This is a genomic window from Epibacterium ulvae (assembly GCF_900102795.1).
GTDB classification, from domain to species: domain Bacteria; phylum Pseudomonadota; class Alphaproteobacteria; order Rhodobacterales; family Rhodobacteraceae; genus Epibacterium; species Epibacterium ulvae.
This window is the reverse complement of record NZ_FMWG01000010.1, coordinates 1-57,671: the sequence shown is the minus strand read 5'-3', so window position 1 is coordinate 57,671 and position 57,671 is coordinate 1. Positions and strand designations below refer to the sequence as shown.

The window sequence follows — 57,671 nt, the reverse complement described above, 5'->3', positions numbered from 1 at the left end:
TTATTCGTAAAAGCTCCAATTGGGCCCAAACCGCGAACCATAGTGCTATGGAGTCACTTATAGCTCTTTTAAAAATCCAGATTCTCTACGCTCAATGCATTTTTCTGGATAAACTCACGCCGCGGTTCGACGACATCGCCCATCAGCTTGGTAAAAAGATCGTCAGCCTCAACCATATCCTCAACCCGCACCTGCAAAAGAGTGCGTGCATCCGGGTCCAGAGTGGTCTCCCAAAGCTGATCTGGATTCATTTCGCCAAGCCCTTTGTAGCGCTGTAATGACAGTCCCTTCTCGCCTTCTTCAAGAACCGCTTTCAAAAGGTCCAAAGGCCCATGGATCAGCTGACTACGATCCTTGCGCAGCAATTGGCCTGTCGCGCTATAAATTTCCTGTAGACTCTTGGTAAAGCTACCCGTTTTACGGGCTTCGCCCGAACGTAACATCGGACCATCCAAAGTACGCACTTCTTCAACGCCACGTAAAATACGAGCCAGACGAATGCCATGATCCTGTGTAATACGCCCTTGCCAGCCACGCTCATATTCCAGTGCAATTGCATCCAGACGCGCGGCCACTTTATCGGCCACACCTTGCAAGTCAGCATCCACTGCGCCAGGCACAAAGGCTCCCGCAACAGCGGCTTGTTCAAGAATATGGCGCGGGTAATGAGTTGGAAACGCGTCTAACACACGCTTCAATTGGCGCGCTTCCTCAACCACTCGTGTAAGGTCTTGTCCTGTGAGCTCTTCACCCGTACCCAGCTTTAACACCGCGCCATCGACACCTTGATTGATCAAGTAATCGTCCAGTGCAGCCTGATCTTTCAGATAGACCTCAGACTTGCCACGCGCGACCTTATAAAGTGGCGGTTGTGCGATGTAGAGATACCCACCCTCGATCAATTCGGGCATCTGACGATAGAAGAAGGTCAATAACAACGTCCGAATATGCGCGCCGTCAACATCCGCATCGGTCATAATCACGATCTTATGGTAACGCAGCTTTTCAATGTTAAACTCATCACGGCCAATACCTGTGCCAAGCGCCATCACCAGATTGCCGATCTCTTGTGATCCTAGCATCCGGTCAAAGCGCGCACGCTCAACGTTTAGAATTTTACCCCGCAACGGCAAAATCGCCTGCGTCTGACGATCTCGCCCTGTCTGAGCAGATCCGCCAGCCGAGTCCCCCTCGACCAAGAAAACTTCGGTCTTGGATGGGTCTTTTTCGGAACAATCTTTAAGCTTCCCTGCGAGGAAGTTCACATCCATCGCCGTTTTCCGACGCGTCAGCTCGCGTGCTTTGCGTGCCGCTTCGCGGGCATGTGCCGCTTCGATGATTTTACTGACAACCTGTTTGGCCACATTTGGGTTTTCTTCAAACCACTCAGCCAGTTTTTCATTCATCAGGCTTTCCACAACGGGGCGCACTTCAGAAGATACCAGTTTGTCTTTAGTCTGCGATGAGAACTTTGGATCCGGCACTTTCACTGACAGCACGCAAGTCAGGCCTTCGCGTGCGTCGTCACCAGTGAAATTGACCTTTTCTTTCTTGGCAATGCCAGAAGATTGCGCGTAACTGTTGATGGTGCGTGTCAGCGCACCACGAAAGCCAGCGACATGCGTGCCGCCATCCCGCTGGGGGATGTTGTTGGTAAAGGGCAATACAGTTTCATGATAGCTGTCATTCCACCACATGGCGATTTCAACACCAATGTCGTCCTTTTCGCCCACGATATAGATCGGCGCTTCCATGACAGGAGACTTGGAACGGTCCAGATATTTCACGAACTCGTTCACGCCGCCTTCATAATATAGCTCAACCTCAAGCCGTTCTGCCGGGCGTTCGTCCACCAAAATGATGCGAACCCCAGAGTTCAGAAAAGCCAGCTCACGCAGGCGCTTTTCCAGCGTCTCAAACGAGTATTCAAGGTTTGAAAACGTATCTGTAGAAGCCAGAAAGCGCACTTCTGTGCCGGTTTGGTCGCCACACTCGCCAACCACTTCAAGGTGTTTGGCCGTATCCCCACGTTCAAATCGTGCGACATGCTCTTTGCCATTGCGCCAGATACGCAGTTCCAGCCAGTCAGACAAAGCGTTTACAACAGAAACGCCCACACCGTGCAGACCACCAGAAACCTTGTAGGAATTGCTGTCAAACTTACCACCAGCGTGCAGCTGGGTCATGATAACCTCAGCCGCGGAAACGCCTTCTTCAGGGTGAATATCAACAGGGATGCCGCGTCCATTGTCGCTGACGGAAATACTGGAATCCGCATGAATTTTGACAGTCACCGCGTCCGCATGACCTGCAAGTGCTTCGTCAATACCGTTGTCGACAACCTCATACACCATATGATGCAGGCCAGAGCCATCATCGGTATCGCCGATATACATTCCGGGACGCTTGCGGACCGCCTCCAAGCCTTTAAGAACTTTGATAGAATCCGCGCCATATTCGGCGGGGGCGTGCTCGGTTCCGGACATTGACGACTTCCTGTTTTTACTTTCCGTTTTTATACGCCGCCTTCATCAGAATGTCACGCACAGAGCCCTATTTTTATTGCCTGAATCAGGCTGCACGCCGCCCCAGATCTGAAGCTTTACGCATCCATTTCTCAACTGTTTCAGCCGACGCCCCCGTGGCTGAGGCAAACGCGGTAAATCGGGTTGGCTTCACACCGATAAAACCCAGTATCTGGCGGCTCAGAATTTTCTTGATCGCATTGCCATAGAACAAGCGTAAATAAATTGAAGGCGTATCACTGGTCAGCAGAACACGCGCTGTCTTTCCCGTCAGCAAGGGCAACGGCACGCCCATCAAAGAAGTATTGCGCGTATCAAACGCCCGGCCGGGCAAAAGCGCGCGATCAAACAGGCCTTTTAGCTTCGCAGGGAGCGCCCCCCACCAAAGGGGGGTCGCAACCACCACATGATCTGCCCATTCTAAGTCTGATAAAAACTGCTCTAAAGGAGCTTCCAACGGCTTGGCGTTACTATAACCGCCCATACCGTAATCCATATCGAATTCCATTTCCGACACATCATGCCAGCGGACCTCATGTCCTTGTGTGCTAGCAGCATCCCGATAAGCTGTGCTAAGGGATTTGGACAATGACCTATCCCCAGGGTGCCCGTTCAAGATGAGAATTTTTCTGGTCAACATATGGGTCTCCATTGGGATAAATTGACTTAGGTCATTTTATTAAAAAAACTGACCGCGGTCAAGTTAAAAATGACCGCGGTCATAAAAGAGGTCGAAACGATGACACGCGCCCCCCAGCAACGACGGTTGGAAACCCGAGCCAAGTTGATAAATGTTGCACATGAGATCATTGATGCAGAAGGTTTCAGCAACCTGCGCGTCGAAGACGTTGTACAGCGCGCAGGTGTCGCCAAAGGGACGCTGTTTTCACATTTCAAAGACAAAGACGGTCTGCTTGCGGTCATTGTTGGCCAACAAATGACCCAATTTCTTGATCAGCTCGAAAAGCTCCCGGCTCCAGCAAATATCGAGGCGCTCTTGTCGTATATAGAGCCCTCGCTAAACTACGTAGCAAGCGATCGCGTTATTTTTGATCTCTTGCTGCGATATTCTGGATCGATTAGCAACCACAGCGATGAAGTCATAACTGCAAGCTTTTATCGTCAGATCGAACTCTGCGCAGGTTGGATTGCAGCCCTGCAAGCAAATGGCGTTGTCCGCACGACACATTCACCTGCTCTGCTCTCAGAAGGCATACAGGCCTTTCTTAATCAGGTTCTGGCAATCCGCTTTTGCCAAAACACCCCGACAAGTGAACCTGCATTGAATGCGCTGCGCCCCTTCATACAGGCCTGGCTTGCGGATGAAACTCCTCAGCCTGGGCAGGATTGACAATCGAATGGCCGTCGCTCTCGCCAACTTCAAAGACTTGTGCACGACCGCCCAAATCTTCAAATAGTTCAGGTCCTGTGCCCGTCATCCACGCCTGCACACCTAAAGCACAAATTTCATCATAAAGCGCCGCCCGCCGGACAGCATCCAAATGGGCTGCCACCTCATCAAGCAACACAATCGGTGGCGCCCCCTCACGTGCCTGCAGCGCCCGGGCATTGGCCAAGATCAACGAAACCAGCAATGCTTTTTGTTCCCCTGTAGAACACTCACGAGCAGGCACACCCTTGGCGCGATACGTGCCCAACAGATCACTGCGATGTGGTCCTACCAGCGTGCGCCCCGCCGCCAGATCCCGAAACCTGCTCTCCTCTAGTGCCGCGCGAAAATCTTCTGCGGTGTGTGGCATTGATCCATCGTTTTGAATCAATTCAAGCTCAGCCGTTGGGAAAGCGGTTTCAGCTTTTTCCTGCGCTGCATGCAAAATATCCACAGCTTGCTGGCGGGCTTGATGAATACGATGACCTGCCGCGCTCATCTGCGCTTCAATCACACGGTACCATGCCGGATCGCGCACCTGTTCTTTCAACAGTTTATTGCGTTCGCGCATTGTCTTTTCATAGGTGAGGCTCGCTTCAGCATGACCCGGTTCAAAGCTAAGCGCAATACGATCCAGAAAACGGCGGCGCCCTTCTGCGGCCTCTATCCATACGCGATCCATCGCAGGCACCAACCACACAATCCGGCAGATTTGTCCAAGCGCGGTTTGATTGCTCGCCTTTTCATCAACCCGCACCTGTCGCGCAGCACCGCTTTCAGACCAAGTCGCCACATCATACGCCTGATTATTGGCCTGTAAGGTGGCCATCAGCTTCCACCCCAATGCCTCAGGGCGGCGTGTCATGTCAGCTGCGCTGGCTCGCCGAATACCCCGCCCCGGAGAAAACAATGACACAGCTTCTAAGATATTGGTCTTGCCCGCGCCATTGTTGCCATAAAGAGCCACCGGCCGCCCGTCCAAATGCAAATCCGCCCGCAAATGCGAGCGAAAATGAGAAAGCTTCAAAGATGTGAGGGCCAGCACGCAGCACGTCCCCTTCTATTGTATTCCAATGGCGCGTTTGATTGCACAAATCGCGTGATCAGACGCGCATCGGCATCACAACATATACAGCGCTTTGATCATTACCTTCACGCATCAAGGTCGGATCACCGGAAGAATTAAACATAAAAACTGCGTTTTCCCGATCTACCTGATTGGCAATTTCCAAGAGATATTTCGCGTTAAACCCAATATCCAGCCGCTCATCACTGTAGGCGACCATCAATTCTTCTTCGGCGGCACCACTGTCAGGTGCGTTCACGGACAAAACCAAGCGGTCTTCCTCCAATTGCAGCTTCACCGCACGTGAACGTTCGCTGGAAACCGTTGCAACGCGATCCACCGCCTTGGCAAACTCGGACGCATCCACCTCAAGGCGGCGCGTATTGCCGGTTGGGATAACGCGTGTGTAGTCCGGGAACGTCCCATCAATCACCTTAGAGGTCAGTGTGATGGTAGGCGTCGCAAAGCGCACTTTGGTCTCACTGACCGAAACCGCTATGTCCATGTCATCGTCGTCTAGAAGCTTACGAAGCTCACCAACGGTTTTACGGGGGACAATCACCCCCGGCAACTCCGCAGCACCAGGAGGTAGGTCTGCATCAATACGTGCCAGACGGTGGCCATCGGTTGCGACACAGCGCAATGTCTTACCACCCTCAGCACCATCTGCCACATGCATATAAACGCCATTGAGGTAATAGCGTGTCTCTTCGGTGGAAATCGCAAACTTTGATTTATCAAACAAACGCCGCAAAACGGCAGCGTTTGCAGTAAAGTTTGACTGATATTCAGACGTGGCCATCACCGGGAAATCCTCACGCGGCAGCGTTGCCAACGAGAAATTTGACCGCCCAGCTTCAACCGTCAGACGACCAGAGGCTGCATCGGCATTCAGGGTGACCAACGCGCCATCTGGCAACTTGCGTACAATTTCGTGCAAAGTGGTCGCAGCCACTGTGGTGGCACCTGCACGCTCAACCTGAGCAGTCGCCTTATCAACCACTTCAATGTCCAGATCTGTTGCCCGAAACTGAACTGTCTCTCCCTCGGCTTCGATCAAAACATTGGCCAGGATCGGAATGGTATTGCGCCGCTCCACAACTGATTGCGCCTGAGCGACCGCCTTCAGAAGTGTCGCGCGTTCGATGCTGATCTTCATGTCCACCAATCCTTTTCATCGGGCCATACGTCTGGCCGGAAGAGCAAAGTAACGCTTTACCCCTGTGACACAAGACTTTTATCGATTTCTCCAATTGTAAAGCGCAAGCGTCAAGAGGCCAAAGGCGCTGAGTTTTCAGAAGCGCCCCAAACGTGGCTGAATGGCCCTGTTTATAAGAAAAAACGGCCTCGACTTCCATCGAGACCGTACACAAGATACAAACGGGCAGCACAAAATGAAACGCTTAAGCCTCTAGAGTACGGCGCAGCATCTCCACGTCTTCGGCAATCTGACCGTCCACAGTACGTAACTCTTCGATACGTTTTACACCGTGCATCACTGTAGTGTGGTCGCGGCCACCAAAGCGGCGTCCAATTTCAGGCAACGAACGACTTGTCAGCTGCTTACAGAGATACATCGCGACTTGGCGCGGACGCGCATAAGACCGCAGGCGTTTGGGGCCAATAATATCTGACATACGAATGTTGTAATGTTCAGAAACCTTGCGCTGTATCTCTTCGACGGTGATCTTCCGCTCAGAGGCACGTAGAACGTCAGCCAAACAATCTTGTGTCAGCTCCATGTCGATCTCACGGCCCACCAAAGAGGCAAAGGCAAAGAGACGCGTCAATGCCCCCTCCAACACACGCACGTTGGTCGATATCCGATGCGCCAGAAATTCCAGAACGCCGTCTGCAACAGACAGACCTGGGTAGGTCATGCGTTGCTCTTGAACCTTAGTCTGCAAGATACCAAGGCGGAGCTCATAATCTGTCGGGTGTAGATCCACCACCAACCCACACTGCAACCGCGATTTCACGCGTTCTTCCAGCTCTTTGATCTCACCGGGTGCTCGATCAGCTGAGATAATAATTTGCTTATTCTGATCCACAAGAGCATTGAAAGTATGGAAAAACTCTTCCTGCGTCGAATCTTTGCCCGCAATGAACTGAACATCATCCACCATCAAGACATCCACTGAACGAAAGAGATGTTTGAAATCCATCATCTTACGTTCACGCAGGGCCTGAACAAAACGATACATGAACTGTTCAGCCGAAAGATATAGAACGTTCAGGTCTGGATTGGTCTCTGTCAGCTCCCAAGCAATCGCATGCATAAGATGCGTCTTACCAAGGCCTACACCTCCGTAAAGAACCAATGGATTAAACGTAACCGGCCCGCCCTCTGCCACACGACGGGCAGCAGCATGAGCAAGTTCGTTAGGTTTGCCGACAACAAAGCTATCAAAGGTAAAGCGCGGATCCAGTGGCGCAGCCTGCAAAGCTTCAAGCGTCTCGCTCTCTGCAACGGGCCGCTTCACAACGGATGGCGCAGCTTTTACCGGTGCTTCAGCAAGGGCAATATCGGATGCATCATCATCCATCACTTCAAATAGCGGCGCACGCTTTCCAGATATCGCAGATGCCCCAGTCTGAACTGCAACTTTAAACCCCAGACGCTGGATATGAAAGCCATCCACATTGAACTCATGCAAGATGAGATCTGAAAAATTCTGGCCGACGTAGTTCCCCATAAAATTCGTCGGCACAGTAAATACAGCCACATCATCATTCAGAGACTGCAGTTCCAGTGGTTCTATCCACGTTTTATAATTGTTGTGTCCCACCGTTTTCAGCAGGCGTTGCTGAACACGGTCCCATGTATCTTCTGTCATTCGTTGCCTCTCGCTTGCCCAAAAAGCAATGACCATTTTCTGGTCGTTATGTTTCGTCCCGTTTCCAAATTTCTTTGGAATGTTCAGGCAATACCTAACACGCAGCCAGCCCTGTCCGATGCCGACCTCTCCCGAAGGATGTGCGCCCAAACGCTACTAAATTTATCAAAACGCCTTGCAGCTCACGCTGTGGCTGCGATCCACTCGTTTCAAAGCATCAAATATCGCTCCGCACACAAAGTGTACGGACCAAACTTCAGATACACGGCAGATCATGCATCTATTTGATAATGGTTGTCTCAGAAATTGGTGATCCCAATCAGAGCAGCCCATCCCCCAGCGTGTGGAATCGCTGTAATAGTGGTAGCAATTTGGCGAGGGGCTCAGCAACGAAACTATGATGTTGACTCTGCCTTTAACGCCAAAGAATCTCCCGGGCCTGCGCTAAGGTTTTGTCCTGTTAGAAAAAAAAGAAGCGCCGTAAAAAACGGCGCTTCTTTCAACTTTTTTCTTGAAAAATGATCTTGTTCAGATCTGCTCAGGAATCAGGCCAGAACCTTAACACGTGCAGCCAAGCGTGACATTTTACGCGCAGCTGTATTCTTGTGATAGATACCTTTGGTCACGCCACGCATCAGCTCAGGCTGTGCAGCGCGCAGAGCCGCAGTTGCAGCTTCTTTATCGCCAGATGCGATCGCTTCTTCAACTTTACGCAGGTAAGTGCGGATGCGTGAACGACGAGCTTTGTTTACAGCATAGCGCTTTTCATTCTGACGTGCGCGCTTCTTGGCTTGGGGCGAATTTGCCATAGTGATTGTGACCTTTTAATCGGGTTCGAATGTTTGCGCAAAATGCCAAGCCAACCCGGGTCTCAAAACCGGTGTGATTCTAGCCAAAGCGGGCTGCACGCGCATGTATGACGGCGGTCATTAGCTATATTTGGTGTCGAAGGCAAGCCTTACCGCTCGAACCACGCTCTGAAAAACAAAAAAGGCAAACGAATTGCTTGCCTTTCCCAGTCTTATTAACGCTGTTGTCTATTTATCGCGAAACTGGGCTTCGCGTTTTTCCAAAAAGGCGGCCATCCCTTCTTTTTGGTCTTCAGTTGCAAACATCGCATGAAACATGCGTCGCTCAAACAACATGCCTTCAGCCAAGGGCAGTTCATAACTCCGATTCACGGCCTCTTTCACAGCCATTGTGGTAAGCTGTGATTTTTCAGCGATCTTTTCTGCAACCGTGCTGGCCTCTTCAAGCAATTTCTTAGCTGGCACAACACGTGAAACCAGACCGGCCCGTTCTGCCTCATCCGCTTCCATAAACCGCCCGGTGAGATTCATATCCATTGCTTTGGATTTTCCGACAAATCGGGTCAGACGCTGGCTGCCCCCCATTCCAGCAATCACACCCAGATTAATCTCGGGCTGGCCAAACTTTGCATTGTCCGCTGCAATAATGAAATCACACATCATCGCCAATTCGCATCCACCGCCCAGCGCATAGCCAGCCACAGCCGCAACGACCGGCTTACGAATAGCAGCAATTCGATCGTTCGTTTTTGCAAATAGGTCTGCGGAATAAACATCCACAAAACTCTGCTCAGACATCTCTTTGATATCAGCGCCAGCAGCAAAGGCTTTCTCGGACCCCGTCAGTACAATACAGCGCACCTTGTCGCTTGCATCAGCCTCTTCCAAAGCCGTGCACAATTCCGACAACAGCGCGGTGTTAAGAGCGTTCATCGCCTCAGGGCGGTTCAGTTTAATAAGGCAAACGTGGTCCTGCACTTCGACGTTGAGCGTCTCAAAGGCCATGGTGTTTTGCTTTCATTGTTTCCTTCAGGATTGAGTCATTATCATGCAGCCTGCATTGATCAAGCTATCTTTGGCACTTGCCACAATAGAAAGAAGACCGACCAGACTGCGTGATTCTCAAAACGCGCCCATCACATCCCGCGCGGCGACACGGCTCCCCTTCCCGCCCGTACACATCAAAGCTATGCTGAAAATATCCAAGTTCTCCATTGGCTTGCCTAAAATCTTTAAGCGAAGATCCGCCAGCATCAATTGCATCCTGCAGTACCGTGCGAATGATAGGAACCAAAGCAGACACACGCTTTTTTGAAACTTGCCCTGCCTTACGTTTTGGCGAAATTTCCCCACGGAACAGTGCTTCACACACATAGATATTGCCAAGACCGGCAATGATTCCCTGATCCAACAAGGCTGATTTTACAGGTGTATTGCGCCCTTCAAAAGCCGCGATCAGGTGATCATCATTAAAATCATTTCCCAAGGGTTCAGGCCCAAGCACGCGCAGAAGTTTGTGATTTTTCAGCTCTGCAGTGGGTATTAAATCCATCGCCCCAAACCGACGTGGGTCGTTAAACGTAATGCGCGCGCCGTTCTCCATATCCAAGACCACATGGTCATGTTTCTGCACCTGTGGATGATCATGCACAAACTGGCCCAACGGGTCCCCCGAGACGGTCATACGACCGGACATGCCCAAATGGATGAGCAATGTCTCACCCTGCTCTAGATCTGCCAGAATGTATTTTGACCGCCGCCGCATCGCTAAGACACGCGCACCTGTCAACCGTTCCGCCATACGTTCTGGAAAGGGCCAGCGCAGATCAGGGCGGTTCACCTGCGCTTTTGTGATGACAGCTCCCTCCATTGAAGGGGCCAATCCACGCCGGACGGTCTCGACCTCGGGCAATTCAGGCATTACATCGCTCCTATAACTAAAGAGATGACGTTGGGCCGCATTGTGTGCGGCGTATAGCGCCTTATAACTGGGGCGAACCTGAGGAAACGGCAAGTCGCATGACCCAAACACAAGACAGTACCACGCATTTTGGCTTTGAAACCGTGCCTGAACACGAAAAAGCAGGGCGTGTCCAAGGCGTATTCAACTCTGTGGCGTCAAAGTACGACATTATGAATGATGTTATGTCGATGGGCATCCACCGCATCTGGAAAGATGCAATGATGGATTGGCTGGCCCCGCGCCCCGGACAAAAGCTACTGGATGTGGCGGGCGGAACTGGCGATATCTCGTTTCGATTCCTGAAACGCGCAGGCCACGGTCACTCTACCGTATTTGACCTCACACAGCCGATGCTCGAAGAAGGCCGACAGCGCGCCGAAGCGGAACAAATGGACGACAGCCTGGACTGGGTAACAGGTGATGCGATGGCCCTGCCCTTTCAGGATAACACCTTTGATGTTTACACAATCTCATTTGGCATCCGCAATGTAACCCGGCCTCAAGAAGCACTGAACGAAGCCTATCGCGTGCTCAAACCCGGTGGCCGCCTGATGGTGCTGGAGTTTTCGCAACTCCCCAACGACGGCTTGCAAAAGCTCTATGATCTTTACTCGTTCAACGTGATCCCGCGTATGGGACAGATGATCGCCAACGACTACGACAGTTACCAATATCTGGTCGAATCGATCCGAAACTTTCCCGACCAAGAGACGTTCCTAGGAATGGTGCAGCAGGCGGGTTTTGAAAATGCAAAATACCGTAATCTGTCTATGGGCATCGCAGCGCTGCATTCTGGCTGGAAAATCTGATTCATGCGCGGTCCTCACAACATTGTTCGCCTGATCCGCACAGGTGCCACGTTTGAACGCACAGGTGCGATGAACCTTGTGCTCGACGCGTTTGAAGCTCCAAAAATCTTGCGCGGCATTGCTCATGCGCTTGGCTGGCCGTTTAAATGGCTGGGCTACAAGGGCGACCCCAATATGCCGCCAGCAACGCGCGCGCTTTCGGCGCTGGGGCCGGCCTATATTAAATTTGGTCAGGTGCTCTCGACACGGCCAGATGTGGTTGGCAGTGAGTTGGCCCAGCAGTTGCGGGTCTTGCAGGACCAATTGCCTCCTTTCTCCCGAGAAGAAGCTCTGGCGGAAGTCGAAAGAGAGCTGGGCCGCCCATGGCAGGAAATATTTTCAGAGTTCAGCGAACCAATCGCAGCCGCTTCAATTGCGCAAGTCCATCGTGCCCGATTGATTTCAGACGGCACTGAAGTCGCCGTAAAAGTTCTGCGCCCCGGAATTGAGCGCGCCTTTAATAAAGACGTGGACGCATTTTACTTTGCCGCGCGGATCGCAGATCTGTTTGCTCCGGGCGCACGCCGGTTGCGCCCGATGGAGGTCATCGAACATTTCGACGGTGTCGTTCAGGGCGAGCTGGACTTGCGTTTAGAAAGCGCCTCAGCGTCAGAATTTGCAGCCAACACCAAAGACGATGCAGGCTTTCAATTACCTAACATCCGATGGAACTATTCGGCACGCCGCGTCATGACATTGGACTGGGCCGATGGAACCGCACTTGGCGACAATGACGCGCTGGATGCTGCCGGACATAATCGGCGCGAACTTGGAGAACGTGTTCTCTCCCTCTTTTTGCGCCATGCTCTGCGGGATGGTTTTTTTCATGCGGATATGCATCACGGTAATCTGAAAGTGGCCCCAAACGGGGATATCATTGCATATGATTTTGGTATCATGGGCCATATCGATGAATATACGCGCCGCGTTTACGCTGAAATTCTCTATGGGTTTATTAAGCGAGATTACAAACGCGTTGCAGAAGTGCATTTTGAAGCAGGTTATGTCCCTGCTGATCGCGATGTAGATGAATTTGCTCGTGCCCTGCGTGCTGTCGGAGAACCAATCTTTGGCATGGATGCGACGCAAATCTCGATGGGCCGCCTGCTAAACTACCTGTTTGAAGTCACCGAACGATTTGGCATGGAAACCCGCACGGAGCTGATCCTGTTACAGCGGACAATGGTTGTGGTAGAAGGCGTAGCGCGGTCCCTTGATCCTCATATCAACATTTGGGATGTCGCGCATCCCGTTGTCGAAGACTACATCAAACGCTCAATCGGCCCCAAAGCAATGGTGCAGGATCTGGGTAAAACAGCACTGGTTCTGGCGCGTTTCGGCCCCCGCCTCCCCGGCTTGGTCGAAAAAGCACTGATGGCACAGACCCACGAAACTGCGTCTAAACACGGTATACGCCCCGTTTGGCTGATCCCCGGCGGGATTGGAGTGGTCGCAGGGGGCGCACTGGCTAGCCTTGCAGCTTGGATATTCTAATCAAACAGAGCAGCGTTTGACAAAACGCCTGATAATGCAGGAAGCTCCGTTATGACGGATGATACAACCGATATTCTTACACTTTTGCCCGCGCGCCTGAAAGAAGCACGTCGGGCACAAGGACTGTCACTGGAAGCCGTAGCAAATCTTTCAGGTGTCAGCCGCTCCATGGTCAGCCAGATAGAACGTGGTGAATCCTCACCAACGATCGCCACTCTTTGGAATCTGACCCGTGCATTGCAGGTCGATTTCGCGGGGCTGCTGGAAGCCGGAGATGCAACTGATCATATAGAGGTTTTGCTGGCCCAAGACGTACCAAAAATAGAAAATATGGGACAAGGCTGCCGCATTCGCATTCTCTCCCCACCAGAAGACGTTGGTGGACACGAAGTTTATGATATCCGTTTTGATAACGGCGGAACCTTGATCAGCCAGCCCCATGGTCGCGGCACGAAAGAACAACTGACCGTTCTAGAAGGCAGCATTGATCTTATTTCCGGCAATGCTGAAAGCCATCTGAAAACAGACGATTCGGCCCGTTATACAGCTGATGTCCCCCATTCAATCACTGCAATACATGGGCCAGCTCGGGTGTTTCTGATCGTTAAAAGCAACTAACGGTTAGAAAATCCACATTAACGGAAATTTGTCCAAAATACTTGAATTCTCCTATTTGGGAAAATAATCCGCTATGGTAGAAACTATTCCAACGAATAGGGGAGTACCATCGTGGCCACCGCATTTTTGGATCACATTTCTAACACTCTGACGCAGATTGATGCAGACGGGCTTTATAAACGAGAACGCTTGATTACCTCTCCTCAAGGAGGTGAAATTGCCGTCGGCGACCGACGGGTGATCAATTTGTGTGCCAATAACTATCTCGGCCTCGCAGACCACCCTGATCTGATCAAAGCGGCCTGCGATGTGATGGAGGACAAAGGGTTTGGCATGGCCTCCGTCCGCTTTATCTGCGGCACACAAGATTTGCACCGCACGCTAGAGCAACGCATCGCAACGTTCCTCAACACAGACGACTCGATCCTTTTTGCCGCTTGTTTTGATGCCAATGGCGGCCTGTTTGAGCCCCTTTTGGCCGCCGAAGATGCGATCATCTCGGACAGCCTGAATCACGCGTCGATCATTGATGGTGTTCGTCTGTGCAAAGCACAACGCTATCGCTATGCCAATAATGATATGACTGACCTAGAGGCCAAGCTAAAAGATGCACGCGCCAACGGGGCACGCCACATCATGATCGCAACGGATGGTGTGTTTTCAATGGACGGCTATCTGGCAAACCTGCCTGCAATCCGTGCCCTCGCCGATCAATACGATGCGGTTGTGATGGTGGACGATTGTCATGCCACAGGTTTTATGGGCCCACGTGGGGCAGGCACGCCAGATCACTTTGGTGTCGACGTCGATATCCTAACTGGCACTCTGGGCAAAGCATTGGGCGGCGCAATCGGTGGCTATATTGCCGGTCCCCAACCCGTGATCGATCTTCTACGCCAACGTGCACGGCCCTATCTGTTTTCAAACTCTCTCCCCCCTGCAATTGTCGCAGCAGGTATCGAAGCCATTCGCCTAATTGAAGAAGGAGCCGACCTTCGCAAGAGGCTTTTTGAAAACACGAAATTCTGGCGCGAAGGCCTGACCGCCCTTGGGTTTGACCTGCTTCCTGGCGAACATCCAATCGTTCCAGTGATGTTGGGAGAAGCCCAGCTTGCGCAGGATATGGCCGCTCGGCTTTTCGAGGAAGGCGTCTATGTCTCTGGCTTCTTCTTTCCCGTCGTACCACGCGGACAGGCCCGCATTCGTACGCAAATGAACGCTGCCCTTACCCGGGAAGATCTCAACCGCGCACTCAAAGCTTTCGAAACAGCAGGTAAAGCCTGCGGAGTGATCTGATATGCGACCCAATACGATGAAAGCGCTGGAGAAATCTCACCCAAAAGAAGGGCTGTGGATGGTTCAAGCTCCAGTCCCTGAAATTGGCCCAGACGAAGTTCTGATCAAAATAAACAAGACAGGCATCTGTGGCACTGACATTCATATCTGGAACTGGGATGACTGGGCCGCTGCCACGGTTCCCCATCCGATGATCACAGGTCATGAGTTTGCCGGTGAAATCGTTGAAATCGGGCGAGATGTAACAGGACTTGCGGTGGGACAGCGTTGTTCAGGTGAAGGTCATCTGATCGAAACCGATAGCCGCCAATCCCGTGCAGGTAAATTTCACCTAGACCCCGGCACACGCGGGATCGGCGTGGATGAACAAGGCGCATTTGCGCAGTACCTGAAACTGCCCGCTTTTAACGTAATACCGCTGCCCGATGACATCCCAGACGACATTGGTGCAATCCTTGATCCATTGGGCAATGCGGTTCATACCGCCCTTAGTTTTGACTTGCTTGGCGAGGATGTACTGATCACCGGAGCAGGTCCAATTGGCATTATGGCCGCTGCCGTCGCCCGCCATGCGGGGGCTCGTAATGTGGTCATTACCGATGTGAATCCCGATCGGCTGTTCCTCGCCGAACACGTCGTCCCTTCGGTGCGTCCAGTGAACGTAAGCCGCGAAGATCTGAACGATGTGGTACACGAACTTGGCTTGCGTCAAGGATTTGACGTTGGCCTTGAAATGTCGGGTAATCAAGCCGCAATGGACCAGATGGTAGAGGCCCTTGTCATGGGCGGCAAAATCGCCTTACTTGGCATCCCCCCTGGCAAATCCCCCGTCGATTGGTCACGCATCGTGTTTAAGGCCATCACCATCAAAGGCGTCTATGGTCGTGAAATGTTTGAAACCTGGTACAAGATGATTGCCATGTTGCAAAACGGGCTGGATGTCAGCCGCGTAATCACACATCGGTTCGCGGTAGATGATTTTGCCCAAGGATTTGAAACAATGAAATCAGGCCAAAGCGGTAAGGTTGTGTTGAATTGGTCCTAAGGGATAAGGGGACTGTCTGCCCCCTTATCCCTTAGGACCAATTCACCCCCGAGAGTATTTCGGACAAGATGAAAAAGCGGGGGCGCGTTTGGTTGCCCGCGTCGCTCCTATTGTTCGGCCAGCATTATGTACAATGCGATGGACAGCGATAGATACAGAAGGATATGGTAAAATTTGCCCTCGACGGTCCGCCAAGTCTGGTGTGCGGAGAATCCCAGATTACAAAATACAACAATTGCCGGAAACAGCCCCGACGGCGAGGTCGAATACCCCAGCAGGCCCCCAACCGCACAAAAATGGCACAAAGCTAAGAACGCTACCTGCTTGGGCAAATTCAACGCTTCAACCGCAACCGGCATCTCGCCGCCCTTATGCCAGAACGCCATCGAGATCCCAAAAAGTGCGCCAGACACAGCGTATTGGATCAGAGCGGATTGCACGGAAGTTGCATCCAGCATCAAGATCATGAAGCATCCGAAATAAAACCACTGAAACAGAGCGATACTTATGCGGTAGAGTATCGGCTGCCCCTGAACACTGGGCGTTTGATCCAAATTCCAAAGGCCAAGCCCCAGCATTGTCGCCAAACACGCGCGCAACGCGATGTCGCTATTGGCCGTCCAAGGCACCACAAAAACGATCGCCCCCGGCAAGGACAGCGTAAGGCCGAGTTTTTTCAAAAGCCCCGGATTGATTAAATCTTGCCGCAAAGTCATGAGCCCACCAATTTCACTAAACAATCCCAGTAGGCTAAACAAAAAAAAGCCACCCTAAAAGGGCGGCTTTTCCAGACTTGATGTATCTACTTAGACGTCAAAGCGGACAGATTTAACCTGACGGAATTTACCGGTCTCGCAAAGCTTACCGATCACATCTGCAGGCACCTGGGCATCAACATAAAGCAGCGCAATCGCACCACCACCAACTTCAGAACGACCCAAAGTAAAGTTCGCGATGTTCACGCCGTTTTCACCCATGGTCTGACCCAGCGTACCAATAATACCTGGGACATCTTCGTTTGTGGTGTAAAGCATGTGTTCACCAACTTCGGCGTCAATGTTGATGCCTTTGATCTGAATAAAGCGGGGTTTACCATCAGAGAAGACAGTTCCAGCGACCGAACGCTCTCTCTCTTCGGTCACAACGGTCACTTTGATATAACCATCAAAGGTACCTGATTTATCCTGATTGGTGGTAGAGATCTGAATGCCGCGCTCTTTTGCGATCACAGGTGCAGACACCATGTTCACGTCAGGGTTGGCTTTTTTCATGATGCCCGCGATGACAGAACAGTTCAGCGCGTCCAAATTCATTTCCGCAGCAACACCATCATACAGAATGTTAATTGCCTTGATCGGCTCATCCGTCATCTGACCTGCAAAGGCACCAAGGTGATCTGCCAGCTTGATCCAAGGGCCCATGATCTTGGCTTCTTCGGCGGTCACAGAAGGCATATTCAATGCGTTTTCTACAGCGCCAGTCAGCAGATAGTTTGACATCTGCTCTGCAACTTGAAGCGCAACGTTTTCTTGTGCTTCCGTGGTTGCCGCACCCAAGTGAGGCGTACAAACGACGTTGGGCAGATTAAACAATGCGTTCTCTTTTGCTGGTTCTTCTGCAAACACGTCAAACGCTGCACCGGCAACATGGCCGGATTTCAGCAGTTCAGCCAATGCCACTTCGTCAACCAGACCACCACGGGCACAGTTCACAATGCGAACGCCTTTTTTGGTTTTCGCGAGGTTTTCAGCCGACAGAATATTGCGTGTGCCATCTGTCAGCGGCACGTGCAGCGTGATGAAATCAGCACGGGCCAAAAGGTCGTCCAGCTCAACCTTTTCAACGCCCATTTTGTCCGCCTTCTCTTCCGACAGGAAGGGATCAAACGCGATGACTTTCATCTTCAGACCACGGGCGCGATCACAAACGATGCCACCGATGTTGCCCGCCCCAATAACGCCCAGCGTCTTGTTGGTCAGCTCAACACCCATGAATTTGGATTTTTCCCATTTGCCCGCGTGGGTAGACGCCGATGCTTCGGGGATCTGACGCGCCACAGCAAACATCATCGCAATCGCGTGTTCAGCGGTGGTGATCATGTTGCCAAAGGGCGTGTTCATCACGATCACACCTTTTTTCGACGCGGCTTCCTTGTCAACATTGTCCGTACCGATACCAGCGCGGCCAACGACTTTTAGATTTGTAGCCGCTTCCAGAATGGTGGGCGTAACCTTGGTCGCTGAACGGATCGCAAGACCATCATACTGGCCAATCACTTCGGCCAGTTTGTCTTTGTCTTTGCCAAGGTCAGGCATGAAATCCACATCGATGCCACGATCACGGAAAATCTGAACGGCAGTTTCGGACAGTTTATCAGATACAAGTACTTTGGGAGCCATGGTGTTTGGTCCTTTGTCGGGGGCCTCATAAGGCCGGAAGAATGGGAAAGATGGCCCGGCGACACCGCCGGGCGAAGGATCAATCAGGATTAACCCTGTGCGACAATCTCAGCCTCAAAGGCCCAAGCCAACCAAGGCAGCATCGCCTGTACATCGACGGTTTCTACCGTGCCACCACACCAGATCCGCAGCCCTGCAGGCGCATCACGATAAGCGCCAATATCAAGTGCGATATTTTCAGCTTCGAGACGCTTAGCCACAGCTTTTGCAAAAGCAGCGCCATCCTGAATCCGGTCATCGGTGAATTTCAGGCAGACCGAAGTGTTGGAGCGGTTCGCGTCATCCTCAGCGAGGTTTGCAATCCAGTCATTTGCCGCACAGAAATCATGAACGGCCTGTGCATTGGCGTCAGCACGCGCGATCAAGCCTTGCAGCCCACCCACGGAACGTGCCCAATCCAGCGCAAACAGATAATCCTCAACCGCCAGCATCGAAGGCGTGTTGATCGTTGCACCGGTAAAGATACCTTCGATCAGCTTGCCGCCTTTGGTCATGCGGAAAATCTTGGGCAAAGGCCATGCCGGGGTGTAGCTTTCCAGACGTGCAACAGCACGCGGGCTTAGCACGATGACACCATGCGCCGCTTCGCCACCTAGAACCTTCTGCCAGGAGAAGGTCGTTACATCCAGCTTGTCCCAAGGCAGATCCATGGCAAAAGCAGCTGAGGTCGCATCACAGATGGTCAGGCCATCGCGGTCAGCCGCGATCCAATCACCATTTGGAACACGAACACCAGAGGTGGTACCGTTCCAGGTAAAGACAACATCGTTTGCAAAATCGACCGACGCGAGGTCAACAATCTGACCGTAGTCCGCGATTTTGGACTCGGCATCGATTTTCAACTGTTTCACTACATCGGTGACCCAGCCTGCGCCAAAGCTTTCCCAAGCGAGCATCTCAACTTTGCGCTCCCCCAAAAGCGACCACATCGCCATTTCCATTGCGCCGGTGTCAGATGCGGGCACAATACCAATGCGGTAATCTGCTGGAATGCCAAGAACTTCGCGGGTGCCTTCGATTGCGTCTTTCAGCTTAGCCTTGCCAACAGCGGCGCGGTGGCTGCGGCCCAGCGCAGCATCAGCCAATTTAGCAAGCTCAAATGTTGGGGGTTTGGCACAAGGGCCCGAAGAAAAACGCGGGTTAGCCGGGCGCGCGGCCGGTTGCTGAGTAGCCATCAATGCTATCCTTACAGATAAATGCCTCTCGTTGGGGAGAGGTGTCCCGCCGACAGAGCTAGGATGAGTTGATCCATAGCACAAGCATAAATTTCGCACGTTAGCGGCCAATCTTCTTCCAAATACGACCTAAAATTTCGCCTTTAGGAAACTTTTGCGCTTCAATTTGTCTGCACGCTCCCGTTTTCGAGGGCTGGTTCTCATTACCGCGCCCCGCTACACCATGGGCGGAATCAGCTCAAAGGAAGCCTGCCTGATGTTTGTCACCACTTTGCTGTGCAACCCCGATACACCCCGCGTCGAACCTGCCTTGGTCGAATCGCTGCGAAACGCTTGGGGCGGCGGCGAGTTGCGATGGCTTGCACATGGCATTGCTGCGGAATTTGAGATGCCGCACCTTCCCGGCAACCAATGGGACATTTGGGCAGATCTGCAAAAGACAGGCGTGGACCTCGTGCTGCAACCGCTTGAAGGACGGCGAAAAAAAATGCTGCTTGCCGATATGGATAGCACGATGATCCAGCAAGAATGCATTGACGAACTCGCCGAAGAAGCCGACGTCGGCGCACAGGTCAAAGAGATCACTGCCCGTGCGATGAATGGTGAATTAGATTTTGACGGTGCCCTGAAAGAGCGCGTTGGCCTGCTGAAAGATCTGCCGGAAACTGTCATTGATCAAGTTCTGGAAAACCGCATCACCTTTATGCCTGGCGGCAAAGCGTTGCTTGCAACAATGAAGGCCAATGGAGCCTATGCGGCTTTGGTTTCGGGTGGGTTTACGGCGTTTACCGCCAAGGTCGCAGCCACGTTGGGATTCGACGAGAACCGCGCCAATACGCTTTTGGTCGAGAACGGCACATTGACTGGCAAAGTTGGCCTGCCAATCTTGGGACGACAAGCGAAAGTTGACGCATTGGAAGAAATCACAGCCCATCTCGGCATCACAGAATCCGATGTGATCGCAGTAGGCGATGGGGCAAATGATCTTGGCATGCTGGGTCGTGCAGGATCTGGGGTCGCATTGCACGCAAAACCCACTGTTGCAGCCCAGTGTGACCTGCGCATCAATCACGGCGACCTCTCAGCCCTGCTCTATATCCAAGGATACATGGCAGATGAATTTCAGGGCGTGTAACCCGTGTTCGAAGTCAGTTTTGAAGTTCTCGCCTTGCTGCTCATTGCAGCGGGCGCTGCAGGGTTTATCGATGCAATTTCAGGGGGCGGAGGCCTAATAACGCTGCCCGCACTTATTATGGCGGGTGCGAACCCGTTAACAGCACTTGCTACGAATAAGATCCAAGGTTTGTTTGGGGCGGCAACTGCGGCGATCAGTTATGCCCGTGGCGGCCATGTAGATTTACGCAAACAGTCTACCCCCGCCCTGATTGCGTTTGTCGCCTCACTTTTAGGTGCACTGCTTGTATCGGTATTGCCCACAGATTTTATTCGCTGGCTTCTGCCTGTCCTGCTGGTCGGTATTGCGATATTCTTTGCCACGAAAAAAGGTCTGAATGATGAGGACAGGCAGCAACGGCTTTCCCCTGTTCTGTTCAGCCTCACCCTTGTTCCCTTGTGTGCGGGATATGATGGGTTGCTGGGGCCAGGTGCTGGTAGTTTCTACATGCTCGCTTTTGTATCTTTGGCCGGTTTTGGTGTCCTGAAAGCCACCGCTCATACAAAATTGCTGAACTTTTCATCCAACGCAGGCGCATTGGTGGCCTTTGCGGTTGTCGCCCCGCCTTGGCTTTTTACCGGGTTGGCGATGGGTGCGGCACAGATCATAGGCGCGCAACTAGGGGCACGGTTGGCCCAGCGCATCGGTGCGCGATTGATCAAACCGCTTCTGGTCCTTATTTCGCTAATCTTGGCTGCGAAACTCATATGGGATATGATTTAATCAGCTTCAGCACTCTGCAAGTGCTTCACGCTCCAAGTCTCTTGCCTCCAGATCACCGCGCCACTCACAATAGGCGGCCATGCGCCAATGGTACCAAGGCTTTATATCTAGGTATCTCGCGATAATCTGGTGGTCTGGATAGGTTTCCAGAAATTCCTGTTCCTCTGCGGCAGTGAGCGGCGCACCTCTGTAAAGAAACTGCATAGCAGGCGACAGAAACAACGCGATGTCTTCACTGGGATCGCCCATTTTGGGGCATTGCCAGTCAATCAATCGCAATCCATGATCACCGCACACAAAATTTCCCGGTACCGGATCACCATGGATCAACGACACCGTGTTCAGCGGCGCGACCGAATGATTAGGCCGTTCTCGCCAAAGCGCACTTTTCCCAGCACAGCAGCGCAAGATCGTTTCGGTCTGGCACAATAGAGCTTGGGATCCATTGACCCCATTGGGCACCGACCCCGTCAGTTGGTGCACAGCTGACAAAAGCTCTGCGGCCTGTCCTACGTCTCTCGCCCAGCGCGATCCAGAAACATGGCGATACACAATCCAAGGACGCTCATCATAGATACCCTTAGCAAGAAAATCCGGCGCGATCTTTCGCCCGGATAGTTCTTGTAAAATGCTGGCTTCGTGATTTGGCTCATTGGCAAACAAAGGGTTTTGATGCCCTATATTGTAGAGCTTCACCACGATTTCACCAAGGCGCCAAAGCTCATTAGACCGCCCGCCTGTCAGCCGTTCCCCCCCGCAATTCAGGAGATCAAATTCTGGCAATTCCACCGAAAGGCTGGCCTGAAATGAGGGGTAAAAAGTCTTCAGGACATGTTCCAATCGCAGTCAACTTCAGATCTGGATCAGCACATGCCCTTATAACAGGAATTACGATCTGCTCTCACGCAATGCTGATACATCCGTGGAATTGATTGACGAACCACCCGCAAGAATCAAGTGTACTTCGTCGCCTTGCAACTGCGTTTCGGTGATACGTGTATAGACATCTGGCCGAGACGTGCTCGTCACTTCGCCATCAGCATTCACGCTTTCGACTTCAAATTGATACATTCCTTCGCGATGCGCCGAACCGCTGTCTGTCAATCCATCCCAAGTAAACGGATCTGCAGAAACTGGAATATCGATTCGATCAACAACGGCTCCACCAACTCCACGCACGACCAGACGTGCACTCGCCGCTCCAGCCAAAGGTTGCGGCATTACTGTAATTGGCGTGGCGCCATCAAAATATCCGTCAACCTGAGCCCGTGCTTCCATACCCACCCAGCCAGATGTGGACGACAGCGTTACAGCAGAGGCTGCACTTGCTTGGTTCTGAAGCGCTGTCAGCAACTCATTGGTTTGAACCTGCTGTTCAACTTGTGAGAATTGAGCAAGCTGTGATGCATATTCAGCATTGTCCAACGGCTCCAGCGGGTCTTGATATTTCGCTTGTGTCGTCAACATTTTCAGGAACGTCTCGAAATCCGCTGAAATTCCGCTGGATACTGGCAGGCCAGAGGATGAACCACTGCTTGCGGCTGCAGATGTTGCCCCGGTGGGTGAGGTAACGGGTGTTGTCATTGTTTATACTCTCAAATTGAGCCCGGTCTCACCCAGGCGAAGCGATTGAACGATATGAGCGGCATCCAGATCCTGATCTGTATTTCCAAGCAGGTCATTCATCTGACCTTCTCTTTCGTTCTCAATAGGCTGTTGAACAGGAGGCTCCTTGAATTCGAATCGAACCTCGGTGAAGCCCATTTGCTGAAATTCCTTTTTCAGCTGATCGATATGCTCTCGCATCAGGTCACTGGTTTCCGGACGCTCTGCATCAATTGTGATTTTGACGCCTGTCTCAGTCGTCTCAACCTGCATTTCCACACGCCCAAGCTCTTTGGGATTCAAAAGCACTTCAACTTTTTTCTCGCCCGTCGTAGCGAAAGCATCACCTAGCTGTTCAGAAACGCGACGCGCAATATTTTGCGTGTTTGATTTGGTTTGCTTCAATGTCGCCTCGGTCAACAGTTGCGATAACCCAACAATCTCGGCAGGGGCCGCAAACCCTGTTGTCTCAACCATCTGCGCGACACGCTCAGCGGTCTCTGCCTTAGTCCGCGCCTGATTCTGCACCTGCATCCGATGTTGTTGCACAGCGTATTGAACCATCTGTGGAACGGCATTCGTTGCAGCCGCCTGCTGAATCGGGCGGTCTGACAATCGATCACGGGCAAGCTCTAGATTGGCATCTGCAGCTTCTTCAGACGGTAAAAGATCCGAGAGAGATTCATTGTTTTCCGCTGCTTCAAGCGTACCATCTCCCCGTTGTGCAGAAACGGTGGCCTGAAATGTCTGCTGTGCAATCGTCGTTGATGGCGCAACACGAGAGCGTGTCTCAGTTGTCACCTGCGCGACCAAACGATCTTCTTCAGCGCGCGTCAAACGCGGTGAAACGTCTTTTGCACGTTCTGCCTGCCCTTCAACTCTGACAGCCTGCGCCTGTTGAGTGGAAGGCGTGTTCTGGGAAGGAGATGCGGTTTGCGCAGCCCCACTCTGCGGAGATGTGAGCGTCTGCCGCTCCCTTGGTTGCTGTGAGACTGCTTCGGCATCTAACACGTCACGCGCTTTTGCCCCATCTTCGGAACCAGTTTCAGCCTGCACTACAGCAACCTTCTGGGCCTCTTCAGATGCGTTTGTCGGCGCAGCAGGTTGTTCAGCAATGCCATTGCCTTTTGATTCGGTCGGTGTTTTCACCTCTGCCGCGCGAACCACATTAGAAACAGGTGCAGCTTCTTCAAGCTCTGCCTGAGTAGATTGCACGGTACTCTCAGTTTTTACTGCTGCAGATAAAGCTTCCTCACCCTCAACTTCCGTAGGGGCTTCAAGTGAAGCCAAAGATGCCTGCTGATCTCCTGAAATACCGCCCTCTGACGGCTCAACATTGGTCTCAGACAATACTGTTTGCCGCGTCGTTGTTTGCGGAACGGTATCGCCTGCCTCTTCAACCAGCACTTCTACCGCCTTCTTTGAAGAAGGAGCCGCCTCTACCGCAACCTCGCGCTGCACTGGCACGACATCGGGCGTCACAACACCCTGATTCGGATCCTCTGGTGTACCCTCTTCTGCCTTCACCGGTTTCGACACTTTAGGCGTCTTGCCCTCCGCCTCAACAGGTGGGGCCGATGCGTCCTCGGCAGATACGTTCTTTTCAGCGGTTTTAGGCTTATCTTCTTCAAATACCGTCTCAAAAGTCTCCTTCTTGGAGACATCAGACGGGGCAGAATTCTTCGCATTTGGGGCAGGTTCCTGCGCACGCGCAGCAAGCGGCCCGGTAATCCCAGCAATCATCATAACTGTTCCAGACATTCTATCTTGACAGCTGCACACTAACAAAAACCGGTTACCGCATTTTTAACCGCTCCTGATGCATTCTGTGAAAAGTCGATGCAAATCGCATGTACTCTCAAATGAGGTCCAGAATGGATAGTATACCGAATATAACCCCGCCCGCGCGGCAGGGACCGGCCAAGATTGCACAGACCATACAAGACCCCTTGCGCAAAGCTGCAATGGAGCTGGAAACCAATTTTCTTGCGGAAATGTTGAAATCAGCCGGGCTGGGCGAATCGCCCGAAACCTTTGGCGGCGGCGCTGGCGAGGACCAGTTCTCCAGCTTCCTCGTGCGCGCCCAGGCCGAAGAAATCACCAAAGCTGGCGGCATTGGCCTCGCCGAATCGCTTTATCACGCATTGAAGGAACAAACATCATGATCACCGCTCAACAACTTCTCATCGATCAATTGGACGATATTCTGGAACTGGAACGCACCGCCCTTGTAAATGGTCAACTGGATCAGCTGGAAACACTGCTTGAAGAAAAAGACGCCCTGATCAGCGAATTGAATGAGATGGACTCCTTTGAACAGGACGAACTCACCAGCATACATACAAAGGTCACCCACAATCAGGCGCTCCTGGAAAGCGCGATGGAAGGCATCCGCGCCGTTGCGGCCCGCATGCAGGAATTGCGCAACGTACGTAAGGGGCTCGATGTCTATGATCGCATGGGTCAGAAAACCAGCCATCCAAATGGACATAGCCAAAAACTAGAGAAGCGCGCGTAATGCACGGGGATTTAACGAAAATTCTAACTTTCAAAATTTTGGCTTTAGCAAACTCTTAGGATCTATTGGTGCATGGTTCCTGTGCACCTTGGATGAACAGGGTGGCGCGACGGCCAAGGGCTAATCGCACAGTCAGAAAGACGGCAGAGAGCGCTCCTTCGGGAGCAGGGATTGATTGAGGGATAAAGAACCCTCGCACAAAAGGATAAATGCTATGTCCAGCATTCTGACCAACAATGGCGCAATGGTTGCGCTGCAAACTCTGAAAACCATCAACATGGATATGGAAGACCTCCAGTCCAAAATTTCTACCGGTAAAAAAGTTGCAGATGCGTCTGACAACTCTGCGGTTTGGGCAATCGCCAAGACCATGGATTCAGATGTTTCTGGTTTTAAAGCTGTATCCGAAAGCCTGTCGCTTGGCAGCTCAACTGTAGCTGTTGCGCAAAACGCAGCTGAGTCCATCACCGATCTGTTGATCGAGATGAAAGAAAAGATCGTTGCCGCAAATGGTGACAACGTTGACCGTGGTCTTTTGGACGATGATGTTCAGGCTCTGAAAGATCAAATTGACGCTGTCGTAGGCGCTGCGCAGTTCAACGGTCTGAACTTGGTTGATGGCACCGTGACGTCAACCGATGTTCTGTCTTCGCTGGACCGGGATGCAAGCGGTGCAGTAGCCTCCTCATCAATTACTGTCGGTGGTCAAAACCTTTCTACCGGAGCGTATACTGCTGCCACTGTGTTTGCCACAGGTACTGACAACAATGGCGCACTTGTGTCGGCTACTGGTGATACCTTTGTAGTAGGGCTCAATGCTGGTGATACAGAGGATATCGCCATTACCAACGCTGGTAACTGGGCGGTAGGCGATACCATCACGGTGCAGATCGGTGATCAAGAAGCATCCTACACTGTGTCTGCCGGTGATATTGTCAACGGTAATGCCAATGATATCGAATATATCGCGAATGGTCTGAAGGAGGCTATTGACGAACTAGGCATCGCTGGATTGGACGTGGAATACGATGATCCAACCCAATCTGGCGAACTGCAGATCACAAACAACGGCACAGACGCGATTTCGATCAACGGTTCGTACCAGAATGCGGGTGCCGGTGGCTTGGCTGATCTCGATACTCTTAGTGTTGCTAACGCCGTTGATGCGGGCAACGCATTGGATGCGATCGATGGTTTGATTGCTATAGCAAGCGATGCGGCTGCTGCTTTTGGTTCTGCACAAGGTCGCATTGAATCACAGTCTGACTTTGTCAGCAAACTGTCTGACTCACTGACTTCCGGTATTGGTTCACTGGTTGACGCAGACATGGAAAAAGCCTCTGCGCGCCTGAAAGCGCTGCAAACACAGCAGCAGCTGGGTGCACAGGCTCTGTCCATCGCAAACTCTGCGCCGCAGTCTTTGCTGTCACTGTTCCGTTAATAAACGGATTGATCAGAGCGCCCCGCGCGCTCTGATCCCCCATGCCCTTGTGCCCAAGACCAGAAGGTAAGGAAAAAACGTGAACGCTGCGCTAAAAGCCAAAAACGCCTACGGGAAAGCCCGTGCAACCACACGAACCCCGATCGATATTGAATATGAACTTCTTGGCCAGTTGACCCACCGGATCATCGCGGCCGCCAAAAAAGGCAAAACCGGCTTTAACGATCTCGTCGCAGCTCTTCATGACAATCAAAAGCTCTGGACAACCTTTGCAGCAGATATCGCATATGCCGATAATGCGCTTCCAGATGCGTTGAAAACAAACATCGTTTACCTTTCGCAGTTCACCGCACATCACACCGGCCAGGTCCTTGCCCGCAAGGCAGATGTTAGACCGCTGGTAGAAATCAACACGGCCATCATGCGTGGCCTTCGCAGTGGAGCCCCCTAATTATGAGCGGACTGGTCCTCAAACTTGCCCCCAAAGAGCGCGTTCTTGTCAACGGCGCCGTCATCGAAAACGGAGACCGCCGCAGCCGCCTGTCCATCGTGACACCGGATGCCAACATCCTGCGCCTGCGCGATGCGATCCCCCCCGAAGAAGCCAACACGCCTGTGCGCCGCGTCTGTTATGCCGCGCAATTGGTTCTGACAGGCGATATCGACGCTGATGAAGATCGCATGCCCATGCTGCGCCGCATCGAAGAGCTGAGCCAGGTCTTTACCGACACTGACAGCCGCGCAGCCCTCGCAGAAGCAACCGACGCTGTTTTGAGCAACAATCACTATCGGTGTCTCAAGGCCCTGCGCGCTCTTTTACCCCGCGAAGATCGCCTGATCGCTATTCGGCCCTCCTAAAAAATTGCCGCAGCTTCGGCAGTCTCTACATCCCGGCCGCCTTTTGTCCCCTCAAAGGACAAGGCGGCCTTGGCATTTTCAAAGTGTGAGATATTTCGCAAAAGAAAATGACATGGTGTAAAAGCCAAACTACCCTGTATTTCCTCTTGCATGCCGAAACACTCCTCCGTATAGAGCGCTCCACGACATCTGTGCCCAGATGGCGGAATTGGTAGACGCGCTAGCTTCAGGTGCTAGTGTCCGTATGGACGTGGAGGTTCGAGTCCTCTTCTGGGCACCAAATTACCCTGATATTTTCCGCTCAAACCTTTCTGGTATCGAACATCTAATTGTATCGCTACGATAAAACTCCTATGCCAATCAAAGCTCAGGCATTGGCGGAAGGGATCAGATCATTGGCAAACCACATGCACCAGAATGATTTACCTGCGGATCTGTCACTGGGTAATATCGTTGCAATTGATTGCGAGACCATGGGGTTGAACCCGCACCGTGATCGGTTGTGTCTGGTGCAGCTGTCTGCTGGGGATGGGGATGCCCACCTTGTACAAATTCGCAAAGGCCAAAACGAAGCGCCTAATCTGTGTCGCCTCCTTAGTGACCCCACAGTCCTAAAGATATTCCACTATGGTCGATTTGATATCGCCGCTCTCTATCAAGCGTTTGGCACGCTCACCACACCGGTTTACTGCACAAAAATCGCAAGCCGTCTGGTGCGCACCTATACAGATCGCCATGGGTTGAAAAATCTCACTCAGGAACTGCTGGGCGTCGACATATCAAAGCAACAACAGATGAGTGACTGGGGCGCCGCACACCTGACCGATGCGCAATTGGATTATGCGGCATCCGACGTTTTACACCTGCATCGCCTGCGCAAAGCCCTGAACAAACGCCTGCATCGTGAAGATCGCACCGAGATCGCACAAGCCTGTTTTGATTTTCTTCCAACGCGTGCAAGACTGGACCTCGCAGGCTGGCCCGACACCGACATATTTGCCCATTCTTGAATCGAGGCGGATAAAACACACCAGATTGAGACCAATGTCATGGACAGACATTCGCGCATTGTTGCCCTCTTAAAAGTGCTGCTGCCTTTGGCCGCGCTGACACTTTTGTCGACCGTCTTTCTGATCTCACGCAGCGATACGCCTGAGGCAACGATTCCCTTTGCCCGGCAAGAAATTGAAGAACGCATGCGCGGACAGCAGATCACTGCGCCCTTCTTCGCAGGTACAACCGCCGCCGGGGATGAGATTTTAGTCACAGCCGATCGGGTGACCCCCGGTCGGCAAGACAATCCAACCAATGCCACAAAGCTTGAGGCGATCCTCAAACTGTCCCAAGGCGGACGCATGACGATGACCTCAGAAACCGGGAATTTTCTCCCCGATCAGGGTGAGGCTCATTTTACCGGAATGGTCACAATTACGACAGCGGGTGGGCTGGTGGTTGAAACCGAAGAACTGCGCACCCAACTGCATGAAATAAACGCAACCGCTCCTAAAGATATCCGCGCAAACGGACCGTTTGGCACGCTATCTGCAGGCGCGATGCAGATCGATTCACTTTCCCCTCAGGATACTGTGTATATTGTATTCAAAAATGGGGTGAAGCTGGTATATGATCCCTCAAAACCGGAAAGATGACCCGTGCTGCTCTTACGTTCTCTGCTCTTGTTCATAGCTTGCATGTCCCTGCCAGCCCTGTCTCTCGCACAGGGGGCGTTTGCATTTGGAACCGTCCGCGCAGATCCTTTGCTCCCAGTAGAAGTGACGGCTGACACTTTATCCGTCAATCAAAGTAACGGTTCAGCCGATTTTCTGGGCAATGTCCTGATCATTCAGGGCGCTATGCGCCTATCAGCGGATACGGTGCATGTTGTCTACAAAGTAGACGACACGAACCAGCAAACAGGAATTGAAAGCCTGCAGGCCAAAGGCAATGTGATTTTGGTCAACGGGCCTGATGCAGCAGAAGCCCAACAGGCTAATTATAGCATCGATACCGGCACAATTGTGCTAAATGGTGATGTCCTACTCACCCAAGGTGCCAGCACGCTGACCTCAAACCAGCTGGTCGTGAATTTGACATCAGGCACCGCTGAAATGTCTGGCCGCGTCAAAACCATATTGGTTCCCGGAAAAAATTGATGGCCACCCCCAAGCTGACTGTCACCGAAGGTTCATCAGGGCTGCGTATTGAAAAGATGCGCAAATCTTACCGCAATCGCGTTGTTATTCGCGATGTCAGCATGTCTCTTGATCGTGGCGAAGTGGTCGCGCTTCTTGGGCCCAACGGATCTGGTAAAACAACCACATTTTACACCATAGCAGGTCTGGTATTCCCAGAAGGCGGCACCGTTTCCATTGATGGCCAGAATGTCACCACGCTGCCCATGTATCGCCGTGCCCGTATGGGCATTGGCTATCTGCCGCAAGAAATGTCGATCTTTCGCGGGCTCTCGGTCGAAGACAACATCCTGGCCGTTTTGGACATTTCTGAGAAACATCGCCACAAACGACGCGAGCGGTTAGAAGAGTTGCTGTCAGATTTTTCAATCGAACATCTTAGACGCGCTCCGGCTCTGGCCCTTTCCGGGGGGGAACGTCGCCGTGTTGAAATTGCCCGCTGCCTCGCCGCCAAACCCAGCTATCTTTTGTTGGACGAACCTTTTGCCGGGGTCGATCCAATTAGCGTCGGCGACATCCGCAACCTGGTGTCTGATCTGAAAAAGCGCGGGATTGGCGTTTTGATCACCGATCACAACGTGCGTGAAACACTGGAGATTGTGGATCGCGCCTATATTTTGCACGACGGGCAGGTGCTGATGTCAGGAACCCCCGCTGATGTCGTCGAAAACGAGAACGTGCGCCGAGTCTACCTTGGTGATAATTTCCGTATTTCTTGAGATACGACCATAAAATCACCTGCACTGCTGTACGGCATTTGGCTCAATTTTAGCTTTTCCATTGACTCTCCTCACACTTTGTCATCGAATTGAAACATGGCAAACGTGCAGCACCTTGCAGCAACTGAAATGGCCCTGAATACAGGACCTTCTGTGCTGCTGACTGTCTGGCGCCTGCCTGAATTCCACACTTAGATCCAATTATCACTGCACCAGTGCGAACTGGTCGGATTTAAGTGTTTATGTGTAAAGGAGATCACATGCGTTACAAAATCAGCGGAAAACAGATCGACATCGGCGAAGCCTTGCAAATTCATGTGCAAAGCGAGTTGGGCGAAGTTGTTGGCAAATATGCTGAACGACCGACCGACGCCAATGTAGTCTTTTCGCGATCAGCGCATGAATACGTCTGTGAAGCCACCGTACATCTGTCGACGGGGCTGACAGCCCAAGCCAAGGCTCATGCCACTGAAATCTATGCGGCTTTTGACAGCTGTAACGAAAAAATGGAAAAACAGCTACGCCGCTATAAGCGGAGATTGAAAGATCACCACCGGGAGCGCAGCGAACCAGTTGAACTTTTGGGCGCAAGTTCGTATATCCTTGCCTCAGAAGACAAAGAAGCTGTTTCTGAACCAGAGACCTTGCAACCGATCATCGTCGCAGAAATGGAAGCAAAGATCCCTTCCCTTTCCGTTGGTGAAGCTGTGATGCAAATGGAACTGGCAGGCGCGCCTGTCCTTGTTTTCAAAAACGAAAGCAAAGATAGCCTGAATGTCGTCTACCGTCGTGACGACGGCAATATTGGCTGGATTGATCCATAATTACATCCTAGAGGTGTGATGAGGCACCCGATCGGAGCAGAATAAATGCAGATTTCAAGCATCCTCAAACCCGAGGCAGTGCGCGTTATCGGCGCAGTATCTAGCAAGAAACGCCTGTTTCAGGAAGTTTCCGAAGTTGCAGGATCTGCATATGGAATGCCCGTGGCACATACGGTTGAGGCCTTGCTTGAACGCGAGAGCCTTGGCCCAACTGGGGTAGGGCACGGTGTTGCCCTGCCTCATGCACGTACAGATTGGATATCAGAGGTTCAGGGGGTATTTTTGACCCTAGAAAAACCGCTGGATTTTGGCGCTGTAGACCGGCAACCCGTGGATATTGTTTTCACGCTCTTCGCTCCAGAAGCGGCAGGCGTGGAGCATCTCAAAGCATTGGCCTTGGTGTCCAGAACATTGCGTGATCAGAGTTTCTGCACAAAACTGCGCGCAAACCCTGACCCGTCTACACTGCACACAATTCTAACCGACAGTCAGACGATAGAAGCCGCCTAAGACAGGCTCTTAGGCGCGATCTGCCCAATTTCCAAAGCCAAGCTTTAGATAGTCGCGCTGGTAAACTGCGCGACACAGGCGTTCAAGATCAGCATCGTATATCTGCGACAATGAAAAAGGCTGATCTTCTTCGCCATCAGACCTAACGCTCGTCAATTGGCCTATTTTTTCAGAAAGGCCTTTTAAATCCTGCGCAATTTCACTCTCACGTATGATGAGATCTGGAGCCAGAAACTCAGCAAAGCCTGAAATCACCTGCGTTTGGCTGGCCCAGTTTGCATCTACACGGATTGATGTTTGACCACCCAGATTGAGTTTGAGAAAATTCAAAAAACCTTCAAATGCGGCGCGATGCTGAGGCAGAGTATAATCTTCCCCCGGCCCCTGTTCCGGCATAGGTACATTGTAGCGTCGGCGCAGCGTATTGCGGATTTTCAAAAAGCATCCAGGCCCTTTGTTTAAAATGCGTGCGCAGAAAACCGCATGGGCGCGCTGCAGCGGATGGCGTACAACCGTAAAGCTGCGAAATCCCGGATTGTTTTGCATCCACTGGCGCGCTTCTTTTTGGTTCATCCCCTTCTGCAAGGCATCCCCTTGGACATTGTCCAGATCCGCCAACCATTGGGTCACCGGCTGCTCTGCCCCCCCCTGGATCGGCAGATACAGAACCGAAGCCTGCGCCGCGGCAATATAGCCCGGAACCGCCGGCCCGCGACGTGGTTCAAAATTGGGCGTACGGGTCAGATTAAAATGATCAATACCAGTCAAGGCAGCAATCATTTCTTCGCTGTTGTGCACCTTTGAAACAACAGGCGACGGATTTTGCCGTTTTAGGCTATCATCAAGCGCCTCAAGTTGCGCCTTTGCTCCTAACCAGCGGGCGAGGCCATTCATCACAGCGACATCCTGTAGGTCTTCATAAGCGACGTAAAAGGCGCTTTGTCCGCTGCGCTGCAACTGTCCCTGCAACGAAATCTGAAACTGCTGCAAAGCATCGACATGTGCCGCAAATTCAGCCGCATCAAAATGCGCCTGCGCCTCTTTGCGTCGGGTCACATTTGTAAGTTTCCATTGCCCGGTGGCCTCAGCGATTTTCAACGAAACATAGCTGTCAAGTGGATTGCGCGTCAGAACAATTTTTGCACATCTCGGATCGTTCAATATCGTGTCGAGCACACGGGAATCGTGGTCATGAAAGTAACGAAACCCTGCCAGAGCAGTTGCATCAGTGCGTATCGCATTCAGAAGCACAGCTGGGTTTGCCTCTCGATCGTTCAATGTAATACCAAGACAATCTTCACGATTGGGGTAGCCAATGAAATGCGGATTAAACGCTTCACCATGACAAGCGATCCCGTCAAATGCGTTTAAATTGGCCTCCAAAAAGTTGGATCCAGTACGCATTTCAGCGAAAATCACAAAATAATCAAACTGTTGAGTCATAGCCATTCATTGAACAATATAAGGTTTACCTAAAGACGGGGATACCTCACGCGAGAGGGCTTCCCCTTCAACCGGAAAATCTCCCATCACATAGGGGTGCATTCCATGGTTTTTGAGATCTTGGAGGAAGTGTCCGAATCCATCAAGCGAAGTCTGATCGGGCAAATCAGGCGTGCCCGACACCCCCAGATCCGTCAAACAACTGCGCAAGTTTTCTTGTGGGGCTTCGATAAAATCTGCCATCGACCAAATTCGCACACGCGCTTTCACCCAGGGAGATCGTAAAAGAGAAAGAAACGCTGCCTCACGTTTTTGCAGACGGGCTGCCTCTTTTCGCAGCAGTTTAAAATCAAGATCAGAACGGCACAACCGTAAGGCCCAGGCCCCGGCAATCACCGAAATCTGTGCGTTCACATCATAGGCCATCAGTTGCGCGATGGGCTGTTCGTCTCTTGGGCTGAATTGAAAACAATGGCGCGCGTCACGACTGTTCCACAAAAGGTTGGTCAGGAAGCTCTCAGGATCATAATCTCGGATACGTACATTATCTGACATCGTGCCCTGCGTGATGCTATGTCGCCCGGCGTATTCAACCCGATCTGAAGCAAACAAATGGCCGTGCACAACCCTATCTGAAACCTGTGTCAACCAAGGTTCAAATCCTTCATAAAAGTCAGAAAACCCTTGAAACACTGCATAAGGCGCCGCTGTCACACCTGTCTGGCCCTGCCGATAGGGAAAGCGGCTTTGCATGTAAAGGCCCGCCCGGCCGCGCAGACGGCGCTCCATTGCATGTGAAAATACACGGTCAATTTTGCCAGGATTTGGCTGAGCGTGATCAGCGGTTTCTGCGCGTGCCCCCAGAAACGCCTGATACAGCCCCTCTGCCTGAGGCCATATCTTTCGCGCCACAAAACAATCCGACCGGCGCAACAAAGACAGGTGATCTTCGTAAAAGATATGCGGCCGGCCTTGATGATCAAATTTCGACAAGGTCAGAGAACGGCTTTCAATTTCTTTGCTGTGCCGCCGCACCAGCGTCTGAAAGTAGCTTTCGTCGGGAATCCAGACCCGTTTGAAATAGCGATCAATGGCTGGGCGGTCTGGATCTGTAAGAACTGCGCTCAATGTCTTGCGGGTCAGGCACCACCATTGGCTTCCCATATGTGGCTTTAGACCTATAGGAAAACGGCGACGCAGTCCCAATCGACGCTGCCAGCGCACATAGCCATCAAAAAGCAAGCGATGCTTTTTCCATGAGAAGGGAAATCGCAACGTAAAACGTTCGGCACTTAATCCACCCACGGTCCAAGGCACATCCGCAGTGGTGGCACTTTCGATAAAATCAGTCTCGGGTCGAGCCGCTAAATAGTCTTTTAGATCAGAAACAGGTCGCAATGGCAGGCATGAACCTGACATCAGATAGACATGGGTCACATCGTCATGCTGCGACAGCATTTGCTCTGCGGCGGACTGCGTTGCCGCCACTATCCCCCACATGCCCCATTCACAGGCGTGACGGTCGCAAAAACTGACTTGTGCCACCTCTGAAAGTGCTGACTGGAAACGGGAAAAGGCGTGATCTGGTACTTTTTCATCCACATGGATCACAACTGGACAACCTGCAGCCGCCCAATATTGCGCAACCTGCGCGGCCCGATCAAACGCCGTGTGAACCAGCATGAGAATGCCAATCCTCATGCCCAGTTGCCTTTGGACATCAGGCCTAAAATTTCAAGCTGCCGCCAGTTGATGTAGCGTTCGCTCCATTTGCACCACAGTTCTGGCTGGTCTTCCAGCTGTGCCGCATAGGCTCGGTATTCCGCCGAAGATGCATAGTGCTGGCCCCGCTGTATCTCTTCTGACGCTTTGGCAGACAACGTGTCCAGAAATTTTGTATGGAGCAAAATACCACTGGCCTTCTCGCCTCCCGCTTCATCATAGACCTGATTCAATCCACGCGGCAAAAGCGTATGGGTCGAACTGACATAGGCATATCTGCGGTCCCATTTGACCAAAGGGGTTTTATTCAGTGCCGGAGCCTTTTTCGGTTGGGCGGCAAAGAACTTACGCATCCGAACGCCCCCCTGGATCCACAGGTTTCCGTAGGTTGGGTTTTTGCGGACAATATAATTGCCACTGTCAAACCAGTGCGCAATTTCCAGCGGGTTTTGGCCCGCCTGATACGGTGTATCGCCAATTTTTCCTTTGGGATAGACATCCAATAACATGGCAGAAAAGCTGGGGATCTCTGAGCTGTCCAACCAATCTGTCAGCGCCTGCAATGGGCGTGTATCGCTAAAAGGATAAACAAAAAATTCATCAGGATCGACCACAAGTACCCAATGACCATGGGCATATTTACGTTTCAGATGGTTCATCCAATCGACGCCAAATGTTGCCCGCTTATAGCTTGCATCACTGTGCCAGAGCGAAACATCCCCCATGCCAGAAAGATAGGCCTCACACCCGTCTGTTGACCCATTATCGATAATCAGAAAATGACCAACCCCTTGATTTCGATAGTAGTCCAGAAAATACGGGAGCCGGATCTGTTCATTGCGCAATGTGCAGACGAGCAGAACATCATTTGGTTGAATGTTGTTCGTGTGATCCTGAACCACGCGCAACTCGCGTGATTTCCGCATTGCCCGCAGAATGCGCCGCTGGCGCCGCAGACGCATCCGATAAGAATGCCAAATACCCAAACCACTGCCTACTTTTGCTTATGCGGGCCGAAGAGCAACCCTCTTGTTTGAAAAAGAATATGCCACAGGGGGCCGCGTGATTTCAATGAATTTACCAAAGGGTATAATTGGACAGTATTGGATCACGGCCAAGCGCCACGCCTCATCAAGCCAAGCTGCTCCAATTGTTGGGCATTCGCATAGCGTTGAGACGCGTCACACCACAAATCAGGCGCTGCAATGATTTCATCATAATAGCGTTCGTAGCGCTCGACATAGGTAAAGTGCTGACGCCTTACCTTTTCTTCCTCAGACTTTGCGATAATCTCGTCCAGAAATTTGGTATGTAACAACACGCCTGTCGGGCACTCCAAACGCGCATCAAAAACCGCGTTTAAGTACCTCGGCAACAACGTATGGGTTGAACTGACATAAACATCCCCACGCGCCCAACGTACCAGCGGAGTCTTATGCAGATGTGGCGCGTGATCTGGTTCATCCTGAAAAAACACACGTTTGCGTGGCCCCCCTCGGATCGAGATCTGCCCATAGCGTTTCTTATAATCCCAAGTATACGTATCCGCATCGAACCAGCGCAGAGTGTCAAACGGGGTTATTGCATTTGCCTGAGGCTGCCCCCCCAAAGAGCCCTTTGGGTACATATCCAGCATCATTGCACCAAATGCGCGTTGCCCTTGTTCATCCAGCCATGCGGTCAGAGCGTGCAGGTCTCGCCCCTGCCATTCTGGATAGATCAAGATCTCATCTGCATCTGCAGTCAGGCACCATATCCCGCGACCATAGCGATGTTGCAAACCTGTCAGCCAGTCCACACCAAATCGTGAGCTGCGATAGGGGGCATCCGTTGTCCAGAGAGAGACATCAGGCTGATCTAACAAATATTCCCGCGTGCCATCATCGCTGTCATTGTCAACGATCAGGAACTGCGTGATCCCAAGCCTGCGATAATGTTCTAAATAATAAGGAAGGCGTTGCCGTTCGTTTCGCATTGTCGCAAAGCATAAAAGCGACGACGCGTTGATTGCAGCGGTGCAGTCTTTCAATACAGTCAGCTGTTTTGCAGCTTTACGCGCACGCCACAGCAAATACTTACGTTTCAGCCGTAGCAAGTAACGGGCGGGCCAGCTCAGCCGGGGCTGCACCAGCCGCGCCCTGTCAATCATTGTGTGTAGTGTCCGGTCTGGTGCCATTTCCAAGCATCAGATATCATTTTATCCAATGTCGAACGTTTTGGCTCCCAGCCCAGATCCGTGACGGCCCGGGTAGAACCAGATACCAGTTTGGTACAATCACCAGCCCGGCGTGCGCCAACGTTGTAAGGAACAGCTTCATTTGTGACTGAGCGAGAATGATCGATCACTTCCATCACCGAAAAACCAGACCCGGTGCCAAGGTTGAAGACTTGGCTGCCTTTGTCGGCTTCCAGCCATTTCAGCCCCAAAACATGAGCATCGACCAGATCACAGACATGTACATAGTCCCGAATGCACGTGCCGTCGGGAGTGTCGTAATCTGTACCAAAGACAGTCAGAGCATCCCGTTCACCTTTGATTGCCTGCAGCATCAAAGGGATCAAATGGGTTTCAGGCTGATGAAATTCGCCCACTTCCGCCTCTGGATCAGCACCAGCAACGTTGAAATAGCGAAAAATTACCGACCGCAGACCATAGGCTGCTTCGAAATCCTTGAGGATGTCTTCCACAGCGCGCTTGCTGGCGCCATAGGCATTCAAAGGCTGCTGCGGAGTCTGCTCATCCAAGACAACATTATCATGCTCACCATAGGTGGCACAGGTGGAGGAAAACACAAAATCAAGGCAGTCTGCAGCGACAGCCGCTTCCACCAAGGTTAAAGAGCCCCCTACATTGTTTGCCCAGTATTTCCCAGGCTGGCTCATCGCCTCACCAACCTGGCTGAGCGCAGCAAAATGCATGACTGCAATGGGTTTGTATTTTGCAAAGACCTCATCTAGACGGGCACGATCAGTAAGATCTCCCTGCTCAAATGGCCCAAATTTCACCGCGTCCTGCCAACCCGTCACCAGATTGTCGTAAGTGACAGGCGTATATCCGGCCATTTTCAATGCTTTACAGGCATGCGACCCAATGTATCCGGCACCACCGGTTACCAACACATTTTTCAATGGAACTGTCCTTCGTTCTGTGCCCGCGCGCACAGCGCGCGGGAGGCTCAGTTTTACTGCGCCGCTTTATCCATCTGTGAAACTTGCTGGATGTAGCCCATCAGATCATCGCGCAAATCGTCACGCGCCAGAGCAAAAGCAACGGTAGCCTGCAAAAAGCCTGCTTTTGATCCACAATCAAACCGCTGACCGTTGAAGCGATAGCCGTAAACAGGCACATCTGCAGCGATATCTTCTGCAATCGCATCCGTCAGCTGGATCTCACCGCCTGCACCCTCTTTCATGTGGTTGAGGTTGGTCAGGACAGATGGAGACAGAATGTAACGGCCAATCACAGCAAGATTTGATGGCGCTTCTTCGGCTTTTGGTTTTTCAACCATGCCACGGGCTTCGACAACGGCCCCCATATCGTTTTTCACATCCAAAACGCCATAAGATGAGGTCTGTTCCGGTGAGACTTCCATCGTTGCGACCATATTGCCGCCGGTCTCTTCATAGGCTTCCACCATTTGCTTGAGGCAAGATGTTTCAGCCGCGATGACATCATCAGGCAGCATGACAGCAAAAGGCTCATCACCAATCAAACGGCGCGCGCACCAGACCGCGTGCCCCAAGCCCAGCGCCTGGTGCTGACGAACATACGCAATTGCACCTGAATCCATGTTGGTTTCATTCAGCACGTTCAGCAGTTGGTCTTTGCCCTTTTCACGCAAAGACGCCTCCAAAACGGGGCTGCGATCAAAATAATCTTCCAGCGCGCCTTTGCCACGCGAGGTTACAAAAATAAATTCTTCAATACCCGCCGCGCGCGCTTCATCAATTGCATATTGTACCAGCGGACGATCAACGAGAGTCATAATTTCTTTTGGCACAGATTTGGTCGCAGGCAAAAACCGCGTACCCAGACCCGCCACCGGGAAAATTGCTTTTGTTACTTTTCTGCGCATAACTCGCTCTCTCTATATATTCACCACCAAAGGCCTTGGTGTGAGGTCTGCAAACAAACCCGTTGGACCTCTGCCAGCCTCCAACAAGGCTGACAAGTGCATTGCTAGTCCAGCGTCACCTTTAAACCTGTCACCAGCCATTATTCCGGTTTTGTAACCCTAACGCTACAATGCATAAGCATATACCAGACGATCCTTCGCCCCCCATGCTCACCTCTTGTATTATTAAAGCCCCAGAGATTGGGCACAACAAACTGGGGCACCTTTGGGCAAAATATCGCGAACTCTCTGTGAAATACGCGACAATATCGGCATCGCCTGCCTATTATTTAAGGTTTTTTAAGATCAACTGCAGGTGCGTAGGCGATAAAGAACGGATTCGCGAATCCGTCTTTGCCATAGCTTAGTGGACTGTGATCATCAAAACGCACCACCTTGCCACCTGCGCCGCGCAAAACAGCATCCCCGGCTGCGGTATCCCATTCCATTGTCCGCCCGACGCGCGGGTAAAGATCAGCCTCTCCCGTTGCAACCAAGCAGAATTTCAGCGAAGATCCTGCACTTTTGCTGTCTTTCACTTGATACTTAGAGATGTAGTCATCTGTAGCCTGATCCCGGTGCGATTTAGACGCAACCACCATCAAAGCACTGTTATCGCTGTCTGCTACCTTGATAGGCGTTGTTGCACCAATAACATTTGGATCAAGCGCCCCCGTCTCTTCGACGGCAGATCCATCTGCGAGCGTGTAAAACATCCGATCCCGCGCCGGTGCATAGACGACACCACGTGTCGGAACGCCTTTTTCCACCAATGCGATATTCACAGTGAAATCGCCACGACGATGCACGAATTCTTTAGTGCCATCCAACGGGTCCACGATGAGGAAGGTATCGCCTTTTGCACTGTGAGATTCTGCCTGCTCTTCCGTCACCAGCATCATGTCAGGGAAAGCAGAGCGCAACCCAGCTGAGATCAACGCATCTGCCGCTTCATCCGCTTCGGTAACAGGGCTGTCGTCTGACTTTACCTTCACATCAAAGTTATCGGAGTTGTAAATCTCCATAATTTTCGCGCCCGCCTCGATGGCAAGCTTACGGATGATCGGGATCAACTCTTCATAGGTCATTAAAATCTCCTATTTTTGGCCATGTTGTAAACAAAACTCATGGTTCTTATGCTGTGCAAGCAACGGATCAGCAATATGTCCGTGTTAATTTGACCTCGAACGAACAAAGTTTGGTACAGATGTTTAGTCAACGACGCGCAGGCACTTCAGCTTTCCTTGGTTTTTTAACCATGTGCGAAGTTGTATTTCACGCGGTTGTGCGCAGTGTGCGCTCCAAACATAACAACGCGCTCATAGCGCTTGGTCTGAACATGCTGCAAGCTATTATGTTTGTATCGATTTTCTACCTGATGTTTACAATCTTAGGCGTCAAAGGAAATGCTGTACGGGGCGACTTTCTGCTTTACGTGATGTCAGGTGTCTTCCTGTTTCTGACCCATACTAAAGCTGTAGGTGCCGTATCCGGTGCTGAAGGGCCAAGCAGCCCAATGATGCAACATGCGCCTATGAATACAATTGTTGCGATTCTGTCGGCCGCGCTTGGATCACTTTATCTGCAATCCCTGTCGCTCTTTCTGATTCTATTTGGCTATCATGTTGCCTTTACCCCAGTTGAAATTGTTGATCCAATTTCCGCCTATGCAATGGTCCTGCTGGCCTGGCTGACAGGATCCTGTGTTGGATTGGTTTTGCTGGTGCTCAAACCTTGGGCTCCCAGCCTGGTTGGCATTCTCTCAACGGTCTATCAACGTGCGAATATGATCGCATCTGGCAAAATGTTTCTTGCCAACACATTGCCAAGCTTCATGCTGGCTCTGTTTGACTGGAACCCACTGTTCCACTGCATCGACCAAGCAAGAGGGTATATCTTTAAAAACTATAACCCCCACTTCAGCAGCTGGGAATATGCCCTTTGGATCGCCCTGATCTTGATCCTGATCGGGTTGATGGGAGAGTTTTATACGCGCAAGAATGTCTCTATCAGCTGGAGCGCCAAGCGCTAAAATACTGCGGGTGATCACGTAACCACCCGCAGAGTAAGATTGATACGCCCGCCCTTAGGCAGCAGGCGCGATGATTTAAACCTAATGCGATCGACACCGTGATACGCAAGACGTGCCTCTCCGCCCATCACTACAACATCGCCTGAATTCAGCCAGACAGAATCAGTTTTACCGCCGCGCGTTATATTCCCGATCCGAAATAACGCGTCATCTCCAAGACTGATTGAAACAACCGGATATGAAAAATCCGCTTCATCCTTATCCTGATGCAATCCCATACGCGCGTCTTCACCGTAATAATTCAACAAACAGCATTCAGGTTGGCGATCCGCCCCGCTCGCTGCATACCACAAGTCTAACAAAGCCTGTGGAATCGCGGGCCATAGGCGTCCGGACGGGTGTTGATCTATATATCGATACCCTGATGCATCGGAAAACCAACCATAGGAACCACTTGCGGTCATCCGCACAGACATCTTTCCACCCCGCGGCGTCTCAGGCGAAAAAAGTGGCGCCGCCTTTAACAGCGGGCGCAGATCGTCAATCAAAGCGCGCTGAGCCTCAGGCGAAAGGTAAGATTTGTGAATTTCAAAGCCACGCACCCGCAACATTGCCATCGCATTATTCCATTCTTAACCATATCCCTTGAAAAAACTTCACCATCAACGACGCAGCACGTCCTGAGGCGCTTGCAGGGATCATTTCCGCTCCTTATATACGCTTCGACGCGGCGTGGTTTAGACCAAACCGCACTGTTTTCGGGGTATGGATGCCACAAAGGGTTCAGACCTCGTGTAATCGCCTTGATGAGAAAAAGGGATCAAAGATGAGCAAAGTTATCGGGATTGACCTCGGCACCACCAACTCCTGTGTGGCCCTTATGGATGGCTCGCAGCCTCGCGTGATTGAAAACGCTGAAGGCGCGCGCACCACGCCGTCAATCGTCGCCTTTACCGACGAAGAGCGCCTGGTTGGCCAACCTGCGAAACGTCAGGCTGTTACCAACCCAGACAACACCATTTTTGGTGTGAAACGCCTGATCGGTCGCCGCGCAGATGACACGCATCTGGCAAAAGACAAGAAAAACCTGCCCTTCGCAGTCGTGAATGGCGGCAATGGCGATGCATGGGTTGAAGCCAAGGGTGAGAAATACTCCCCATCACAAATCTCGGCCTTCACCCTGGGCAAAATGAAAGAGACCGCAGAATCTTATCTGGGTGAGGAAGTCACCCAAGCTGTGATTACCGTTCCTGCGTATTTCAACGATGCACAGCGTCAGGCGACCAAAGACGCCGGTAAAATTGCCGGTCTGGAAGTTCTGCGTATCATCAACGAGCCAACCGCTGCGGCGCTGGCCTATGGTCTGGACAAAGAGAACACCCAAACCATCGCTGTTTATGACCTTGGTGGTGGTACATTCGATGTCACCATTCTGGAAATCGACGACGGCCTTTTTGAAGTAAAGTCAACCAATGGTGACACCTTCCTGGGTGGTGAAGACTTTGACATGCGCATCGTCAACTATCTGGCCGATCAGTTCAAAAAAGAGCATGGCGTTGATCTGACCGCAGACAAGATGGCACTGCAGCGTTTGAAAGAAGCGGCAGAAAAAGCAAAAATCGAACTGTCGAGCGCAAACCAAACCGAGATCAACCAGCCGTTTATCTCGATGGATCCTTCCACCGGTCAACCTTTGCACATGGTTATCAAACTGACCCGTGCGAAACTGGAAAGCCTGGTTGCAGACTTGATCAAAAACTCCATGAAACCCTGTGCAGCTGCGTTGAAGGATGCGGGCATCTCTGCTTCTGACATCGACGAAGTGGTTCTGGTAGGCGGCATGACCCGCATGCCCAAAGTGATCGAAGAAGTTACGAAATTCTTCGGCAAAGAACCCCACAAAGGTGTGAACCCGGATGAGGTTGTTGCAATGGGCGCGGCCATTCAGGCCGGCGTTCTGCAAGGCGACGTGAAAGACGTTGTTCTCTTGGACGTGACCCCACTGTCACTGGGCATCGAAACCTTGGGTGGCGTTTTCACCCGTTTGATCGACCGCAACACCACCATTCCAACAAAAAAATCTCAGGTCTTCTCAACTGCTGAAGACAACCAGAACGCCGTAACCATCCGTGTGTTCCAGGGTGAGCGTGAAATGGCGGCCGACAACAAGATTCTTGGCCAATTCAACCTTGAAGACATTCCACCTGCACCACGCGGCTTGCCTCAAATTGAAGTGACCTTTGATATCGACGCCAACGGCATCGTGTCTGTGTCAGCAAAAGACAAAGGCACCAACAAAGAGCACCGGATTACCATCCAAGCGTCTGGCGGCCTGTCCGATGAGGACATCGAACAAATGGTCAAAGACGCCGAGGACAATGCCGAGGCGGATAAAGAGCGTCGCGAACTGATCGAAGCACGCAACCAAGCCGAAAGCCTTGTACACTCCACTGAGAAATCTCTGGAAGAACACAGCGACAAGGTTGATCCCTCCACCGTTGAAGTGATCGAACTGGCGCTGGCCGCACTGAAAGACGATCTGGAAAATGAAAAATCCAACGCCGATAAGATCAAGTCTGGCATCCAGAACGTCACAGAAGCTGCGATGAAGCTGGGTGAAGCGATCTACAAAGCACAAGCTGAAGACGCTGGTGATGAACCTGCAGCTGCAGACGAAGCAGCAGGCCCCGGTGACGATGACATTGTCGACGCCGAGTTCGAAGATCTGGACGGCGACAAGCGCTAACGTTTGCGCCTAGGCCAAAACGGGCCGGTCCGGCGCACGGACCGGCCCGTTTTCGTTGAGGCAGAAGGGACACTCTGATGTCAAAACGTGACTATTACGATATTCTGGGCGTGGCCAAAGGGGCTTCTGCCGATGAAATCAAAAAAGGCTTTCGCAAGAAGGCCAAAGAACTGCACCCGGACCGCAACAGCGACAATCCGAACGCAGAATCACAGTTCAAAGAGGCCAACGAAGCCTACGACGTTCTGAAAGACCCCGAGAAAAAAGCCGCGTATGACCGCTATGGTCATGCTGCTTTTGAAGGGGGTATGGGCGGTGGTGGCGGTCCACGTGGTGGCCATCCCGGTGGCGATTTCTCCTCTGCCTTCTCAGACGTCTTTGATGACCTGTTTGGTGACTTTATGGGCGGCCAACGTGGCGGCGGTGGCGGACGCCAGCGCGCAACACGTGGTGCTGACCTGCGGTATAATCTGCGGGTCACGTTAGAAGACGCCTTTGCTGGTATGCATAAAACCATCAAGGTACCAACCTCTGTTGCCTGTACATCCTGTGATGGAACCGGTTCCGAAGGTGGAGCAGAGCCCACAACCTGTCCTACCTGTTCGGGCATGGGAAAGGTGAGGGCACAACAGGGTTTCTTTACCGTTGAACGCACCTGCCCGACTTGCTCGGGGCTGGGGCAGATCATCAAGAACCCTTGTAAAACCTGTCACGGTCATGGCCGCGTTGAGAAAGATCGCTCTTTGTCGGTGAATATCCCTGCTGGTGTGGAAACCGGGACTCGCATTCGTCTTGCAGGCGAAGGTGAAGCAGGTCTGCGCGGTGGCCCTCCGGGGGATCTCTACATCTTTGTCGAGGTCGCGCCACATGATCTATTCGAACGGGATGGCAATAATCTTTATTGCCGCGTGCCGGTTTCAATGGCCAAGGCTGCTTTGGGTGGTGCAATCGAAGTCCCGACCATTGATGGTGGCCGCGGGCGTGTCCAAATTCCCGAAGGCAGCCAATCGGGCCGCCAGATGCGCTTGCGTGGCAAGGGTATGCCCACACTACGCGGCGGCGGTGTTGGTGATATGTTCATCGAACTTGCCGTTGAAACACCCGTAAATCTAACGGCGCGCCAAAAAGAAATCATGCGTGAATTCGAAGACCTGTCCGAAGAGAACACCAACCCCGAAAGTGGGAGCTTCTTCTCTTCTGTCAAAAGCTTCTGGGATGGCATGAAGGGCTAACGAACAAACGCTCCCCAATCGGGGAGCGTTTCTCTTTTACGCTGGCATTTACCCGCGTTAAGACTTCATTTACCGAGTCGCTTCCAGACTGGATGAATGCCTCAGGACTCCTCTTTTGAAGAAATCCCCCTCCCTTTGTTTGCGGATGAAGCAACCGAGGTTGATGGGGTCTTACCAAAAGCGCGCTTGCCTTCTTATATTAAAGATCATCGTGCACGCCTGCGCGAACGCTTTATGACAGGCGGTGCAACCTCTGTGCCGGACTATGAATTACTAGAGCTTATTCTGTTTCGCTCAGTCCCCCGAAAGGACGTAAAACCGCTGGCGCATCGGTTGCTGAAAACATTCGGAGATATCAATCGGGTCATCACAGCTCCGACAGAACGGCTTGCCGAAGTATCAGAGGTTGGACCAGCTATCATCACTGATCTCAAGATCCTAGAAGCCGCTGCACAGCGATTGGCGCGGGCACGTGTCATGCAACGACAGGTTCTTTCCAGTTGGGATGCTCTTCTTGATTATTGCCATACGGCCATGTCACATCTTGAAATCGAACAGTTTCGCGTCCTGTATCTTGATCGGAAAAACGTTCTGATTGCGGATGAAGAGCAAGCGCGTGGAACTGTTGACCATGTGCCAGTCTACCCCCGTGAAATCGCCAAACGCGCCTTGGAACTGAATGCAAGCGCTATTCTTTTGGTGCACAATCATCCTTCTGGCGATCCAACCCCCTCTGAAAGCGATATCAGCATGACCCAACAAATTGTGGCTGCGCTTACCCCTTTGGGGATCACGGTGCATGATCATCTGATTATTGGTAAATCGCGCGAACTCAGTTTCAGTGCGGAAGGGTATTTATAGCCACGCGCGTTACCTGACCCAGACCTCTACACGCCGATTGACCTGCCGTCCCCAGGCACTGTCATCACAAGCCATCGGCATCGCTTCCCCAAACGCGTCAGTCGAAAGTGTCACCCGATCCAGATTAGCGGTTTCAGCTGTCGCCAAGACAGCATCACGCACTGCTTGTGCCCGTTTAAGCGCAATATCGCGATTGCCCGCTGCAGGCCCCTGGCCATCCGAAAACCCGACAAATAACAATTCACGCGTGTCATAAGCACCTGCCTCTAACGCACGCGCCAACTGTTCTATGTTGCTCCGAGACTGTGCATCTGGCCGCGAAGACCCCGCTTCGAACCGAAAAGACGTTGTAAGACGCTGATGGCCTTTAAGGGTTGAAACCATTCGATTTAGCTCATCCAGACCAATTTCATCAGAACCTGATAAAATTGCATTTGCCAGTCGATCGCCCTGAGCGTTTAACGTAATGGTTTCGGCGGCTTGGTCTACGAATCCCGCTCTGCGGATCACAATTTGCGCGCCAGGGCCTCGGGTATACGATAAGAAGTCCCGCGCAATTTTGGGCAAGCGACGCGCGGGCAGATACAGAAACATCGGCGCATTCAGAGGATAATCTTCTGTTTTGATCGCCCGCCGTCCAGCCTGCAATTCAAACCCGCAACTGCCAGACAGGATCAGTTTTCGCGCGGGATCTGCTTCTGAGAAGCTTGTGATACCAAAAGCAAACGAATCTGTCGCAACCCGACGGCCCAGATTGCTTAGCCGATCATGGCGACGCACATTCTGGGCCAAAGATCCGGTTCCAAGCAACCGGTCCTGTATGGCCTGCGTGAGTCCTGAAGCCGCGACCGGCAAATGAACCGTAATCGGTGCATCTGGACCGCCAAGCGTCTGCCAGTTGGAAATCTGCCCGGTCAACACCCCTACAAGCTGAGGCAGGGTGATATCCCGCACCGGGTTATCAGGCGAGACTACGGGAACCAAAGCGTCCAAAGCGACCACGCGACTTTGTGCAGCGCTTGTCATATCCCCCATGCCAAGCGCCTCTGCGCGTTGACGCTCTGCAGGACGAATTTCACGTAGGGCAAGCACGATGTCTGTCTCATTGTTCAACAGATCTTCAAACCCATCATCCGTATTGCTGACAAAAAATGAAAACCGTGCGGCAATACGGCCGCCCGCTTCGCGCAGCGTATATTCAAAATTGCCACCGCCCAGCGCATCCCGATGCGTTTGAAACCCATTGCGCAGCGAAAACCCTTCGATCAATGCAGGTATCAACACATCCGCCATGGCTGTAGAACCGGAAAAGGAAACCTCTGCCACAAAATCAGACAGGCTTGGACATCCGGGCCCGTCACAGCGCACGCCGGACCCATCAACTGTGAGTTCGCCAAATTTGGTATTCACACGGTAGAATTCACCATCGAATCCCAAAAGGTCTCCATTGATTTCAACAGATCCATCCTGTGATGATAAAGTAACGTCCTGCGCAAGCGCTAAAACGCAATGACTAAAAAAGAGAAGTGCGGCTGCAAGCGCCGCACGAAAGACTGCCATGAGAAACCTTGAAGTATCGTCGCCTAGTTTTGCGCAATCTTCAGGTTTTCAACGAGATTATTCAACACAAGAAAGTCACCAGTTGCGTCACAATTGGGAATATTCAGCTGTAATTCCCGTGTCCGAAGCTGACCTTGCTGGAATTCCATAGTTTGTGCAGACACATCGCGACCACAATTCTGCGACGTCACTTCAGCTTCGATGGTCAAGGCAACCTGCCCGGACACCGAATCTGGGTGTTTGGCTATGCTATAAATCTCAACCTGACGCGCAGCCAAAAGGCTTGCATCCCCTAAACGATGGACGGTGCCCGCGCCAACAGTTTCGGCCCCATGCCACACGTGCCCCTGATCGCCATAATGCGCTCCAAATTCGCGTGCGTGTAATTCAAACCCGGTATTGCCCTGCCATTGCAGGACCACCCGTTCCACACTCTCAAAATCAGGGATTTGTACGGTTGCCACCGCCCCTTTTCCCTGGTCGGCATCGATGAGGAAAACGGCGCTTTCAGACAATGCAGGAACCTGAACGTTCAAATGACCTTCAGCATTCAAGATTTCAGAAAACATCAGCCCGTTGTGGTGAACGGTCAGACGCGCCCCTGACATACAAGGTGCCACAACATTCAAGGCAACAACCGCCCCGGGCTGAGCAGTTGCTTGGGCATGTAATTCACAAGGTTGAACAGGACTTTGCTGAGAGACCGTCTCTTGGGTTACATGTGACTGGGCAGATGTTAGAGTGATCTTTTCCAGCGGAAGCTCATCCACCGCGTCTATGACAGGTTCTGTACGTTCAACAACTTGGCGCGTTTCAGGCGCAGTCGATGGCTGCATAAAATATCCTATCCCCAATGCGGCACATAGTGTCGCTGCAGCCATAACACCTGTTCGATTCGTTAACATCCCGCTCTCCTTCACCCACAGCGTTAAGAAAGTGTGCATGAAAAAGGTGGCCAACTCGTGACCACAGCCGTAACGAAATCAGGCAGAATTTAGACAAAACAGCCGCAAGGTCTTTTGCGCGGGGTACCAAGTGTAACGGCAAATTATGCGAACATACCCTCGATATTGCGGCTCCGCCGTCCATCAAAATCGATAATCCCGAAAGAAAAGGGCGTGTTTCCGACACACGAAATCAAATTGCCTCTTTTCTTTTATCTCAAGCTGTTTCACTCCTGCTGGAATGGAACAGCCGCAATCTTATCCAGTAATTGCCGTAGACGGCGGCGGCAGCCGCTGTCGACTGGCATTATGTGACAAAGATGCAAAATGGCAGGTCGAAGTCGGCGCCACCAACGTTTCCAGCAATTTTGATACCGCCATTGCTGAAATCACAACCGGTCTCAACAAACTTAGCAAGGCCGTCGGTCGGGATAGCGACACCCTACGCAATGTCCCAACTTATATGGGCCTTGCAGGGGTCACGGGTGCACCTATGGCCGAACGGGTCGCTGCGGCGCTTCCCCTCACCAGCCTCAAGATTGAGGAAGACCGTGCTGCCGCTCTCATAGGTGCATTGGGCGCCAACGATGGCCATCTGATCCATTGCGGCACCGGATCTTTTTTCGGCTGCCAGATCGGCGCGAACATACGTTTTGCAGGAGGGTGGGGCCCAGTTCTTGGCGATCCCGGGTCAGCTCATTGGATTGGAAAGCAACTTCTTGTGCGCAGCTTAGAAGCGGAAGATGGGCTTCGCCAAGCTACAACGCTGAGCGATGCAACATTACAGCGCATGGAGGGGGCTGCAGGACTGATTGCATGGGCGGCCACTGCTGGCCAAAAGGAAATAGCGGCACTGGCACCGCTGGTCACACGGGTCGCTGACTATGACGCGCTCGCAAAAGAGATTTTACAAGATGCGGCGTCGCAACTGGCAAAGATGTTGACCGCCTTTGGCTGGACAGACGCTTCGCCGCTTTGCCTGACAGGTGGCATTGGCGCCACCTATGCACGCTACCTCCCGCCCGAGATGCAAACCGCCCTGATCAAACCGCTTGGATCCCCACTTGATGGAGCCATTGCCCTAGCGCAAACCTTTGCACAGGGTCTTGGACATGCGGGGAAAGGCTGATTGGATGGAAAACCGGCACTGCTATCATGGTGGCTTGATTTTCGAACAAGGTGTCTTGCACGACGACAAAGTCGCCTATTTTGAAAAGGGTGTACTGACCTCTTTGACCGACAGTATAGACCCAGATGTGCCTTCTGTTGATCTGAAGGGGGATATTCTGTGCCTTGGCTATGCAGACCTACAGGTGAATGGTGGTGATGGCATTTTGTTGGGTGACCTGCCAACAGTTGAGGGGCTTACGCGCATCGCAACAGCGCATCGGTTTTTAGGTGCAAACCTGATATTACCGACACTTATCACAGACACTCCTGAAATCACAAAAGCGGTGATTCACGCTGCAATAGATGCAGTACGTCTGGGGGTGCCCGGTGTTGCTGGCCTGCATCTTGAGGGGCCGCATCTGTCGATCGCTCGGAAAGGCGCACATGATCCTGATTTGGTCCGGAAAATGTCTGCTGACGATTTGCAAATGCTCATCGAGGCTGCGCGCCACCTTCCGGTTCTAAAGGTCACGGTTGCACCTGAAAACGTGACCACGCAACAAGTTCGCAATCTGGCAGATGCGGGTGTGCTTGTCTCACTGGGGCATACGGATGCAGATTTTGACACTGCGCTAGAATATATTGAAGCTGGCGCGCGCTGTGTCACCCATTTGTTCAACGCGATGAGCCCTCTGACCAGCCGCGCACCGGGCGTTGTTGGTGCGGCTCTATCCTCTGGTGCAGTTTCTGCAGGTGTAATCGCTGACGGTATACATGTGCACCCACATAGCCTAGGCGCCGCGTGGCGTGCGAAACAAGGTCCAGGATCACTTTTTCTGGTCTCAGATGCGATGGCTGTTGCCGGCAGCAGCGCAACTAAATTTTCGCTGGGCCAGCGCGATATCCACCGACACAAAGGCCGTTTAACACTGATGGATGGCACTTTAGCCGGCGCCGACCTAGACCTGACAACCGCATTGCGCGTTGTGACCCAAAAAGTGGGCGTCCCGCTTGCCACAGCGCTATCCGCCGCGATCGAAACGCCGCGGCGGCTCATCAAGCAACCTATATCCATGCTGGGTCAAAACATCGAAAGTTTTAACCGTTTACGCCCAGATCTGACGCGCTGCGACGCCTTAACTTCACACACAACTTAATCCAGTTGCTCTTAAAGCCAGTCTCGCAAGATGGGGATCAATGGGATATCAGCTGCGGGCATTGGATAATCGCGCAGCTCGTTTGGTTTAACCCACTTCAGCGTCTGCCCCTCCCGCGCTTGGGGAATGCCTTCCCATTTGCGACAGGCAAAGAGCGGCATCAAGAGATGGAAATTCTCGTAGGAATGGCTGGCAAAGGTCAAAGGCGCGAGGCAAGAGGTCCAAGTATCAATCCCCAATTCCTCCTGCAACTCGCGTACCAAAGCGGCCTCTGGCGTCTCCCCCGGTTCGATCTTACCGCCTGGGAACTCCCATAGGCCCGCCATAGATTTACCTTCGGGGCGCTGCGCCAGCAGGACGCGCCCATCAACATCGATGAGCGCAACAGCAGAAACTAAAACTGTCTTCATGAGCGATAATCCGCATTAATACTGATATATTGATGCGTCAGATCACAGGTCCAAACCGTCGCAGTGCCACTGCCGATCCCCAGATCCACCTTGAGCGTGATATTCTGTTTCTTCATTTCAGCCGCGCCAAGGTCTTCGCGGTACTTCGGTGAAACCCAACCTTTTTCAGCGACAAGAACATCGCCAAACGAGATTGACAAAAGGTCTCGCTCTGCCGCGGCTCCCGATTTCCCAATCGCCATAACAACACGTCCCCAATTCGGATCCTCCCCCGCAATCGCTGTTTTCACCAAAGGTGAATTGGCAATCGCCAGCCCATGGGTTTTGGCCTCTGCGTCGGAGAATGCACCGGTAATCTGGATTTCCACAAATTTAGTCGCCCCCTCCCCGTCGCGCACAACCTGATGCGCGAGATCAAGGAATACAGTACGCAGCGCAGTTTCAAATTCCGCATTCCCGGCAACATCAATACCTGACGCCCCTGTCGCGCCCATCAGCAATGTATCAGAGGTCGAAGTATCCCCATCAACCGTGATGCAATTGAAGCTTTGATCGTTCAAGCGACTCACCAAAGCTTGCAGTTCAGCGCGTGCAATCTTGGCATCGGTAAAGATATAGACCAGCATCGTCGCCATATCTGGAGCGATCATGCCGGATCCTTTGGCGATACCTGCAATTTGTACAGGCTGCCCATTCAGCTCAACCGTCGTTGCCGACCCTTTTGCAAAGGTGTCAGTGGTGCGGATAGCTTCGGCGGCGTCTTCAAGCGCGTCAGCACGAAGCCCCTCACAAAGCGCATCAACTTTTGCGATGATGCGATCGTGCGGCAGGCGCTCTCCAATCACACCTGTCGAGGCTGTGAAAACCCGCGCCTCGGGCAAACCAGTGCTTTGCGCAACAGCAGTACAAATGGCAGCAACCGATTCACCCCCTGCCCGCCCGGTAAAGGCGTTGGAATTGCCCGAATTCACAAAAATCGCGGCTCCTACATCACTGTCAGCGCCAATTTTTGCCTCACAATCCAGCACATTGGCAGAGCGCGTTTTAGAGCGGGTAAAAACCCCGGCAACAGTGCTGCCAGGATCAAGCATCGCCAACATAACATCGGTGCGATCTTGATATTTCACGCCAGCAGCAGCAGCGGCAAAACGCACGCCTTTGATCACCGGCAAATCCGGAAACGCGGCGGGTGCGAGCGGAGATTTAGGCAGTGCGTCAGCCATTCGTATTATTCCTGTACCAGGCTTAAGTCTTGTAGAATGGCGGGATCCAGATCCTCTACAACCGGGCGGATGATGTCCGCGTGTGCGGTAAGCTTATTCACATGCTCTTCGATCGCGTTTTGCTGAACCTGCTGTTCAAGCTGGCCACGCACCTCTTCAAATTTGGGCGCAGCAACTTTGCGACGTTCATTCAACAAAATGACGTGCCAGCCAAACTGAGTTTGGACAGGTTGAGAAAACTCACCCGCTTTCATGTCAAGCACGGCCGTTTCAAACTCTGGCACCATGCGGCCCAGACCAAACCACCCCAAATCTCCACCCGAGGGGCCAGATGGACCGGTAGAGCGCGCCTTGGCCAATTTTGAGAAGTCCGCCCCCTGCTCCAGCTCGGTGACAATTTCTGCAGCTTCTTCCTGCGTCTCGACCAAAATATGTGCAGCGTGGAATTCATCCCCGCCGTCACCCGTTGAATAGGTGGTATCATAGGCTTCACGTAGTGCGTCTTCGGTGGCCGCATTACGCATCACTGTTTCGATCACCTGGCTGGCCAGCAGTGAACGTGTTTCATTGTCGAGCGTCAGCTGGATGGCACGCGGAACCTCTCCGTTCAGCTCTTGTTTCAGCGCTGTTTGCTGGATCAACTGATCCAAAATCGCTTTGTATAGTACATCAGCTGGCAGCTGCTGGTACTGCGCAGGTAGCGTTTCACGAGCAAGGATCATGTGACCCAATGTGATGTCTTCGCCGTTTACCGTGGCCACAACTGTATTGGCATGTGGTGCTGCGGTTGCAGGGGCGGGCAGAACCATCCAGGCAGCCATGGCCAAAGCTGGCAGAAAAGTGAGACCTTTACGCATTGAATTCTTCCTATTCTGTTCTGACCACAGGACCGTGGCGTTGACACTGAAATAACTGCCGCTTACATCGCCTAGGGGCCTTGTTTTGGACCGTCATTTTCCCACCTTGTTTATGGGTTGCGAACTCGGCGGGCAAGCCTGCCCTTCATTGCGACCAATGACAGATACGTTGGAGAAAATATGCTCGGTTTAGGAACTCTCGCCAAAAAGGTGTTCGGCACGCCGAATGACCGCAAGATCAAAGCCGCGCGACAGGTGGTGGCGCAGATCAACGCGCTAGAAGCCGAGTTTGAAAAGCTGAGCGATGAAGAGCTGATCTCCAAAACCGACGATCTGCGCAAACGCGCACTAGACGGCACCAGCCTTGATGATCTTTTGCCAGAAGCCTTTGCAAACGTGCGTGAAGGCGCCAGACGCGCCTTGGGTCTCCGTGCCTTTGATACGCAGCTTTTGGGTGGTATGTTCCTGCATCAGGGCAATATTTCCGAGATGAAAACCGGCGAGGGCAAAACCCTTGTTGCGACATTCCCCGCCTATCTAAACGCGCTGACCGGCAAAGGCGTACACGTTGTGACCGTGAACGAATATCTGGCCAAACGCGACAGCGAGTGGATGAGCAAGGTGTTCGCAGCCCTTGGCATGACCACCGGTGTGATTTGGTCTGGTCAGCCTGATGAAGAGAAAAAAGCCGCTTACGACTGTGACGTAACCTACGCCACCAACAACGAGCTGGGTTTTGATTATCTGCGCGATAATATGAAACCCAGCCTGGATCAGGTTTTCCAGAAGCATCACAATTTTGCGATTGTGGATGAGGTGGATTCCATCCTGATCGATGAAGCACGCACCCCTTTGATCATTTCCGGCCCGGCAGAAGATCGCTCTGAACTTTACACGACCATCGACACGGTGATCCCCAAACTGCAGGACGATCACTATGAAATCGATGAAAAGACTCGTGGTGTGACCTTTACCGAAGAAGGCAACGAAGAGCTTGAAAAGATCCTTCACGGCGCGATGCTTTTGGAAGAGGGTGCGTCTCTGTACGACCCTGAAAGCACAACCGTGGTGCACCACGTCAATCAGGCGCTGCGGGCACATAAGCTGTTTCAGCGGGATAAAGATTATATCGTGCGCAATGGCGAAGTCATCCTGATCGATGAATTCACCGGACGTATGATGGCTGGTCGCCGTCTGTCTGAAGGTTTGCACCAAGCGTTGGAAGCCAAAGAAGCAGTAGCGATCCAGCCTGAAAACACCACGCTGGCTTCTGTTACCTTCCAAAACTACTTCCGCCTGTACAATCGCCTATCCGGTATGACCGGCACCGCGATGACAGAAGCTGAAGAATTCATGGAAATCTACGGCCTTGGCGTTGTGGAAATTCCAACCAACAAACCGATTGCCCGTAAAGATGCGGATGATCAGGTTTACCGCACTGCGATTGAAAAATACCAGGCAATGATCGCAGAAGCGAAGAAAGCACATGAAAAGGGCCAGCCAGTCCTTTTGGGTACGACATCAATTGAAAAATCTGAACTGCTCAGCCAGATGCTGCAACGTGAAGAGATCAAACACAACGTCCTCAATGCGCGCCACCACGAACAAGAGGCCCAAATTGTCGCAGATGCTGGCCGTCTGGGTGCGGTGACAATTGCCACCAATATGGCAGGACGCGGCACCGATATTCAATTGGGCGGCAATGTCGAAAACATAGTGATGGCAGCGCTGGAGGCTAATCCAGATGCCGACCCAGCTGAACTGCGCGCGACCGAAGAGGGCAAGCACGCCGAAGAAAAACAAAAGGTTCTGGAGGCCGGTGGGCTTTGTGTTCTGGCCTCAGAGCGCCATGAAAGCCGCCGGATCGACAATCAGCTGCGCGGTCGTTCGGGCCGTCAGGGGGATCCTGGCCTGACACGTTTCTATTTGTCACTAGAAGACGACCTGATGCGCATCTTCGGCTCTGAGCGTCTGGATAAAATGCTGTCCAGCCTTGGCATGAAAGAAGGCGAAGCCATTATTCACCCCTGGGTGAACAAATCACTGGAGCGCGCGCAGGCCAAGGTCGAAGGCCGTAACTTTGACATGCGTAAGAACGTGCTGAAGTTTGACGACGTGATGAATGATCAGCGTAAAGTGGTATTTAGCCAACGTCGCGATATCATGGCGTCAAAAGATTTGTCTGACGTCGTGGGCGAAATGCGCCACGAGGTTATCGACGACCTGTTGGACACTTACATGCCGCCAAAAACCTATGCAGACCAGTGGGATACCGAAGGCCTGCAGCAAGCGGTTTTGGATCATTTCGCGATGGATCTCCCTGTTGCGGATTGGGCCGCTGAAGAAGGCGTCGATGATGAGCAGATCCGCGAGCGCCTCATCGAAGCGACAGATGCTAAAATGACCGAAAAGGTAGACGCCTTTGGGGAAGAAGGCATGCGCAACATCGAGAAACAGGTGCTGCTGCAAACCATAGATGCCAAATGGCGTGAACATCTTCTCACGCTTGAGCACTTGCGCTCGGTCGTTGGTTTCCGTGGCTATGCACAGCGCGATCCATTGAATGAATACAAAAACGAAAGCTTCCAGCTGTTTGAATCAATGCTTGATTCACTGCGCGAAGACGTCACCAAACAGCTAAGCCACGTGCGCCCTGTGACCGAGGAAGAACAGCGCCAGATGCTGATGCAAATGGCCGCACGCCAGGCCGCAATGCAACAGCCACCAGAAGAGACGGAAAAACCACCTGCTCCAACCGAAGACGCAATTGAGGGTTTTGATGAGAATGACCCCAGCACATGGGGGAATCCGTCACGCAACGATCTTTGCCCCTGTGGATCCGGTAAAAAGTTCAAACACTGCCACGGTCGTCTGAACTAAACCGTTTAGGCGCCCAAGTTCCTCGCTATTGCTGGATCTTGGGCGCCTTTGCTTTTTGAAGAGTGCCCGTGTTGCGAGCTTTGAATTCAAACTCAGCAGGATAATGAAGATCAGAACTCTATAACCTAGGTTGGCCTGTCCAAATGTGATTTTTAACAGAGGCGTTCAAAACCTCTGTTAGGTTAGCTAGGCCAGTATTCAGGGATCAGAACTTCCAACACAAAATCAGCCCCCAGATAACTCGGGTAAGCGTCCTGCATTGCTTTCACAGCTTTCTCAGGCGTGGCATCGGGCCCGTCCATGACTTCCGTCAGTAGCTTTAAATATTGGATCGCCACGTCTAACTCACCCCGATTGGAAGGCGTCCCATGACCAAGCAAAAGCGTGTCAAATGCTGGATCATCCCGGAAACTTTCCAGATCACGAATCCATTTGGGGCGGTCATATCCGGGTGCGAAATAAACACCACTGAACACAAGATCCTGCACGACAGCAACCCGCTGCTCTGGTAAAACCGCAACAATCATATTGTTCGACTCGGTGTGCGTTATATTCCGGAATTCAATTGGAACTCCATCAATCTCGGTATGCCCAAGAACAAGATCTGGGCTATTTGCAACATTTGTTGGAATACGATCTGCCGCTTCCTTGACGACATCAGCCCGAATAGCGGGCAGCGTTTCAAACGGCACATCCGGCATTGCAACTGTGCCGCTCCAGTGATCAGGGTGTTCATGGCTGAGCACAGCTTTGGCGACAGGTTTACCGATATGTTTAATCAAATCTGCAACTTCTGCACCAGTTTCGGGAAAGAAAGTAGCATCGATAAGCAGTACTTCGTTTTTAAATTCAATGACATGCGCCGTTGCGCGCAAACCACGATCGGGAGAGACATAAGTGTGAAACGTTACACCATCTCGACTAAAGCGATGCACTTCTCCTTCAGTCTGAGGGCAAGCTCACACGCGAGAAAGAAAAGATCGTGCAATCGATCTGCGACGGTGGTGAGCTAGCAGAGATGCTGAAAGACCGTGCAGTCTTCGCTCAGACCGTCTCAAAGAGTTGGGACATCTTCTGAGCAATCAGCCTGAGGAACAGGTGATCTTCCACCCCAATATGAGCGCCTACTACAAGCAGGAAGTCTCAAACGTCATGGCAACGCTCAACAGTTCTGAGCGACGTACTGAGGCATCACAACACCTTAGAGCAATGATCGATAAAGTTGTCCTGACGCCCAATGAAGCCGGGGACGAGCTGACCATTGATTTAATTGGCGATTTGGCAGGTCTT

The 57,671-nt window shown here is 52.2% G+C and carries 54 protein-coding genes, 1 tRNA gene and 1 pseudogene; 28 read left to right on the top strand and 28 right to left on the bottom strand.

The window, feature by feature from the left end; genetic code table 11:
* Positions 1-68 precede the first annotated feature (68 nt).
* Together gyrB and BLP79_RS14735 are read right to left on the bottom strand one after the other, a co-directional pair.
* Positions 69-2,486 carry a DNA topoisomerase (ATP-hydrolyzing) subunit B gene (gyrB, locus tag BLP79_RS14740; protein ID WP_090220263.1) on the bottom strand — a complete coding sequence of 806 codons (2,418 nt, stop codon included), beginning with the start codon at positions 2,484-2,486 and terminating at the stop codon, positions 69-71.
* Positions 2,487-2,571: 85 nt separating this feature from the next.
* Positions 2,572-3,165 (bottom strand): NAD(P)H-dependent oxidoreductase, encoded by a 594-nt coding sequence (locus BLP79_RS14735; protein ID WP_090220262.1) that lies wholly within the window; start codon positions 3,163-3,165, stop codon positions 2,572-2,574.
* Between the two features lie 99 nt (positions 3,166-3,264).
* On the opposite strand from BLP79_RS14735, the gene BLP79_RS14730 reads away from it, so the two are divergent.
* Positions 3,265-3,876: a TetR/AcrR family transcriptional regulator gene (locus BLP79_RS14730; protein ID WP_090220397.1), complete on the top strand. Its 612-nt coding sequence runs from the start codon at positions 3,265-3,267 to the stop codon at positions 3,874-3,876.
* Here BLP79_RS14730 and recF read toward each other — a convergent pair.
* The 6 genes from recF to mutM form a co-directional block, all read right to left on the bottom strand.
* The gene (gene recF / locus BLP79_RS14725) at positions 3,827-4,960 is read right to left on the bottom strand and encodes a DNA replication/repair protein RecF (protein WP_090220260.1); all 1,134 of its coding nucleotides are present in this window, start codon (positions 4,958-4,960) and stop codon (positions 3,827-3,829) included. The genes BLP79_RS14730 and recF overlap by 50 nt on opposite strands.
* A 58-nt stretch (positions 4,961-5,018) precedes the next feature.
* Positions 5,019-6,140: a DNA polymerase III subunit beta gene (dnaN, locus tag BLP79_RS14720; protein ID WP_090220258.1), complete on the bottom strand. Its 1,122-nt coding sequence runs from the start codon at positions 6,138-6,140 to the stop codon at positions 5,019-5,021.
* Between the two features lie 244 nt (positions 6,141-6,384).
* The gene (dnaA, locus tag BLP79_RS14715; protein WP_232716581.1) at positions 6,385-7,818 is read right to left on the bottom strand and encodes a chromosomal replication initiator protein DnaA; all 1,434 of its coding nucleotides are present in this window, start codon (positions 7,816-7,818) and stop codon (positions 6,385-6,387) included.
* A 545-nt stretch (positions 7,819-8,363) separates the two neighbouring features.
* On the bottom strand, positions 8,364-8,627 hold the full coding sequence (rpsT, locus tag BLP79_RS14710) for a 30S ribosomal protein S20 (RefSeq protein ID WP_090220255.1): 264 nt from the start codon (positions 8,625-8,627) through the stop codon (positions 8,364-8,366).
* A gap of 228 nt (positions 8,628-8,855) precedes the next feature.
* Complete coding sequence (locus BLP79_RS14705; protein WP_090220253.1) at positions 8,856-9,632, bottom strand: enoyl-CoA hydratase; 777 nt, start codon at positions 9,630-9,632, stop codon at positions 8,856-8,858.
* A 64-nt stretch (positions 9,633-9,696) separates the two neighbouring features.
* Complete coding sequence (mutM, locus tag BLP79_RS14700) at positions 9,697-10,548, bottom strand: bifunctional DNA-formamidopyrimidine glycosylase/DNA-(apurinic or apyrimidinic site) lyase (protein ID WP_090220251.1); 852 nt, start codon at positions 10,546-10,548, stop codon at positions 9,697-9,699.
* Between the two features lie 98 nt (positions 10,549-10,646).
* On the opposite strand from mutM, the gene ubiE reads away from it, so the two are divergent.
* From ubiE to tdh, 5 genes are all read left to right on the top strand, one after another.
* A complete protein-coding gene (gene ubiE, locus BLP79_RS14695) occupies positions 10,647-11,399 on the top strand; it encodes a bifunctional demethylmenaquinone methyltransferase/2-methoxy-6-polyprenyl-1,4-benzoquinol methylase UbiE (protein WP_090220250.1) in 753 nt (250 codons plus the stop codon).
* Positions 11,400-11,402: 3 nt separating this feature from the next.
* The gene (ubiB, locus tag BLP79_RS14690) at positions 11,403-12,932 is read left to right on the top strand and encodes a 2-polyprenylphenol 6-hydroxylase (protein ID WP_090220248.1); all 1,530 of its coding nucleotides are present in this window, start codon (positions 11,403-11,405) and stop codon (positions 12,930-12,932) included.
* Positions 12,933-12,983: 51 nt separating this feature from the next.
* The gene (locus tag BLP79_RS14685) at positions 12,984-13,550 is read left to right on the top strand and encodes a helix-turn-helix domain-containing protein (RefSeq protein WP_090220246.1); all 567 of its coding nucleotides are present in this window, start codon (positions 12,984-12,986) and stop codon (positions 13,548-13,550) included.
* Positions 13,551-13,661: 111 nt separating this feature from the next.
* Positions 13,662-14,846 (top strand): glycine C-acetyltransferase, encoded by a 1,185-nt coding sequence (locus tag BLP79_RS14680; protein WP_090220245.1) that lies wholly within the window; start codon positions 13,662-13,664, stop codon positions 14,844-14,846.
* Between the two features lie 16 nt (positions 14,847-14,862).
* Positions 14,863-15,891: an L-threonine 3-dehydrogenase gene (gene tdh, locus BLP79_RS14675; protein ID WP_090220396.1), complete on the top strand. Its 1,029-nt coding sequence runs from the start codon at positions 14,863-14,865 to the stop codon at positions 15,889-15,891.
* 107 nt (positions 15,892-15,998) lie between these two features.
* Here tdh and BLP79_RS14670 read toward each other — a convergent pair whose 3' ends face one another.
* The 3 genes from BLP79_RS14670 to BLP79_RS14660 all read right to left on the bottom strand — a co-directional run bounded on the left by BLP79_RS14670 (position 15,999) and on the right by BLP79_RS14660 (position 19,525).
* Positions 15,999-16,607, bottom strand: a complete 609-nt coding sequence (locus tag BLP79_RS14670) for a hypothetical protein (protein WP_090220243.1) — start codon at positions 16,605-16,607, stop codon at positions 15,999-16,001.
* Positions 16,608-16,697: 90 nt separating this feature from the next.
* Entirely contained in the window at positions 16,698-18,290 is a 1,593-nt protein-coding gene (gene serA / locus BLP79_RS14665) for a phosphoglycerate dehydrogenase (protein WP_090220242.1), read from the bottom strand.
* An 89-nt stretch (positions 18,291-18,379) separates the two neighbouring features.
* Complete coding sequence (locus BLP79_RS14660) at positions 18,380-19,525, bottom strand: phosphoserine transaminase (protein ID WP_090220240.1); 1,146 nt, start codon at positions 19,523-19,525, stop codon at positions 18,380-18,382.
* Positions 19,526-19,781: 256 nt separating this feature from the next.
* On the opposite strand from BLP79_RS14660, the gene serB reads away from it, so the two are divergent.
* Together serB and BLP79_RS14650 are read left to right on the top strand one after the other, a co-directional pair.
* Positions 19,782-20,660, top strand: a complete 879-nt coding sequence (serB, locus tag BLP79_RS14655; protein WP_090220238.1) for a phosphoserine phosphatase SerB — start codon at positions 19,782-19,784, stop codon at positions 20,658-20,660.
* Positions 20,661-20,663: 3 nt separating this feature from the next.
* Positions 20,664-21,422, top strand: a complete 759-nt coding sequence (locus BLP79_RS14650; RefSeq protein WP_090220236.1) for a TSUP family transporter — start codon at positions 20,664-20,666, stop codon at positions 21,420-21,422.
* 6 nt (positions 21,423-21,428) lie between these two features.
* Here BLP79_RS14650 and BLP79_RS14645 read toward each other — a convergent pair whose 3' ends face one another.
* Genes BLP79_RS14645 through BLP79_RS14635 form a run of 3 tightly spaced genes read right to left on the bottom strand, consistent with a single transcriptional unit; the run spans position 21,429 to position 24,788 of the window.
* Positions 21,429-22,262 carry a phosphotransferase gene (locus tag BLP79_RS14645; RefSeq protein WP_232716583.1) on the bottom strand — a complete coding sequence of 278 codons (834 nt, stop codon included), beginning with the start codon at positions 22,260-22,262 and terminating at the stop codon, positions 21,429-21,431.
* Positions 22,263-22,310: 48 nt separating this feature from the next.
* On the bottom strand, positions 22,311-23,006 hold the full coding sequence (locus tag BLP79_RS14640; protein WP_090220235.1) for a flagellar hook capping FlgD N-terminal domain-containing protein: 696 nt from the start codon (positions 23,004-23,006) through the stop codon (positions 22,311-22,313).
* Between the two features lie 3 nt (positions 23,007-23,009).
* Positions 23,010-24,788 (bottom strand): flagellar hook-length control protein FliK, encoded by a 1,779-nt coding sequence (locus tag BLP79_RS14635; RefSeq protein WP_090220233.1) that lies wholly within the window; start codon positions 24,786-24,788, stop codon positions 23,010-23,012.
* A gap of 113 nt (positions 24,789-24,901) precedes the next feature.
* Between BLP79_RS14635 and BLP79_RS14630 the strand changes: the two genes are divergently transcribed.
* The 12 genes from BLP79_RS14630 to BLP79_RS14575 all read left to right on the top strand — a co-directional run bounded on the left by BLP79_RS14630 (position 24,902) and on the right by BLP79_RS14575 (position 32,089).
* Positions 24,902-25,192, top strand: a complete 291-nt coding sequence (locus BLP79_RS14630) for a rod-binding protein (RefSeq protein WP_090220232.1) — start codon at positions 24,902-24,904, stop codon at positions 25,190-25,192.
* The gene (locus tag BLP79_RS14625; protein WP_090220230.1) at positions 25,189-25,545 is read left to right on the top strand and encodes a flagellar biosynthesis protein FlgN; all 357 of its coding nucleotides are present in this window, start codon (positions 25,189-25,191) and stop codon (positions 25,543-25,545) included. Before BLP79_RS14630 ends, BLP79_RS14625 begins: the two co-directional genes overlap by 4 nt.
* Positions 25,546-25,759: 214 nt before the next feature.
* A complete protein-coding gene (locus tag BLP79_RS14620) occupies positions 25,760-26,986 on the top strand; it encodes a flagellin (RefSeq protein ID WP_090220228.1) in 1,227 nt (408 codons plus the stop codon).
* 79 nt (positions 26,987-27,065) lie between these two features.
* Entirely contained in the window at positions 27,066-27,437 is a 372-nt protein-coding gene (flaF, locus tag BLP79_RS14615; RefSeq protein WP_090220226.1) for a flagellar biosynthesis regulator FlaF, read from the top strand.
* 2 nt (positions 27,438-27,439) lie between these two features.
* Positions 27,440-27,844 (top strand): flagellar biosynthesis repressor FlbT, encoded by a 405-nt coding sequence (flbT, locus tag BLP79_RS14610; protein ID WP_090220224.1) that lies wholly within the window; start codon positions 27,440-27,442, stop codon positions 27,842-27,844.
* A gap of 193 nt (positions 27,845-28,037) precedes the next feature.
* Positions 28,038-28,124: transfer RNA gene (locus BLP79_RS14605), tRNA-Leu, on the top strand.
* 115 nt (positions 28,125-28,239) lie between these two features.
* Positions 28,240-28,854 (top strand): ribonuclease D, encoded by a 615-nt coding sequence (locus BLP79_RS14600; protein WP_090220392.1) that lies wholly within the window; start codon positions 28,240-28,242, stop codon positions 28,852-28,854.
* A gap of 39 nt (positions 28,855-28,893) precedes the next feature.
* A complete protein-coding gene (gene lptC / locus BLP79_RS14595; protein WP_090220222.1) occupies positions 28,894-29,493 on the top strand; it encodes an LPS export ABC transporter periplasmic protein LptC in 600 nt (199 codons plus the stop codon).
* A 3-nt stretch (positions 29,494-29,496) separates the two neighbouring features.
* On the top strand, positions 29,497-29,997 hold the full coding sequence (locus BLP79_RS14590) for an LptA/OstA family protein (RefSeq protein ID WP_090220220.1): 501 nt from the start codon (positions 29,497-29,499) through the stop codon (positions 29,995-29,997).
* Positions 29,997-30,755 (top strand): LPS export ABC transporter ATP-binding protein, encoded by a 759-nt coding sequence (gene lptB / locus BLP79_RS14585; RefSeq protein ID WP_090220219.1) that lies wholly within the window; start codon positions 29,997-29,999, stop codon positions 30,753-30,755. Before BLP79_RS14590 ends, lptB begins: the two co-directional genes overlap by 1 nt.
* A 260-nt stretch (positions 30,756-31,015) precedes the next feature.
* Positions 31,016-31,579, top strand: a complete 564-nt coding sequence (gene hpf, locus BLP79_RS14580) for a ribosome hibernation-promoting factor, HPF/YfiA family (protein ID WP_090220218.1) — start codon at positions 31,016-31,018, stop codon at positions 31,577-31,579.
* Between the two features lie 45 nt (positions 31,580-31,624).
* Positions 31,625-32,089 (top strand): PTS sugar transporter subunit IIA, encoded by a 465-nt coding sequence (locus BLP79_RS14575; RefSeq protein WP_090220217.1) that lies wholly within the window; start codon positions 31,625-31,627, stop codon positions 32,087-32,089.
* Positions 32,090-32,098: 9 nt separating this feature from the next.
* Here BLP79_RS14575 and BLP79_RS14570 read toward each other — a convergent pair whose 3' ends face one another.
* From BLP79_RS14570 to cysQ, 7 genes are all read right to left on the bottom strand, one after another.
* Positions 32,099-33,532 carry a nodulation protein NodH gene (locus BLP79_RS14570; RefSeq protein ID WP_090220215.1) on the bottom strand — a complete coding sequence of 478 codons (1,434 nt, stop codon included), beginning with the start codon at positions 33,530-33,532 and terminating at the stop codon, positions 32,099-32,101.
* Positions 33,533-33,538: 6 nt separating this feature from the next.
* On the bottom strand, positions 33,539-35,233 hold the full coding sequence (locus BLP79_RS14565; RefSeq protein ID WP_090220214.1) for a DUF5927 domain-containing protein: 1,695 nt from the start codon (positions 35,231-35,233) through the stop codon (positions 33,539-33,541).
* A complete protein-coding gene (locus BLP79_RS14560) occupies positions 35,230-36,216 on the bottom strand; it encodes a glycosyltransferase family 2 protein (protein WP_090220212.1) in 987 nt (328 codons plus the stop codon). The genes BLP79_RS14565 and BLP79_RS14560 overlap by 4 nt, the downstream gene beginning before the upstream one ends.
* A gap of 146 nt (positions 36,217-36,362) precedes the next feature.
* Positions 36,363-37,382 carry a glycosyltransferase family 2 protein gene (locus tag BLP79_RS14555; protein WP_232716585.1) on the bottom strand — a complete coding sequence of 340 codons (1,020 nt, stop codon included), beginning with the start codon at positions 37,380-37,382 and terminating at the stop codon, positions 36,363-36,365.
* Between the two features lie 17 nt (positions 37,383-37,399).
* Positions 37,400-38,383, bottom strand: coding sequence for a UDP-glucose 4-epimerase GalE (gene galE, locus BLP79_RS14550; RefSeq protein WP_090220209.1), 984 nt, complete (start codon positions 38,381-38,383; stop codon positions 37,400-37,402).
* 53 nt (positions 38,384-38,436) lie between these two features.
* Complete coding sequence (gene galU / locus BLP79_RS14545) at positions 38,437-39,330, bottom strand: UTP--glucose-1-phosphate uridylyltransferase GalU (RefSeq protein WP_090220207.1); 894 nt, start codon at positions 39,328-39,330, stop codon at positions 38,437-38,439.
* A 329-nt stretch (positions 39,331-39,659) separates the two neighbouring features.
* Positions 39,660-40,457: a 3'(2'),5'-bisphosphate nucleotidase CysQ gene (gene cysQ / locus BLP79_RS14540; protein ID WP_090220205.1), complete on the bottom strand. Its 798-nt coding sequence runs from the start codon at positions 40,455-40,457 to the stop codon at positions 39,660-39,662.
* A 119-nt stretch (positions 40,458-40,576) separates the two neighbouring features.
* Here cysQ and BLP79_RS14535 point away from each other — a divergent pair, with 119 nt between their 5' ends.
* Entirely contained in the window at positions 40,577-41,401 is an 825-nt protein-coding gene (locus tag BLP79_RS14535) for an ABC transporter permease (RefSeq protein WP_090220390.1), read from the top strand.
* 14 nt (positions 41,402-41,415) lie between these two features.
* Here BLP79_RS14535 and BLP79_RS14530 read toward each other — a convergent pair whose 3' ends face one another.
* Positions 41,416-42,018, bottom strand: coding sequence for an alpha-ketoglutarate-dependent dioxygenase AlkB family protein (locus BLP79_RS14530; RefSeq protein ID WP_090220204.1), 603 nt, complete (start codon positions 42,016-42,018; stop codon positions 41,416-41,418).
* Positions 42,019-42,227: 209 nt separating this feature from the next.
* On the opposite strand from BLP79_RS14530, the gene dnaK reads away from it, so the two are divergent.
* The 3 genes from dnaK to radC all read left to right on the top strand — a co-directional run bounded on the left by dnaK (position 42,228) and on the right by radC (position 46,240).
* Positions 42,228-44,147: a molecular chaperone DnaK gene (gene dnaK / locus BLP79_RS14525; protein ID WP_090220202.1), complete on the top strand. Its 1,920-nt coding sequence runs from the start codon at positions 42,228-42,230 to the stop codon at positions 44,145-44,147.
* Positions 44,148-44,224: 77 nt separating this feature from the next.
* Positions 44,225-45,379 carry a molecular chaperone DnaJ gene (dnaJ, locus tag BLP79_RS14520; protein WP_090220200.1) on the top strand — a complete coding sequence of 385 codons (1,155 nt, stop codon included), beginning with the start codon at positions 44,225-44,227 and terminating at the stop codon, positions 45,377-45,379.
* 96 nt (positions 45,380-45,475) lie between these two features.
* Complete coding sequence (gene radC / locus BLP79_RS14515; protein ID WP_090220199.1) at positions 45,476-46,240, top strand: RadC family protein; 765 nt, start codon at positions 45,476-45,478, stop codon at positions 46,238-46,240.
* A 9-nt stretch (positions 46,241-46,249) separates the two neighbouring features.
* On the opposite strand, the gene BLP79_RS14510 is transcribed toward radC, so the two are convergent.
* Both BLP79_RS14510 and BLP79_RS14505 read right to left on the bottom strand, forming a co-directional pair.
* Positions 46,250-47,800, bottom strand: coding sequence for a substrate-binding domain-containing protein (locus tag BLP79_RS14510; RefSeq protein ID WP_090220197.1), 1,551 nt, complete (start codon positions 47,798-47,800; stop codon positions 46,250-46,252).
* A gap of 23 nt (positions 47,801-47,823) precedes the next feature.
* Positions 47,824-48,705: a hypothetical protein gene (locus BLP79_RS14505; protein ID WP_090220195.1), complete on the bottom strand. Its 882-nt coding sequence runs from the start codon at positions 48,703-48,705 to the stop codon at positions 47,824-47,826.
* A 280-nt stretch (positions 48,706-48,985) separates the two neighbouring features.
* Between BLP79_RS14505 and BLP79_RS14500 the strand changes: the two genes are divergently transcribed.
* Both BLP79_RS14500 and BLP79_RS14495 read left to right on the top strand, forming a co-directional pair.
* On the top strand, positions 48,986-49,873 hold the full coding sequence (locus BLP79_RS14500; protein ID WP_090220194.1) for a glucosamine kinase nucleotide-binding domain-containing protein: 888 nt from the start codon (positions 48,986-48,988) through the stop codon (positions 49,871-49,873).
* The gene (locus BLP79_RS14495) at positions 49,857-51,011 is read left to right on the top strand and encodes an N-acetylglucosamine-6-phosphate deacetylase (protein WP_090220192.1); all 1,155 of its coding nucleotides are present in this window, start codon (positions 49,857-49,859) and stop codon (positions 51,009-51,011) included. Before BLP79_RS14500 ends, BLP79_RS14495 begins: the two co-directional genes overlap by 17 nt.
* Before the next feature lie 11 nt (positions 51,012-51,022).
* Here the strand turns inward: BLP79_RS14495 and mutT are convergent, their stop codons facing one another.
* From mutT to BLP79_RS14480, 3 genes are read right to left on the bottom strand one after another with little or no spacing between them, the layout of a single operon-like run.
* Positions 51,023-51,421, bottom strand: coding sequence for an 8-oxo-dGTP diphosphatase MutT (mutT, locus tag BLP79_RS14490; protein WP_090220191.1), 399 nt, complete (start codon positions 51,419-51,421; stop codon positions 51,023-51,025).
* Positions 51,418-52,644: a bifunctional glutamate N-acetyltransferase/amino-acid acetyltransferase ArgJ gene (argJ, locus tag BLP79_RS14485; protein WP_090220189.1), complete on the bottom strand. Its 1,227-nt coding sequence runs from the start codon at positions 52,642-52,644 to the stop codon at positions 51,418-51,420. Before argJ ends, mutT begins: the two co-directional genes overlap by 4 nt.
* 5 nt (positions 52,645-52,649) lie before the next feature.
* A complete protein-coding gene (locus BLP79_RS14480) occupies positions 52,650-53,501 on the bottom strand; it encodes a peptidylprolyl isomerase (protein ID WP_090220188.1) in 852 nt (283 codons plus the stop codon).
* A 180-nt stretch (positions 53,502-53,681) separates the two neighbouring features.
* On the opposite strand from BLP79_RS14480, the gene secA reads away from it, so the two are divergent.
* On the top strand, positions 53,682-56,381 hold the full coding sequence (gene secA, locus BLP79_RS14475; RefSeq protein ID WP_090220186.1) for a preprotein translocase subunit SecA: 2,700 nt from the start codon (positions 53,682-53,684) through the stop codon (positions 56,379-56,381).
* A 182-nt stretch (positions 56,382-56,563) separates the two neighbouring features.
* Here secA and BLP79_RS14470 read toward each other — a convergent pair whose 3' ends face one another.
* Positions 56,564-57,316 (bottom strand): MBL fold metallo-hydrolase, encoded by a 753-nt coding sequence (locus BLP79_RS14470; protein WP_090220182.1) that lies wholly within the window; start codon positions 57,314-57,316, stop codon positions 56,564-56,566.
* 127 nt (positions 57,317-57,443) lie between these two features.
* On the opposite strand from BLP79_RS14470, the pseudogene BLP79_RS14465 reads away from it, so the two are divergent.
* Positions 57,444-57,671, top strand: a pseudogene (locus tag BLP79_RS14465) (recombinase family protein); the annotation flags it as partial.

Coding starts and splice junctions, on each gene's coding strand:
- BLP79_RS14660 (WP_090220240.1), bottom strand. CDS start 19,525: ATGGCTACTCAGCAACCGGCCGCGCGCCCGGCTAACCCGCGTTTTTCT.
- BLP79_RS14625 (WP_090220230.1), top strand. CDS start 25,189: ATGATCACCGCTCAACAACTTCTCATCGATCAATTGGACGATATTCTG.
- serB (WP_090220238.1), top strand. CDS start 19,782: ATGTTTGTCACCACTTTGCTGTGCAACCCCGATACACCCCGCGTCGAA.
- BLP79_RS14480 (WP_090220188.1), bottom strand. CDS start 53,501: ATGCGTAAAGGTCTCACTTTTCTGCCAGCTTTGGCCATGGCTGCCTGG.
- tdh (WP_090220396.1), top strand. CDS start 14,863: ATGAAAGCGCTGGAGAAATCTCACCCAAAAGAAGGGCTGTGGATGGTT.
- dnaA (WP_232716581.1), bottom strand. CDS start 7,818: ATGACAGAAGATACATGGGACCGTGTTCAGCAACGCCTGCTGAAAACG.
- BLP79_RS14635 (WP_090220233.1), bottom strand. CDS start 24,788: ATGTCTGGAACAGTTATGATGATTGCTGGGATTACCGGGCCGCTTGCT.
- gyrB (WP_090220263.1), bottom strand. CDS start 2,486: ATGTCCGGAACCGAGCACGCCCCCGCCGAATATGGCGCGGATTCTATC.
- BLP79_RS14630 (WP_090220232.1), top strand. CDS start 24,902: ATGGATAGTATACCGAATATAACCCCGCCCGCGCGGCAGGGACCGGCC.
- flbT (WP_090220224.1), top strand. CDS start 27,440: ATGAGCGGACTGGTCCTCAAACTTGCCCCCAAAGAGCGCGTTCTTGTC.
- BLP79_RS14535 (WP_090220390.1), top strand. CDS start 40,577: ATGTTTAGTCAACGACGCGCAGGCACTTCAGCTTTCCTTGGTTTTTTA.
- BLP79_RS14730 (WP_090220397.1), top strand. CDS start 3,265: ATGACACGCGCCCCCCAGCAACGACGGTTGGAAACCCGAGCCAAGTTG.
- ubiE (WP_090220250.1), top strand. CDS start 10,647: ATGACCCAAACACAAGACAGTACCACGCATTTTGGCTTTGAAACCGTG.
- dnaK (WP_090220202.1), top strand. CDS start 42,228: ATGAGCAAAGTTATCGGGATTGACCTCGGCACCACCAACTCCTGTGTG.
- BLP79_RS14620 (WP_090220228.1), top strand. CDS start 25,760: ATGTCCAGCATTCTGACCAACAATGGCGCAATGGTTGCGCTGCAAACT.
- BLP79_RS14705 (WP_090220253.1), bottom strand. CDS start 9,632: ATGGCCTTTGAGACGCTCAACGTCGAAGTGCAGGACCACGTTTGCCTT.
- lptC (WP_090220222.1), top strand. CDS start 28,894: ATGGACAGACATTCGCGCATTGTTGCCCTCTTAAAAGTGCTGCTGCCT.
- ubiB (WP_090220248.1), top strand. CDS start 11,403: ATGCGCGGTCCTCACAACATTGTTCGCCTGATCCGCACAGGTGCCACG.
- BLP79_RS14495 (WP_090220192.1), top strand. CDS start 49,857: ATGCGGGGAAAGGCTGATTGGATGGAAAACCGGCACTGCTATCATGGT.
- BLP79_RS14570 (WP_090220215.1), bottom strand. CDS start 33,532: ATGACTCAACAGTTTGATTATTTTGTGATTTTCGCTGAAATGCGTACT.
- rpsT (WP_090220255.1), bottom strand. CDS start 8,627: ATGGCAAATTCGCCCCAAGCCAAGAAGCGCGCACGTCAGAATGAAAAG.
- BLP79_RS14685 (WP_090220246.1), top strand. CDS start 12,984: ATGACGGATGATACAACCGATATTCTTACACTTTTGCCCGCGCGCCTG.
- BLP79_RS14735 (WP_090220262.1), bottom strand. CDS start 3,165: ATGTTGACCAGAAAAATTCTCATCTTGAACGGGCACCCTGGGGATAGG.
- galU (WP_090220207.1), bottom strand. CDS start 39,330: ATGCGCAGAAAAGTAACAAAAGCAATTTTCCCGGTGGCGGGTCTGGGT.
- serA (WP_090220242.1), bottom strand. CDS start 18,290: ATGGCTCCCAAAGTACTTGTATCTGATAAACTGTCCGAAACTGCCGTT.
- lptB (WP_090220219.1), top strand. CDS start 29,997: ATGGCCACCCCCAAGCTGACTGTCACCGAAGGTTCATCAGGGCTGCGT.
- BLP79_RS14510 (WP_090220197.1), bottom strand. CDS start 47,800: ATGGCAGTCTTTCGTGCGGCGCTTGCAGCCGCACTTCTCTTTTTTAGT.
- BLP79_RS14670 (WP_090220243.1), bottom strand. CDS start 16,607: ATGACTTTGCGGCAAGATTTAATCAATCCGGGGCTTTTGAAAAAACTC.
- BLP79_RS14640 (WP_090220235.1), bottom strand. CDS start 23,006: ATGACAACACCCGTTACCTCACCCACCGGGGCAACATCTGCAGCCGCA.
- argJ (WP_090220189.1), bottom strand. CDS start 52,644: ATGGCTGACGCACTGCCTAAATCTCCGCTCGCACCCGCCGCGTTTCCG.
- BLP79_RS14560 (WP_090220212.1), bottom strand. CDS start 36,216: ATGCGTCTGCGGCGCCAGCGGCGCATTCTGCGGGCAATGCGGAAATCA.
- secA (WP_090220186.1), top strand. CDS start 53,682: ATGCTCGGTTTAGGAACTCTCGCCAAAAAGGTGTTCGGCACGCCGAAT.
- mutT (WP_090220191.1), bottom strand. CDS start 51,421: ATGAAGACAGTTTTAGTTTCTGCTGTTGCGCTCATCGATGTTGATGGG.
- dnaJ (WP_090220200.1), top strand. CDS start 44,225: ATGTCAAAACGTGACTATTACGATATTCTGGGCGTGGCCAAAGGGGCT.
- mutM (WP_090220251.1), bottom strand. CDS start 10,548: ATGCCTGAATTGCCCGAGGTCGAGACCGTCCGGCGTGGATTGGCCCCT.
- BLP79_RS14565 (WP_090220214.1), bottom strand. CDS start 35,233: ATGAGGATTGGCATTCTCATGCTGGTTCACACGGCGTTTGATCGGGCC.
- BLP79_RS14530 (WP_090220204.1), bottom strand. CDS start 42,018: ATGGCAATGTTGCGGGTGCGTGGCTTTGAAATTCACAAATCTTACCTT.
- hpf (WP_090220218.1), top strand. CDS start 31,016: ATGCGTTACAAAATCAGCGGAAAACAGATCGACATCGGCGAAGCCTTG.
- radC (WP_090220199.1), top strand. CDS start 45,476: ATGCCTCAGGACTCCTCTTTTGAAGAAATCCCCCTCCCTTTGTTTGCG.
- BLP79_RS14575 (WP_090220217.1), top strand. CDS start 31,625: ATGCAGATTTCAAGCATCCTCAAACCCGAGGCAGTGCGCGTTATCGGC.
- BLP79_RS14505 (WP_090220195.1), bottom strand. CDS start 48,705: ATGTTAACGAATCGAACAGGTGTTATGGCTGCAGCGACACTATGTGCC.
- cysQ (WP_090220205.1), bottom strand. CDS start 40,457: ATGACCTATGAAGAGTTGATCCCGATCATCCGTAAGCTTGCCATCGAG.
- BLP79_RS14500 (WP_090220194.1), top strand. CDS start 48,986: ATGGAACAGCCGCAATCTTATCCAGTAATTGCCGTAGACGGCGGCGGC.
- dnaN (WP_090220258.1), bottom strand. CDS start 6,140: ATGAAGATCAGCATCGAACGCGCGACACTTCTGAAGGCGGTCGCTCAG.